This window comes from Pseudomonas brassicacearum (assembly GCF_918698105.1).
Lineage (GTDB): Bacteria > Pseudomonadota > Gammaproteobacteria > Pseudomonadales > Pseudomonadaceae > Aquipseudomonas > Aquipseudomonas brassicacearum_F.
In genome coordinates, this window is the sequence record NZ_CAKKMI010000026.1 from 1 (window position 1) to 56,423 (window position 56,423).

Below are 56,423 nucleotides of genomic sequence, written 5' to 3' on the forward strand. Positions count from 1 at the left end.
CGCGATAGCGGTATGACATTCAACACCTCCGTTGATTGACACACCGCTATCGCGAGCAAGCTCGCTCCCACATTTGTTGCCCACAGATTTATCTGCGTTTCGGCTGTTAGTGCATAGCAAGCTAACTATTTGATTGACATTTGCTGCCTAAGCAGTAATATCCCGACATACATTCACTGCCTAGGCAGCAAACGGTGGTCAGATGAAGCATTTCACCCCAGACAACTTTCGCAATTGCCATCTCGGCATGCTGCTCGGCCGTGCCGCGCTGCTCAAGGACCGGATCATCGACACCCACATGGAGCCCGTCGGCATCACCGCCGCGCAGTTCAAGGTGTTGATCATCATGGCCCAGTACGGCATCGAGACGCCGGCCGAGCTGTGTCGCTACCTGTCCCTGGACAGCGGCTCGATGACGCGGATGCTCGATCGCCTGGAGCAGAAAGGTTTCCTGGCCCGTGAACGCTCCGCCCAGGACCGCCGGCAAGTGCGCCTGGTGCTGACCGAAGCCGGCCAAGCCCTCGCCGATCGCCTGCCGTTCATCGGTGCCGAGGCCATGAATCAATTGGCCGGCGCCATCAGCCCCGAGGAGCTGAAAACCCTCGAACAGATCCTCAAGAAAATTCTGCTCGCCGCCGGTGACCCCATCACCGTGTCGCGAATGGGGGAAAAATGAAGCGTAGAACCTTGCGTACCCGATTAAGCCTGGTGGTCTTGGCCATGAGCCTGGCGGGCTGTGCCAGCTACAGCGGTCTGAAGACCGAAGGCGTCAGCCTGGAGGCCCAAAATCTCAAGGCTGGGCAATCGCTGAACGGCGTCACGCTGTCGCAGGCCGCGTGGCCGAAAAGCGATTGGTGGAAGAGCCTCGGCGATCCACAACTCGATGGCCTGATCCGTGAAGCCCTGCGCGATAGCCCGGACATGCAGATCGCCAGCGCCCGGGTGCATCAGGCCAGTGCCGCCGCCTATGCCGCCAACGCGGCGCGCCAGCCGACCCTGGATGCGAGCGGCGGCGCCAGCCGTTCGCGACTGTCCCGTGACCAAGACCCGCGAGGGCAGGGCGGGGCGTACAGCACCCTGCGCACCTTGGGGGTGGACTTCAATTACAACTTCGACCTCTGGGGCGGCCAGCGTGCCGCCTGGGAAGCCGCCCTCGGCCAGGCCCGTGCCGCCGAGATCGATCGCCAGGCCGCGCAACTGACCCTGGCCGCCGACGTGGCCCGGGCCTACAGCGACCTGGGCCAGGCCCACATCATCTATGACCTGGCCTCCGAGGACCTCAAGCGCACCCGGCAGATGCTCGACCTGAGCAAGCGCCGCCTCACTGCCGGGATCGACAGTGAATATCAGTTCCAGCAGACCGAAAGCCTGGAAGCCAGCGCCGACGCGACCCGCATCGACGCGGAGAAACGCCTGCAAAGCGCGAAAATCGCCCTGGCGGTGCTGCTGGGCAAAGGCCCGGACCGCGGCAATGAAATCCCCCGGCCCAACGTGCTGCAAGCCAGCGCGGTCGCCTTGCCGTCGAACCTGCCGGCCGAGTTGCTGGGGCGTCGTCCGGACCTGGTCGCGGCACGCTGGCGGGTCGAGGCGGCGAGCAAGAACATCGAGGCCGGCAAGACCAACTTCTACCCCAATCTCAACTTGAGTGCAGCCGCCGGGACCCGGTCGTTGTTGGGCGATGCGATGTTCGGTTCAGCCAGCCGCTTCTTCAATGTGGCGCCGACGGTGTCGCTGCCGATCTTCGATGGCGGCCGCTTGCGGGCCGACCTGGATGCCCGGGACGCCGATTACGACCTGGCGGTGGCGCAATACAACAAGAGCCTGGTCACGGCCCTTGGCGATGTCAGCGACACCATCAACCAATTGCGTGACATCGCTCGCCAGATCGGCGCGCAGCAGCATGCAACCGATATCGCACAGAGCTCCTATGACACGGTGGTCCAGCGCTACGGCTCGGGCATCGGTAATTACCTGGACGTGCTGAGCATCGAGCAGCAATTGCTCCAGGCCCAGCGCCAACTGGCGAACCTGAATGCCGACCAGATCGATTTGTCGATCCAACTGATGCAGGCCCTGGGCGGTGGTTTCGAGGCCCAGACACTGGCGGCGGCCACCCCGGCCTCTACCACGCCAAATAACTGATTCGAGGTACTTGTCATGGCGACTGCCGAAACGACTCAATCCGAACATGCGCAGGACGGTAACCCACGCAAGCGCAAGGTCATGCTGCTGACGCTGGCGCTGCTGGTCATTCTCTCGGGCCTGGGCGTCTGGGCCTGGCACGAACTGTATGGTCGCTGGAGCGAAAGCACCGACGATGCCTATGTGAACGGCAACGTGGTGGAAATCACGCCGCTGGTCACCGGCACCGTGGTGAGCATCGGGGCCGACGACGGCGACCTGGTGCGTGAAGGCCAGGTGCTGGTGCAGTTCGACCCGAACGACGCCGAAGTCGGGCTGCAAAGTGCCCAGGCCAACCTGGCCCGGACCGTGCGCCAGGTGCGTGGGTTGTACAGCAACGTCGATGGCATGCGCGCGCAGGTCAATGCGCAAGAAGCCGAAGTGCAGAAGGCCCAGGAAAACTACAGCCGACGCAAGAACCTGGCGGCCGGCGGGGCGATTTCCAAGGAGGAACTGTCTCACGCCCGCGATGACCTGACCTCGGCGCAGAACGCCTTGGCCAATGCCCGGCAACAGCTCAAGACCACCAGTGCCTTGGTGGACGATACCGTGGTGTCGTCCCATCCCGACGTGCAGTCCGCCGCCGCGCAGCTGCGCCAGGCCTTCCTGGCCAACGCCCGCAGTACCTTGATCGCACCGGTCACCGGTTATGTCGCCAAGCGCACCGTGCAACTGGGCCAGCGGGTGCAGCCGGGCACGGCGTTGATGGCGGTGATCCCGCTGGATCAGCTGTGGATCGACGCCAACTTCAAGGAAACCCAACTGCGCGACATGCGCATCGGCCAGCCGGTGGACATCGAAGCCGACCTGTACGGCAGCGATGTGAAGTACAGCGGCACCATCGACAGCCTCGGTGCCGGGACCGGCAGCGCGTTTGCCTTGTTGCCGGCGCAGAACGCCACCGGCAACTGGATCAAGATCGTCCAGCGGGTGCCGGTGCGCATTCACATCAATGCCCAGGAGCTGGCCAAGCATCCGCTGCGGGTCGGCCTGTCGACCCAGGTCAGCGTCGACCTGCACGACCAGAGCGGCCCGGTACTGGCCCAGCAGCCACCGCAGAAAGCCTCGTTCAGCACCCAGGTCTACGACCGACAGCTGGCCGATGCCGACGCGATGATCGCCCGCCTGATCCATGACAACAGCGCGGCGGCCAGCAAGACCGTGCAGCGCTAGTCAGTTACCGCATGAACCTGTGGGAGCGAGCTTGCTCGCGATGGCATTGGAGCCGCCAGCATCGGTGGTGACTGATACACCGCTATCGCGAGCAAGCTCGCTCCCACAGAGTTTGTGTCTTGCCTTAAGGGATTTCGCCACCTTCGCTTCATAGGATTTCGCAATGAGCAATAACGCGTCCTTCACGCCGCCCAGCCTGTTGCTCAGCACCATCGGGCTGTCGCTGGCGACGTTCATGCAAGTGCTCGACACCACCATTGCCAACGTTGCCTTGCCGACCATTTCCGGCAACCTGGGCGTCAGCTCGGAGCAGGGTACTTGGGTAATTACCTCGTTCGCGGTGAGCAACGCCATCGCCCTGCCGCTCACCGGCTGGCTGAGCCGGCGGTTTGGCGAGGTGAAGCTGTTTTTGTGGGCAACGATGCTGTTCGTGATCGCTTCGTTCTTGTGCGGTATTTCCACCTCAATGCCGGAGCTGATTGGCTTTCGCGTGCTCCAGGGGCTGGTGGCCGGGCCGCTGTACCCGATGACCCAGACCTTGCTGATTGCCGTGTACCCGCCGGCCAGGCGCGGCATGGCCCTGGCGTTGCTGGCGATGGTCACGGTAGTGGCGCCGATTGCCGGGCCGATCCTCGGCGGCTGGATCACCGACAGCTACAGCTGGCCGTGGATCTTCTTCATCAACGTGCCCATCGGCGTCTTCGCCGCGTTCGTGGTGCAACAGCAACTCAAGGCGCGGCCGGTGGTCACCAGCCATCAACCGATGGATTACGTGGGCTTGATCACGCTGATCATCGGCGTCGGCGCGCTCCAGGTGATCCTCGACAAAGGCAACGACCTGGACTGGTTCGAATCGAACTTCATCATCATCGGTGCGCTGATTTCAATCGTTGCCCTGGCGGTGTTCGTGATCTGGGAAATGACCGACCGTCACCCGGTGGTCAATCTGCGCCTGTTCGCCTATCGCAACTTTCGCATCGGCACCATTGTGCTGGTGGGGGGCTACGCCGGGTTCTTCGGCATCAACCTGATCCTGCCGCAGTGGCTGCAGACACAGATGGGCTACACCGCCACCTGGGCCGGGCTGGCGGTGGCGCCCATCGGCATCCTGCCGGTGGTGATGTCGCCCTTCGTCGGCAAGTACGCCCACCGGTTCGACCTGCGTGTGTTGGCCGGGTTGGCGTTCCTGGCCATCGGCCTGAGCTGTTTCATGCGCGCCGGCTTCACCAACGAGGTGGATTTCCAGCACATTGCCCTGGTGCAATTGTTCATGGGCATCGGCGTGGCGCTGTTCTTCATGCCGACCCTGAGCATCCTGATGTCGGACCTGCCGCCGCACCAGATTGCCGACGGCGCGGGGCTGGCGACGTTCCTGCGGACCCTGGGCGGCAGCTTTGCCGCGTCCCTGACCACCTGGATCTGGATCCGCCGTGCCGACCAGCATCACGCCTACCTGAGCGAAAGCATCAGCACCTTCGAACCGGCCACCCGCGAGGCCCTCAACCAGCTCGGCGGCGCCAGTGCGCCGGCCTATGCCCGACTCGAGCAGGTCCTCAACAGCCAGGCGTACATGCTCTCCACCGTGGATTACTTCACGCTGCTGGGCTGGGCGTTCATGGGGTTGATCGTGCTGGTGTGGCTGGCGAAGCCGCCGTTTGCGGCGAAGGCCGGGCCTGCATCGGCGGGGCATTGATTCAGCGGTGAAATGCAGTCCAGTGTAGGAGCAAGCTTTTGTGGGAGCCGAGCTTGCTCGCGATGAGGCCCTTCCAGTCAATATCTCTGTTGTCTGTTACGCCGCCATCGCGAGCAAGCTCGGCTCCCACAAAAGCTCGGCTCCCACAGAAGCCTGCTTCCACAGGGGCTGTGGGGTCTTTAAGTGCTTGGCAACGCCAACTGCGCATTACCAAACCCAAACGGCGCCAGCGCAAAACCCTGTTCGTCCACCTGCAACGCCCAGCCTTGCTTGTCCCAATCCCCCAGCACGATGCGCCGGGCGGCGTGTTCGCCCAGTTGCAGCTTGTGGATGGCGGGACGATGGGTGTGGCCGTGGATCAAGGTCTTCACGCCGTATTGCTGCATGATCCGCGGGATCTCTTCGGGCGTGACGTCGACGATGTCATTGGCTTTCATGCGTGTCTGCGTGCGGCTTTCGCTGCGCAGTTTACGCGCCAGTTTCTGGCGACTGCCCAGCGGCAGGTGCCGCAGGACGAACAGCGTGACCGGGTTGCGCAGCCAGCGCCGCAGCTTCATATAGCCTTCGTCGCGGGTGCAGAGGCTGTCGCCGTGCATCAGCAGCACCGGCTCGCCGTTGAATTGCACGACACTCGGATCCTTGAGCAGGGTGCAGCCGGCCGCCTTGCAGAAGGCCTGCCCCAGCATGAAGTCGCGATTGCCGTGCATCAGGAAGATGGCCGTGCCGCTGTCGCTCAATTCGCGCAGGGCCTGGCAGATGGAACGCTGGAACGGCGTCATGGCATCGTCGCCGATCCAGGCTTCGAAAAAGTCGCCCAGAATGTACAACGCTTGCGCCGAGCGGGCGCGTGTGGCGAGTAAATCCAGAAACGCCCGGGTGATGTCCGGGCGCTCCTCTTCCAGATGCAAGTCTGAAATCAGCAATATCACTCAATGATCTCGGCTTTCTCGATGATCACGTCTTCTGCCGGGACGTCCTGGTGGCCGGCCTTGGAGGTGGTGGAAACGCCTTTGATCTTGTCGACCACGTCGGTGCCTTCGATCACTTCACCGAACACTGCATAGCCCCAGCCTTGGGTGGTCTTGCCGCTGTGGTTCAGGAAGCTGTTGTCCGCCACGTTGATGAAGAACTGCGCGGAGGCCGAATGCGGCTCCATGGTACGGGCCATGGCGACGCTGTACTTTTTGTTCGGCAGGCCGTTGTCGGCTTCGTTCTGGATGCTTGGGCGCTTGTCTTTCTTTTCCTTCATGCCTGGCTCGAAACCGCCGCCCTGGATCATGAAGTTACCGATGACACGGTGGAACACGGTGTTTTCGTAGTGGCCGGCCTTGACGTACTCGACGAAGTTGGCAACGGTCAGCGGTGCCTTCTCGGCGTTCAGTTGCAGGACGATGTCGCCGTGGTTGGTGGTCAGTTTGACTTTGCTCATGATCGGTACTCTTTCAAGGAATTCGTGGGTTTCGGGGCTGTGATGCCCGCAACCGGTCTGGCTGTTACGGGCCAGGCTGGGCAGTTTAGCGTGCCGGGCACGAATTTCGAGGCTGTTTTTCATCTGGCCGTCGATTAAATTCAATCGTTTGCCGGCCTGGCCTGTCAGGTGCTTGACAGCATCGGCTATGATACGGGCTTTGATTTATCAGGCCGCACCCGGCCGCGCACTTGTCTGTTCAAGGATCCTATGAGCAAGCCCACTGTCGACCCTACCTCGAATTCCAAGACCGGCCCGGCCGTGCCGGTCAACTTCCTGCGCCCGATCATCCAGGCGGACCTGGACTCGGGTAAGCACACACAGATCGTCACTCGCTTCCCGCCAGAACCCAACGGCTACCTGCACATCGGCCATGCCAAGTCGATCTGCGTGAATTTCGGCCTGGCCCAGGAGTTCGGCGGCGTCACGCACTTGCGTTTCGACGACACCAACCCGGCCAAGGAAGACCAGGAATACATCGACGCGATCGAAAGTGACGTCAAGTGGCTGGGTTTCCAATGGTCCGGTGAGGTGCGCTACGCCTCGCAATATTTCGACCAGTTGCACGACTGGGCAGTGGAACTGATCAAGGCCGGCAACGCCTACGTGTGCGACCTGACCCCCGAGCAGGCCAAGCAATACCGTGGCAGCCTGACCGAGCCGGGCAAGAACAGCCCGTTCCGTGACCGCAGCGTGGAAGAGAACCTGGACCTGTTCGCCCGCATGCGTGCCGGTGAGTTCCCGGACGGCGCTCGGGTGCTGCGCGCCAAGATCGACATGGCTTCGCCGAACATGAACCTGCGCGACCCGATCATGTACCGCATCCGTCATGCCCATCACCACCAGACCGGCGACAAATGGTGCATCTACCCCAACTATGACTTCACCCACGGCCAGTCGGACGCCATCGAAGGCATCACGCATTCGATCTGCACCCTGGAGTTCGAAAGCCATCGTCCATTGTACGAGTGGTTCCTCGAGCACCTGCCGGTGCCGGCTACCCCGCGCCAGTACGAATTCAGCCGCCTGAACCTGAACTACACCATCACCAGCAAGCGCAAGCTCAAGCAACTGGTGGACGAGAAGCACGTCAACGGCTGGGACGACCCGCGCATGTCGACGCTGTCGGGCTTCCGTCGTCGCGGCTACACGCCCAAGTCGATCCGCAATTTCTGCGAAATGGTCGGCACCAACCGTTCCGACGGCGTGGTGGACTTCGGCATGCTGGAATTCAGCATCCGTGACGATCTCGACCACAGCGCCCCGCGCGCCATGTGCGTGCTGCGTCCGCTGAAAGTCGTGATCACCAACTACCCGGAAGGCCAGGTCGAGAACCTCGAGCTGCCGCGCCACCCGAAAGAAGACATGGGCGTGCGCGTCCTGCCGTTTGCCCGGGAAATCTACATCGACCGTGAAGATTTCATGGAAGAGCCGCCAAAAGGCTACAAGCGCCTGGAGCCTGCCGGTGAAGTGCGCCTGCGTGGCAGCTACGTGATCCGCGCCGACGAGGCCATCAAGGACGCCGACGGCAACATCATCGAACTGCGCTGCTCGTACGATCCCGACACCCTGGGCAAGAACCCGGAAGGTCGCAAGGTCAAGGGCGTGATCCACTGGGTGCCGGCCGCCGCCAGCGTCGAGTGCGAGGTGCGCCTGTACGATCGCCTGTTCCGTTCGCCGAACCCGGAAAAGGCCGAAGACAGCGCCAGCTTCCTGGACAACATCAACCCTGACTCCCTGCAAGTACTCACTGGTTGTCGTGCCGAGCCTTCGCTGGGCAACGCACAGCCGGAAGACCGTTTCCAGTTCGAGCGCGAAGGTTACTTCTGCGCGGATATCAAGGACTCGAAACCCGGTGCTCCGGTATTCAACCGTACCGTGACCTTGCGCGATTCCTGGGGTCAGTGATCAAGTCTTAAGGGAAACCCTGTGCTTACGATCTACAACACGCTCACCAAGAGCAAAGAAGTCTTCAAGCCGCTGGATGGCAACAAGGTCCGCATGTACGTCTGCGGCATGACCGTGTACGACTACTGCCACATCGGTCATGGTCGCAGCATGGTCGCCTTCGACCTGGTAACCCGCTGGCTGCGATTCAGCGGTTATGACCTGACCTACGTGCGCAACATCACCGACATCGAAGACAAGATCATCAACCGTGCCCGCGAAAACGGCGAGCCTTACGATGCGCTGACCGAGCGCATGATCAAGGCCATGCACGAGGATGAGGCGCGCCTCAATATCCTCAAGCCGGACCTGGAGCCCCGTGCCACGGACCACATCCCGGGCATGCTGAGCATGATCCAGACCTTGATCGACAAGGGCTACGCCTACGCACCGGGCAATGGCGACGTGTACTACCGCGTCGCCAAGTTCCTGGGCTACGGCAAGCTGTCGCGCAAGAAGATCGAAGACCTGCGCATCGGCGCGCGTATCGAAGTCGACGAGTCGAAAGAAGACCCGCTGGACTTCGTGCTGTGGAAGGGCGCCAAGCCGGGTGAGCCGAGCTGGGAATCGCCATGGGGCGCCGGGCGTCCGGGCTGGCACATCGAATGCTCGGTCATGTCCACCTGCTGCCTCGGTGAGACTTTCGACATTCATGGCGGCGGCAGCGACCTGGAGTTCCCACACCACGAAAACGAAATCGCCCAGAGCGAAGCAGCCACCGGCAAGACCTACGCCAACGCGTGGATGCATTGCGGCATGATCCGGATCAACGGCGAGAAGATGTCCAAGTCCTTGAACAACTTCTTCACCATCCGCGACGTGCTCGACAAGTACCACCCGGAAGTCGTGCGTTACCTGCTGGTGTCGAGCCACTACCGCAGCGCCATCAACTACTCGGAAGACAACCTCAAGGACGCCAAGGGTGCCCTGGAGCGTTTCTATCACGCGTTGAAGGGCCTGCCGAGCGTGCCGCCTGCCGGAGGCGAAGCCTTCGTGGCGCGTTTCACCGAAGTGATGAACGACGACTTCGGTACGCCGGAAGCCTGCGCGGTGCTGTTCGAGATGGTGCGTGAGATCAACCGCCTGCGTGAGAGTGATCTCAATGCCGCGGCCGGTCTGGCGGCCCGCCTGAAAGAACTGGCCAGCGTGCTGGGTGTGTTGCAGCTCGAAGCCGATGACTTCCTGCAGGCCGGTGCCGAAGGCCGCGTGGACGCCGCCGAGGTTGAGGCGCTGATCGAGGCGCGCCTGACTGCGCGCGCCAACAAGGATTGGGCCGAATCCGACCGCATCCGCGACCAGCTCACCGCCATGGGCGTGGTGTTGGAAGATGGCAAGGGCGGCACGACCTGGCGCCTGGCGGACTGAAATCTTTAAAGCTCGCAATACCCCTGTGGGAGCGGGCTTGCTCGCGATAGCGGAATGTCAGACAACATTGTTGTCGACTGATACACCGCCATCGCGAGCAAGCTCGCTCCCACATTTTTTTGTGGCCAGCCTGGCAATCATTGTTTTATGAGCTAGTACTGTCAGGTCGATTCGACGTTCTCTGGCAGGACTCTTCCATGTTGGCTCATTGGTCTCTCGCGGCAATTCATCTGCTGGCGTTCGCCCTTGGATTCTGGGCGGTGCTGACGCGCGGCACGGCGCTACGACGCCTGGCTGGCGGTGCGGACGCGGTTCGCAGTGTCTTGGTCGCTGACAACCTGTGGGGCCTGTCGGCGCTGGTGTTGTTGGTGACGGGTGGGATGCGGGCGTTTGGCGGGTACGAAAAAGGCACGGATTATTACCTGCACCAACCGCTGTTCCACCTGAAGATGACCTTGCTCCTGCTGATCCTGTTACTTGAGATCGTGCCAATGATCGCCCTGGTCAAATGGCGGATGGCGCTGGGCAAAGGGGCTGCGATCGATCCTTCGAAAGCCGGCCGGTTTGCACGAATCAGCCACATCGAAGCCTTGCTGCTGATCTTGATGATGATCGCCGCCACGGGCATGGCGCGTGGCGTGAGCCTGGGTTGAACAGCCGCGAATGCCCGCTTCGTCATCATTAAAACGAAACGTCTGACAGCCATGCTAAGCGCCATGCCATTAGTATCGGTTCAACGGACTGGACGAAAAAAGGTGGGGAGGGGTGAGGCACGGTCGACCAGAATCTTTAGCCAGCCATTGCGGCGATGCAAACGGGCTGGCTACGGACTGCAGCAAGGCTCAGGGCGTTTGCGGCTTGTCGGGGGCAGTGAGGCCCGCCTGAATACGCTGGTAAATCTCTTCGCGATGCACCGCAACGTTTTTCGGGGCGTTGATGCCGATCCGGACCTGTTGGCCGCTAACGCCCAGAATGGTGATCGTGATGTCGTCACCAATGTTTATGCTTTCACCGACTTTGCGGGTGAGTATCAGCATGGTGTTCTCCTTGATTGCTTTATAGGGCACCTGATTCAGACAGTGCAGATGTCGGTACTGCTTATAGATTAGTGCTAAGTGTCACAATGTGGGTGCCTCTTTCTGACGTACAGATGCAGCATTAATTCCCAGGGTGCGACTATACAGAGACGCCGGGCAGGATTCTCGTGTTTTGAGCACTGTTTGCGGCGATCTTGAGGGGCGCGGGTGCTAAAATCCGTGTCTCATGTCTTCCGAGGGAAACGTTTGTGCGCAAATTGGCTTGGGTTATCGCGGTATTGGTGCTGGCAGGATGCGGTGAGGGGCGTGACGTCGAAGCACCGAAGCCCAAACCCGTAGCGACCTCCGCACCGGCCGCCGCTGCCGCGCCGCAGTGGGCCGTCGAGGTTCGTGGCGAGACGCCGCAAGCAGTCAGCGACCTGACCGGTTGGCTCATCGAACACAGCTTCATGTCGAACGTGGTGCGGGAAAACGGCAAGGAGCGCGTCCTGGTCGGTCCTTTCAGCTCCAAGGCTGAGGCCGAAACCAAGCAGGAGCAGGTGACGGCTGCCCTGGTCCGGGCGAAAAAACGCAACATCGAGACGTTGGTGGTGGATTACCCGACGGCCCTGTAATCGGGCAGCATAAACAAGTCAGTCAAGCCACAAAACCTGTGGGAGCGAGCTTGCTCGCGATAGCGGTGGATCAGCCAATGTTGATGTTGACTGACATGCCCCTATCGCGAGCAAGCTCGCTCCCACAGTTTCATAAATGCCAGGTCAGCCGCAGGCCTTCATATTCACCGGCCCCACGAACTCGTTGCCACGGCCCATGACGCACGCCACGCTCTGGTTGCGCTGACGCTCCCAGCTTTCGACCGGGTAGGTCTTGTCCCAAGCTTCATACAAGCGCCGGTCCTGTTTCGAGAGGCGCAGGCCATATTGCTTGCTCATGTAGAAATAGGTCCGGGCGATCATGCCCCGGATAGAAGGGCGGGGCATGACCTTCTTGGCCTTGAAGTCCACTTGGGTCAGGCATGAGCCGTATTGGCCCTTTTGTTCCGGCAACCAGCCGAAACTGAAATTGCTGCGATCGCCATTCACTTCCCCGATGCTCGGCACCAGGTTGTGCAGGTCGGCCTCGGCCCGCTGATAAACCGGATCATGGCGCGTGCAATTCTTGCGACCGCCTTGCTGCCAGCATTGACGCTGATGGCCGATCTGCCACGCCGGGACAATATGTTCCCACTCGATGCGAGCGGCGCGGCTGGCATTCTTGCGCGGTACATAACCGCAGGCGGCCAGGTTCACGCGATTGCCGGTGTATTTGCAGCCACAGTAGAACTCGGTGGATTGTGGTGCGTAGAGTTTCCAGGCGACTTTCTTGGCTTCGTTGAAGGTGCGCGGAGCACCGGCCTGCGCGCCGATGGCGATAAACACAAGCAAAAATGCTAAACAGCGAACACTCATCAGATTCAATCTTCCTTCGGCACAACCCAGAAAACCTGCACACCACCATCGTCGCGATAGGCGAGGGTCACGTTGTCGTTCTCGTCGATTTCTTCCAGCAGGCGCTCCCACTCGTCCACCGGCTCGTCGGGAAGGCGGAAGATCAGGGCTGCCTTGGCTTTTTGCGCGGTGGGGGCGTTGATGATTTTCGAGACCCGCAGGCCGAGTCGTGTATAGGAATCTAAGGGGGTAGTTGCAGCAGAGGGCGTGGCCACAGGATTATCCTTATTAAGCTGTACGTGCGTACAGTATTTAACCGTAGGCAATTACGCAACTGCTTAAAATTCAAGAAAATCGTCTGACAGCACTTTTTTCATTTTGGTGTAGGAGAAAGGAATGTTTATTGGATGGCATCAACGGGTGGATCAACCGCTCTGGCCGGTGAAAGATTTGCGCGAGGGCTAAAGAAATTGTTTCAGCGGACGATGTCCTGCGTAGGAATCCCATCCATGGAGTTTTGTCATGTCATTTTCAGTCGGCTTTCCCAACGCGGCGGCCGTGACCATCGGCGGTCAGTCCGCAGCCACCCTGAAGGCCTTGAACGAGGCGAGTACCGAGGCCGCCGATGAGGCCTTGGGCGAGACGCAAACGCCCGGCAAGGTCCGTACGGGGACCGGCGCGCAAGCGGCCGATCAGGCACAAGAGGGCGGCAGCACCCAGAGCATTGCCGTCCAGGTATTGCTCAAGCGGATGCAAGAGCTTCAGCAACAGCTCAGGGAGCAGCAGCAACAACTGGCTGCTGCACAGGCGCAGGCCTACCCAACCCCGGAAGCCAAGAGCTCGGCAGTCATGGCGATCCAGGGCCAGATCGCCGACACCAGTGGCGCGTTGCTGGAGGTCACCGGCCATTTGGTCACGGAGCTGGCAAAGGGCGCCAGTTCGGGTACGGTAGTCAATACAACAGCCTGAGTTGCGACGTTGCGGATGAAACCGCAACGTTGACAAATCCCTGAACCCTTACCATAGTTCACTTCACGCAAACGTTTGCGCGGCGTTCCGTGCATTGATTTGCTCACAATAATCATAAGATCGGAGTGAACCCATGAAGTTGCCATTCGCTGGACGCCTTCTCGCTGTTGCCATGCTCGCGGCCGCATCCGCTGCGCTGCCTATCTCCTCGGCATTCGCCCAGACCGCAGAAAAACCCAAGGTCGCCCTGGTCATGAAATCCCTGGCCAACGAGTTCTTCCTGACCATGGAAGACGGCGCCAAGGCGTATCAGAAGGAACACTCCGCCGATTTCGACCTGATCTCCAACGGGATCAAGGATGAAACCGACACCGCCAACCAGATCCGCATCGTCGAGCAGATGATCGTGTCCAAGGTCGATGCGCTGATCATCGCGCCAGCGGATTCCAAGGCCATGGTGCCGGTGATCAAGAAAGCCGTCGACGCTGGCATCACAGTCATCAACATCGATAACCAACTTGATCCAGCCGTGGTCAAGAGCAAGAACATCACCGTGCCGTTCGTAGGTCCGGACAACCGCAAAGGGGCGCGCCTGGTGGGCGAGTACCTGGCCAAGCAGCTCAAGGCCGGTGACGAAGTCGGCATCATCGAAGGCGTATCCACCACCACCAATGCTCAGGCACGCACCGCAGGCTTCAAGGATGCGATGGAGGCGGCGCAGGTCAAGGTCGTTTCCCTGCAATCGGGTGACTGGGAAATCAACAAGGGCAACCAGGTTGCCGCGTCGATGCTCAGCGAATACCCGAACATCAAGGCACTGCTGGCCGGTAACGACAGCATGGCGGTCGGCGCTGTATCGGCCGTGCGCGCGGCGGGCAAGGCGGGCAAGGTGCAGGTAGTCGGCTACGACAACATCAATGCCATCAAGCCGATGCTCAAGGACGGTCGTGTCCTGGCGACGGCCGACCAGTTCGCCGCCAAGCAGGCCGTGTTCGGCATCGAGACGGCGCTGAAGATCCTCAAGGGCGAAAAAGTCGACAGCGGTACCAACGGCGTTATCGAAACTCCAGTCGAGCTGGTGACCAAGTAGTAATCCTGGCGACACAACGGTGCTCGCCCATCCGGGCGAGCGCATTGGAGAGTTTGTTATGTCCGTTCGCGACCCGAACGCTGTCCTGTGCGTCAGCGGTATCGGCAAGACCTATGCCCAACCGGTACTGACCGACATCAACCTGACGTTGATGCGCGGTGAAGTGCTGGCGTTGACCGGCGAAAATGGCGCCGGCAAAAGCACCTTGTCCAAGATCATCGGCGGGTTGGTGACGCCGACGACCGGGCAGATGCAATTTCAAGGTCAGGATTATCGCCCTGGCAGCCGGACCCAGGCTGAAGAGCTGGGCGTGCGCATGGTGATGCAGGAACTCAACCTGCTGCCGACCCTTTCCGTGGCCGAAAACCTGTTTCTCGACAACCTGCCCAACCACGGCGGCTGGATCAGTCGCAAGCAATTGCGCAAGGCGGCCATCGAGGCCATGGCCCAGGTAGGGCTCGATGCAATCGATCCCGACACGCTGGTCGGCGAACTGGGGATCGGTCACCAGCAAATGGTCGAGATCGCCCGTAACCTGATCGGCGACTGCCATGTGCTGATTCTCGATGAGCCAACGGCGATGCTGACGGCCCGCGAAGTCGAAATGCTCTTTGAGCAGATCACTCGCCTGCAGGCGCGTGGCGTGTCGATCATCTACATTTCCCATCGCCTCGAAGAACTGGCGCGGGTCGCCCAGCGCATTGCCGTGCTGCGTGATGGCAACCTGGTCTGCGTCGAGCCGATGGCCAACTACAACAGCGAAGAACTGGTGACCCTGATGGTCGGCCGGGAGCTGGGCGAGCATATCGACCTGGGTCCACGCCAGATCGGCGCGCCGGCGCTGACCGTTAAAGGCCTGACACGCTCCGACAAGGTCCGTGATGTGTCCTTTGAAGTGCGCAGTGGCGAGATCTTTGGTATCTCCGGCCTGATCGGGGCAGGGCGCACCGAGCTGTTGCGGCTGATCTTCGGTGCCGATACCGCTGACAGTGGCACGGTGGCGCTGGGTTCGCCGGCCCAGGTCGTGAGCATTCGCTCCCCGTCCGATGCGGTGGCCCATGGCATCGCGTTGATCACCGAAGACCGCAAGGGCGAAGGCCTGCTGCTGACCCAATCCATCGCCGCCAACATTGCCCTGGGCAACATGCCGGAGATTTCCAGCGCCGGCCTGGTCAATGGCGATGCTGAACTGGCCTTGGCACAGCGGCAGGTCGACGCCATGCGCATCCGCAGTTCGAGCCCGACCCAGTTGGTGTCCGAGTTGTCGGGCGGCAACCAGCAGAAAGTGGTGATCGGGCGTTGGCTCGAACGCGATTGCGCGGTCATGTTGTTCGACGAGCCGACCCGAGGCATCGACGTGGGTGCCAAATTCGACATTTATGCGCTGCTCGGCGAGCTGACGCGCCAGGGCAAGGCGCTGGTCGTGGTGTCCAGTGACCTGCGGGAACTGATGTTGATCTGTGACCGAATCGGCGTGCTGTCCGCCGGACGCCTGATCGACACCTTCGAGCGCGACAGCTGGACCCAGGATGACTTGCTTGCCGCCGCATTCGCCGGCTACCAGAAACGTGATGCGTTGCTCAACGAAGCAGCGCCTAGGGATCTTTCATGAAAACCGCATCTGCCGTCGGCAAAACGAGTGGCAACTTCTATGGTCTCGGGACCTACCTGGGCCTGGCTGGCGCGCTGCTGGCCATGGTCGCGCTGTTCTCGGCCCTGAGCAGCCACTTCCTGTCCTATGACACCTTCAGTACCTTGGCCAACCAGATTCCGGACCTCATGGTGCTGGCCGTCGGCATGACGTTCATCCTGATCATCGGAGGCATCGACCTGTCGGTGGGGTCGGTGCTGGCGCTCGCGGCCTCGACGGTCAGCGTGGCCGTGCTCGGCTGGGGCTGGAGCGTCTGGCCCTCGGCCTTGCTCGGCATGGCCGTGGCGGCGCTGGCGGGAACGGTCACCGGTTCGATCACCGTGGCGTGGCGGATTCCATCGTTCATCGTCTCCCTCGGCGTGCTGGAAATGGCCCGGGGCCTGGCGTACCAAATGACCGGCTCCCGGACTGCCTACATCGGCGATTCATTCGCCTGGCTGTCCAACCCCATCGCCTTTGGTATCTCACCTTCGTTCATCATCGCCTTGCTGGTGATCTTCATTGCCCAGGCAGTGCTGACCCGTACCGTGTTCGGCCGCTACCTGATCGGCATCGGCACCAATGAAGAGGCCGTGCGCCTGGCGGGTATCAATCCAAAACCCTACAAGATCCTGGTGTTCAGCCTGATGGGCTTGCTGGCCGGTGTGGCCGCGCTGTTCCAGATTTCGCGCCTGGAGGCGGCGGACCCGAACGCCGGTTCAGGGCTCGAACTGCAGGTCATCGCCGCCGTGGTCATCGGCGGCACCAGCCTGATGGGCGGGCGAGGTTCGGTGATCAGCACCTTCTTTGGCGTGCTGATCATCTCCGTACTGGCGGCGGGCCTGGCGCAAATCGGCGCTACTGAGCCGACCAAGCGCATCATTACCGGTGCGGTGATCGTGGTGGCGGTCGTGCTCGATACCTATCGCAGCCAGCGCGCCAGCCGGCGGGCTTGAGCCATGGCGACGATCAAGGATGTAGCGGCGCTCGCGGGGATTTCCTACACCACTGTGTCCCACGTGGTGAACAAGACGCGGCCGGTCAGCGAAGAAGTGCGGCTCAAGGTCGAGGCGGCCATCGAGCGCCTGGATTACGTGCCCAGCGCCGTGGCCCGGTCGCTCAAGGCCAAGACCACCGCGACCATCGGCCTGCTGGTGCCCAACAGCCTCAACCCTTACTTTGCCGAGTTGGCCCGGGGCATCGAGGATTACTGTGAGCGCAATGGCTATTGCGTGATCCTGTGCAATTCCGACGACAACCCGGACAAGCAACGCAGCTACCTGCGGGTGCTGCTGGAAAAACGCATCGACGGCCTGATTTTCGCGTCCGCCGGCGGTGATGTCGGCCTGGCCGAGGGGCTGTCCAACGTGCGCACGCCCATGGTGATCGTCGACCGCGGGCTCGACGGCGTCGACGCCGACCTGGTGCGCATCGATCATGAATACGGCGCGTACCTGGCGACCCGGCACTTGCTCGAGCTGGGTCACCACGATATCGCCTTCATTGGCGGCCCGGCCGATACCAGCGTGGCGCAAATGCGTCTGGCCGGTTATTGCCGAGCGTTGAAAGAGGCTGGGATCGAGCTGCCTGTCGAACGCATGCTCGAGAGCGATTTCACCAGCACCGGCGGCTACCGCGCCGCGGCGCAACTGCTTGAACAGATGCCGCCGAGCGCGATTTTTGCAGCCAACGACATGATTGGCATCGGTGTACTGCGCGCTGCCGCTGAACGCAACGTGCGCGTGCCCAGCGAACTGTCGGTCATCGGTTTCGATGACATCCAGATGAGCCGTTATGTCTACCCGGCGTTGACCACGGTCGGGCAGTCGATCCTGCAGCTCGGCGAGATGGCGGCCGAAGTGCTGCTGCGACGAATTGCGACGCCGGGCCTTGCCATCGAACAGCGGATCGTGACGCCGAGTATTGTCCTGCGAGAGTCGACTGCGCCGCTGTCCGGTACATTCGCCCAATACCGCTGAACCGAATTGATGAGTAGAGATGTATGCCAGCAAAAGTAGTGGTAATAGGCAGCCTGAACATGGACCTGGTGACCCGGGCGCCACGTCTGCCGCGTGGTGGTGAAACACTGATCGGCGAGTCGTTCTCCACCATCCCGGGCGGCAAGGGTGCCAACCAGGCGGTGGCCGTCGCGCGCCTGGGGGCGCAGGTATCGATGGTCGGTTGCGTGGGCAATGATGCCTACGGCGAACAATTGCGTAACGGGCTATTGGCCGAGGGCATCGACTGCCAGGCGGTCAGCGTGGTGGAGGGGGCCAGCGGCGTGGCGCTGATCGTCGTCGACGACAACAGCCAGAATGCGATCGTTATCGTCGCCGGTGCCAACGGTGCGCTCACCGCCGAGGTCCTGGACGGTGTCGATGAAGTGCTGCAAAGCGCCGATGTCGTCATCTGCCAGCTCGAAGTGCCGGATGCCACCGTCGGCCACGCCCTCAAGCGCGCTCGAGAGTTGGGCAAGATCGTCATCCTCAACCCGGCGCCAGCCTCTCGGACGTTGCCCGCCGACTGGTACGCCTGCATCGACTACCTGATTCCCAATGAAAGCGAAGCAGCGGTCTTGAGCGAACTGGCGGTGGACTCCCTGGAAACCGCCGAAGCCGCCGCGGCGCATCTGATCGCCGCCGGCGCCGGCAAGGTGATCGTGACCCTGGGTGCCCAGGGCTTGCTGTTTGCCAACGGTGCCAGCTTCGAACACTTCCCGGCCCCGCGGGTCAAGGCGGTGGACACCACGGCGGCCGGAGACACCTTTGTCGGCGGCTTCGCGGCAGCCCTGGCCAGCGGCAAGAGCGAGGTCGACGCGATTCGTTTCGGCCAGGCCGCCGCCGCGCTGTCGGTCACCCGCGCGGGCGCGCAGCCTTCAATCCCCACGTTGCTGGAAGTACAGGCTTTCAAATCATGAAAAAGACGCCGTTGTTGAATGTGGCACTGTCACGACTGATCGCTTCCCTGGGCCATGGCGACAAGGTGGTCATCGGCGATGCCGGCCTGCCCGTGCCGCCCCAGGTCGAATTGATCGACCTGGCCCTGACCCATGGCATTCCTGACTTTGTCAGCACCTTGAAGGTGGTGCTCAGCGAAATGCAGGTAGAAAGCCATGTCCTGGCCGAGGAGATCCTCGAAAAACAACCGTCGGCGCTGACGACCCTGGAGACACTGCATGCCGAGGGTGCGCTGGGCGAGCGGGCGCTGGTCAGCCATGAACAATTCAAGATCATCAGCCGACAGGCGCGGGCGATCATTCGCACAGGCGAGTGCTCTCCGTACTGCAATATCGTGCTCGTCGCTGGAGTGACGTTCTAACCCTATCCAACCCTGCACAAGGAGTGCGCCATGCACCGCTATGCTCAGAAAATGCATCAACTGATCCGGAGTCTGCTGCTTTTGTCATTGATCACCGCTACGAGCGCCCAGGCGGCGGAAAAAATCGACCTGATCATCGACACCGATCCAGGGGCCGATGACGTGGTGGCGCTGTTGTTCGCCCTGGCGTCGCCCGAGGAGCTGCATATCCGTGCGCTGACCACCGTCGCCGGCAATGTGCGCCTGGACAAGACCTCTCGCAACGCTCGCCTGGCCCGGGAATGGGCGGGGCGCGAAGACGTGCCGGTGTATGCCGGTGCGCCGAAACCGCTGATGCGCACGCCGATCTACGCGGAAAACATCCATGGCAAGGAAGGCCTGTCGGGTGTCACCGTGCACGAGCCGAAGAAGGGGTTGGCCCAAGGCAATGCCGTCAACTACCTGATCGACACCCTCAAGGCGGCCAAGCCCCACAGCATCACCATTGCCATGCTTGGCCCGCAGACCAACCTGGCCCTGGCGTTGGTGCAGGAGCCCGACATCGTCCAGGGCATCAAGGAAGTGGTGATCATGGGCGGTGCGCATTTTAACGGCGGCAATATCACGCCGGTGGCTGAATTCAATCTGTTCGCCGACCCGCAGGCGGCCGAGGTCGTGGCCAAGAGCGGCGTGAAGCTCACGTACCTGCCGCTGGACGTGACCCACAAGATCCTCACCAGCGAAGCGCGCCTCAAGCAGATCGCGGCGTTGAACAACAATGCCAGCAAGCTGGTGGGCGATATCCTTAACGAATACGTCAAGGGCGACATGGAGCACTACGGCATGACGGGCGGGCCGGTGCATGACGCGACGGTGATTGCCTATCTGCTCAAGCCGCAGTTGTTCACTGGTCGTTCGGTCAATGTCGTCGTGGACAGTCGCGAGGGCCCGACGTTCGGGCAGACCATCGTCGACTGGTACGACGGCCTGAAAGCGCCGAAGAACGCGTTCTGGGTGGAAAACGGTGATGCCCAAGGCTTCTTCGACCTGCTGACCGAGCGCCTGGCGCGCCTCAAGTAACCTGCCTGGCTGTGCCCCCGCAGGTTGGGCCTGCGGGCGTGAGCATCAGTCCACGACGTTGACGGCACTCGGGTAGCGTTCGAATGCCTGCCGGATGAAGTTGCGGGCGACGTCCGTCCCCAGTTCCTTCACCAGCAATTCTATGCCGATGATTGCCAGTTCCTCGGGGCTGCTCGGGCTATAGGAACTGTGGCCCTCCGACCATTTGGCATTGATGTTGGCTTCGATGCTGACGGTGCTCATGGTAGGGCTCGCGAGTTGGAGGACTGTAGGTGAAGTTAAGCATTTTTGCCCCCGGTTTGGCACTGCGACTTAGGCATTGGAGGAGGGCTGTGCGACACTCTTTTTTTTGTTTTTGAAGGAGCCCCGCCGTGCAGATCGATTTGAACGCTCCGGATGGCCTGACCCTCGATGCGGTTCGTCAATTGCTGGCTTCGGCCAGCGATGACGAGCATACCCAGCTGCGCGTGACCAAGGGCGGTATCGCCTATTTGTCCTCGGGTGTGGTCGGTGGTGCGGACATCGATGGTTTGCTGTTTCGGCTCGAGACTTGGGCGAAGGGTTCGGGCTACGTCGGACGGGTCGCGGCCAGCGACGAGGTCTGGGTCATGCAGATCTACAATGCATTGAAGGAAAACTGGCCCAATCCTCCGTTTGATTACATCGACGTTTATTGAGCGGTGTTCATATCCAGTCACGATTCATGTCTGAACAGCGCTGGCGGCTCAGGCAAACTGCCGGTTTTCCGGATGAACCAGGCCGACGGCTGTAGTGTTGAAACCAAGCGCTATTTGGGTTGTCGCACGCTCTCTGTTTATTTATCGAAAAAAGGAGGCTTCATGCCTTGGAAGCTCGCGTCATTGAGTACTCTGTTGGCTGCCGTGGTCTTGAGCGGTTGCAGCAGCACCTCGGAATCGACCCCCGAACCCGTGGCGACCGAGACCGGTCATAGCCGCTGCGAAGCAAAGGGCGCCGAGTTCGCCATTGGCAAGCAGGCCTCGCCGCAGTTGCTGGAGCAGGCCCGTACCCGTGCCGGTGCGCAGAATGCGCGGATCCTCAGACCCAACGACATGGTGACGCTTGAGTACCGCTCCGATCGCCTGAACCTCAATACCGATGCCAACCTGGTGGTCAACCGGGTGAACTGCGGCTGACTGGCGGTTTTCAATCGCCCATAAAAAACCCCGTCACATGGACGGGGTTTTTTAGTGCGCGGAGAAATTACTCAGCGCGAACTTGTGCAGCTTGCATACCCTTTTGGCCTTTCTCAGCCACGAAGGAAACGGTCTGGCCTTCTTTCAGGCTTTTGAAACCGTCGCTTTCGATAGCTTTGAAGTGTACGAACAGGTCGTCACCGCCACCTTGAGGAGTGATGAAGCCGAAGCCTTTTTCATCGTTGAACCATTTAACGGTGCCGGTTTGGCGATTAGACATGGTGTATCTCCAAGAAACATATATTTTCAGTGTACTGTGCTGCTCAGGCCAACTGGGCACACCCGGGTATCATAGTCGAAATGTTCGATTTGGGACCCCCCCAGACGCGCTGTTTGCCAATCAGTCGTGTTTACTTTACCGCCTTTACCCGCTGAAAGGCCCGGTTTTAAAGGCTTTGAGCCGAAAGTAAAGACGATAAAAAAAGCTGTAAAACCTGAATAAATCGTTCGAAATAGCCTGAAATCAGTGTTTTTCAACCCTGTCGGGCCTGTTCAGAAAGCCTGTTTTCTTACTTTTTCGCCTTGTCATCGGCCTTGCATTTTGCGATCTGCCCCAGGGCCTTTTGCTGCAGCTCCGGGGTGGCCTTGTTGTCCATCAAGGCCTGGATGTCCGAGGCCGGGTAGGACTTGATCGCATCGGCGCCACAGGCGCAATGGGACTTGGCCGCGGCCGCGCCGATCTGGGGCGTTGCGGCTTGCGTGCATTGGGCCATGTATTTTTCGCGCTCGCCCTTGGGCCAGTCGGCATGGGCGGTCAGTGGAAGCAGCAGGACGAGGGGGGCGACTACTGCGAACAAGGTGTTCAGACGCATGCGAAGGTGCTCCTTTCGGGTCGATGTCTTGATATCTGAGGCGTTGCGCTCGATTCAGTTCAGCACTCTGGCATAAAAACCGTGTATTTACGCCTGCTTCAATTCCCGCACGGCGATGACCGTTCATCTGTGCTAGCATGCCGGGCTCGGGTATTTCCAGGCTGCGGATGACAACTCGTCCCGGTGGCAAATGTCCGAATAACCCTGATTTGAATCCCAGTCACTCTGGTTCGGTTTCCCCGGTTGGCCGCAAGGCTCCTGCCGCTGTAAGGCAGGCGTTCGTCATTGAATGGCCTGGACTGGATCTTGTACTGGCTCATCCCAACCCACGTGACCTTTGGTAGGGGTCACCACTAGGAGAGGAGGCGCCATGCCAACTATTACTCTTCCCGACGGCAGTCAACGTTCATTCGATCACCCGGTTTCCGTAGCCGAGGTCGCCGCATCCATCGGTGCCGGCCTGGCCAAGGCCACCCTGGCCGGCAAGGTCAACGGCAAGCTGGTCGACGCCAGTGACGTCATCGACGGCGACTCCACGCTGCAAATCATCACGCCAAAGGATGAAGAGGGGCTGGAGATCATTCGCCACTCTTGTGCGCACCTGGTCGGCCACGCGGTCAAGCAGCTGTACCCGAGCGCGAAGATGGTCATCGGGCCGGTCATCGACGAAGGCTTCTATTACGACATCGCCTTCGAGCGTCCTTTCACGCCGGAAGACATGGCGGCCATCGAACAGCGCATGCAGCAGCTGATCGAGAAAGATTACGACGTCATCAAGAAAGTCACCCCGCGTGCCGAAGTCATCGAAGTCTTCAAGGCCCGTGGCGAGGACTACAAGCTGCGTCTGGTGGAAGACATGCCGGACGAGCAGGCCATGGGCCTGTACTACCACGAAGAATACGTCGACATGTGCCGTGGCCCGCACGTGCCGAACACGCGCTTCCTGAAATCCTTCAAGCTGACCAAGCTGTCCGGCGCCTACTGGCGTGGCGATGCGAAGAACGAGCAGTTGCAGCGCGTCTATGGCACCGCCTGGGCGGACAAGAAGCAACTGGCGGCCTACATCCAGCGCATTGAAGAAGCCGAGAAGCGCGATCACCGCAAGATCGGCAAGCGCCTGGGCCTGTTCCATACCCAGGAAGAATCCCCGGGCATGGTGTTCTGGCACCCGAACGGCTGGACCCTGTACCAGGTACTCGAGCAGTACATGCGCCAGGTCCAGCGTGAGAACGGCTATCTGGAAATCAAGACGCCGCAAGTGGTGGACCGTAGCCTGTGGGAGAAATCCGGGCACTGGGCCAACTACGCCGACAACATGTTCACCACCCAGTCGGAAAATCGCGACTACGCCATCAAGCCGATGAACTGCCCCTGCCACGTGCAGGTGTTCAACCAGGGCTTGAAAAGCTACCGCGAGCTGCCGATGCGCCTGGCCGAGTTCGGTGCCTGCCACCGCAACGAGCCATCGGGTGCGCTGCACGGCATCATGCGCGTGCGTGCATTTACCCAGGACGATGCCCACATCTTCTGCACCGAAGAGCAGATGCAGGCTGAATCCGCCGCTTTCATCAAGCTGACCATGGACGTCTATCGGGATTTCGGCTTCACCGAAGTCGAAATGAAGCTGTCCACTCGTCCGGAAAAACGCGTCGGCTCCGACGAGCTGTGGGATCGCGCTGAAGCAGCCTTGGCCGCCGCCCTTGATAGTGCGGGCCTTGCGTACGACCTGCAGCCGGGTGAGGGGGCGTTCTACGGTCCGAAAATCGAATTCTCGCTGAAAGATTGCCTCGGTCGTGTGTGGCAGTGTGGTACCTTGCAGCTCGATTTCAACCTGCCGATCCGTCTGGGCGCTGAATATGTGTCCGAAGACAACAGCCGCAAGCACCCGGTCATGCTTCACCGCGCGATCCTCGGTTCGTTCGAGCGTTTCGTCGGGATTCTGATCGAACACTACGAGGGCGCGTTCCCTGCGTGGCTGGCGCCGACCCAGGCAGTGATCATGAATATCACTGATAAACAGGCAGATTTTGCCGCCGAAGTCGAAAAAACTCTCAATCAAAGCGGATTTCGTGCCAAGTCCGACTTGAGAAATGAAAAGATCGGCTTTAAAATCCGCGAGCATACTTTGCTCAAGGTTCCCTTTCTCTTGGTTATTGGAGATCGGGAGGTCGAGATGCAGACTGTCGCTGTGCGTACTCGTGAAGGTGCTGACCTGGGCTCGATGCCCGTCGCCGAATTCGCTGAGTTTCTCGCGCAAGCGGTTTCCCGGCGTGGTCGCCCAGATTTGGAGTAATTATTATTAAGCGTGAAATGAGACAAGATAAACGAGCTGCACCGAAAGCCCCGATCAACGAGAATATCTCGGCACGCGAGGTTCGGTTAATTGGCGCTGACGGCGAGCAGATTGGCATCGTCTCGATTGATGAAGCGCTTCGTATTGCTGAAGAAGCCAAGCTTGATCTGGTAGAAATTTCCGCAGACGCAGTCCCACCGGTTTGCCGGGTGATGGACTACGGCAAGTCGATCTTCGAGAAGAAGAAGCAGATTGCCGCGGCGAAGAAAAACCAGAAGCAGATTCAGGTAAAAGAAATCAAGTTTCGTCCAGGGACGGAGGAAGGGGATTACCAGGTAAAACTGCGCAACCTGGTACGTTTCCTGAGTGACGGGGACAGGGCCAAGGTATCCTTGCGATTCCGCGGCCGTGAGATGGCCCACCAGGAGCTGGGGATGGAACTCCTCAAGCGGGTTGAACAAGACCTGCTCGAGTACGGTTCGGTCGAACAGCATCCTAAGATGGAAGGACGCCAGCTGATCATGGTCATCGCCCCGAAAAAGAAGAAGTAATCACCAGGGCACGGCAGGCCTTGCGATTATGTTTATCAACTGAATGCGGAGTATCCGAACATGCCAAAGATGAAGACCAAAAGTGGTGCTGCTAAGCGGTTTCTGAAAACTGCTAACGGTATCAAGCACAAGCACGCTTTCAAGAGCCACATCCTGACCAAAATGTCGACCAAGCGTAAGCGTCAACTGCGCGGTAGCAGCTTGCTGCATCCGTCTGACGTGGCAAAAGTCGAGCGCATGTTGCGCCTTCGTTAATTTTTGGATCAAGAATAGAGGAAGTAACTCATGGCTCGTGTAAAGCGTGGCGTCATTGCCCGTAAGCGTCACAAGAAAATTCTGAAACTTGCTAAAGGCTACTACGGCGCGCGTTCCCGCGTATTCCGTGTTGCCAAGCAAGCGGTAATCAAGGCAGGCCAATACGCCTACCGTGACCGTCGTCAGAAAAAACGTCAGTTCCGCGCTCTGTGGATCGCTCGTATCAATGCTGGTGCTCGTGTTAACGGTCTGTCCTACAGCCGTTTCATCGCTGGCCTGAAAAAAGCGTCCATCGAGATCGACCGTAAGGTTCTGGCTGATCTGGCAGTGAACGAAAAAGCGGCGTTTGCTGCGATTGTCGAGAAAGCTAAAGCCACCTTGGCTTAAGTACCCCCGGCAGTCACCTGGGGCCACCTCTGTGGGCCCAGGTGTCAAACGTCATAAATAGGGGAAGAGCCTTAAAGCTCTTCCCCTATTTCGTATCTGGAGTCTGTACATGGAAAACCTGGACGCGCTGGTCGCTCAAGCACTAGAGGCTGTGCAAAGCGCTGAAGATATCAATGCCCTGGAGCAAATCCGGGTTCACTACCTTGGCAAGAAGGGCGAGTTGACTCAGGTGATGAAGACCCTGGGGAACCTGCCAGCCGAAGAGCGTCCGCAGGTCGGTGCGCTGATCAACGTTGCCAAGGAGCGTGTCACAGAGGTCCTCAATGCGCGCAAGGCGTTGTTCGAGGAGGCGGATCTGGCCGCCAAGCTCGCCGCCGAGTCCATCGACGTGACCCTGCCTGGCCGTGGCCAGACTTCCGGTGGCCTGCATCCGGTAACCCGGACGCTGGAACGCATCGAGCAGTTCTTCACCCACATCGGCTACGGCATTGCCGAAGGCCCTGAGGTCGAAGACGACTACCACAACTTCGAAGCGCTCAACATCCCAGGCCATCACCCGGCCCGGTCGATGCATGACACCTTCTATTTCAACGCGAACATGCTGTTGCGCACCCATACCTCGCCGGTACAGGTCCGCACCATGGAATCGCAACAGCCGCCGATCCGCATCGTCTGCCCAGGCCGTGTGTATCGCAGCGACTCCGATATCACCCACTCGCCGATGTTCCACCAGGTCGAAGGCCTGCTGGTTGATCGCGACATCAATTTCGCCGACCTGAAAGGAACGATCGAAGAGTTCCTGCGGGTGTTCTTCGAAAAAGAACTGGCCGTGCGTTTCCGCCCTTCGTACTTCCCGTTCACCGAGCCATCGGCTGAAGTCGACATGGAATGCGTGATGTGCAGCGGTAAAGGCTGCCGCGTCTGCAAGCAGACGGGCTGGCTGGAAGTCATGGGCTGCGGCATGGTTCATCCGAACGTGCTGCGCATGTCCGGGATCGATCCGGAAGAGTTCTCCGGCTTTGCTTTCGGCATGGGCGTCGAACGCCTGGCCATGCTGCGTTACGGTGTGAATGACTTGCGCCTGTTCTTCGACAACGACTTGCGATTCCTTGCGCAATTTCGCTAGGTCGCAGTTGGTAACGAATCTATTAGGAGAGCAGGATGAAATTCAGTGAACAATGGCTGCGCGGCTGGGTAAGCCCGCAGGTAAGTCGGGACGAGCTGGTTGCTCGCCTGTCGATGGCCGGCCTTGAGGTCGATAGCGTCACGCCGGCCGCCGGTGATTTCAGCGGTGTGGTCGTGGGCGAGGTGCTGGGCACCGAGCAACATCCGGACGCTGACAAGCTGCGGGTTTGTCAGGTCAGCAATGGCGCGGAAACCTTCCAGGTGGTCTGCGGCGCGCCCAACGTGCGCCCGGGCCTGAAGATTCCGTTCGCCATGATCGGTGCCGAACTGCCGGGCGACTTCAAGATCAAGAAAGCCAAGCTGCGCGGCGTCGAGTCCAACGGCATGTTGTGCTCCCAGGCCGAGCTGCAGATCGGCGAAGGCAATGATGGCCTGATGGAACTGCCGGCAGATGCGCCGGTTGGCCAGGACATCCGTGAATACCTGGGCCTGGACGATGCGAGCATCGAGGTCGACCTGACACCAAACCGTGGCGACTGCCTGTCCCTGGCCGGCCTGGCCCGTGAAGTCGGCGCGTTGTACGCCGCTCCAGTGACGCGTCCGGTGGTCGCGAGCGTGCCGGCCGTGCACGACGAAGTGCGTTCGATTGAAGTCCTGGCGCCGGCCGCATGCCCTCGTTACCTGGGCCGTGTGATCCGTAACGTCGACCTGTCCAAGCCCACGCCGCTGTGGATGGTCGAGCGCCTGCGTCGCGCCGACGTGCGCAGCATCGACGCCGCCGTCGACATCACCAACTATGTGATGCTGGAGTTGGGTCAGCCGCTGCACGCGTTCGATCTCGCCGAAATCAACGGCGGCATCCGCGTACGCATGGCCGAAGAGGGCGAGAAGCTGGTGCTGCTCGACGGTCAGGAAGTGACCCTGCGCAGCGACACCCTGGTGATTGCCGATCACTCCCGTGCCCTGGCCATTGCTGGCGTCATGGGCGGCGAGCACAGCGGCGTCTCCACGACGACCCGCGATGTGTTCCTGGAAAGCGCGTTCTTCGACCAGATCGCCGTCGCTGGCAAGGCCCGCTCCTATGGCCTGCACACCGATGCCTCGCACCGCTACGAGCGTGGCGTGGACTGGCAACTGGCCCGTGAAGCCATGGAGCGCGCCACAGGCCTGCTGCTGGACATCACAGGTGGTGAAGCCGGCCCGATCATCGAGACGGTCAGCGAACAACATTTGCCGAAGATTGCTCCGGTCACCCTGCGTGCCCAGCGCATCACCCAGATGCTGGGCATGGAAATGGACCCGGCCGAAGTCGAACGCCTGCTCGGCGCCCTGGGCCTGAACATCAGCGCCGACGGGGCAGGGCAGTGGCGTGTTGACGTGCCAAGCCATCGCTTCGATATCAGCCTGGAAGTCGACCTGATCGAAGAACTGGCCCGCCTTTACGGCTACAACCGCCTGCCGGTTCGCTACCCGCAAGCACGCCTGGCCCCACAGGCCAAGGCTGAAACCCGCAGCGACCTGCCGGAACTGCGCCGCCTGCTGGTGGCCCGCGGGTATCAGGAAGCGATCACCTACAGCTTCATCGATCCACGCCAGTTCGAGCTGTTCAATCCAGGTGTCGAGCCGCTGTTGTTGGCCAACCCGATTTCCAACGACATGGCGGCCATGCGCTCGTCCCTGTGGCCGGGCCTGGTCAAGTCGCTCCAGCACAACCTGAACCGCCAGCAGGATCGCGTGCGGCTGTTCGAAAGCGGCCTGCGTTTTGTCGGTCAGCTGGATGGCTTGAAGCAGGAGCCGATGCTGGCCGGTGTCGTCTGTGGTAGCCGCTTGCCGGAAGGCTGGGCGCAAGGTCGCGACGTCGTCGACTTCTTCGACGTCAAGGCTGACGTGGAAGCGGTGCTGGGCTTCGCCGGTGCGCTCGACGCATTCACTTTCGTCCCTGGCAAGCACCCGGCGCTGCACCCGGGGCAGACCGCACGCATCGAGCGGGACGGGCGTGAAGTCGGTTATGTCGGTGCCATTCACCCGGAACTGTCGAAAACCCTGGGCCTTGATCGTCCAGTCTTCGTTTTCGAGCTGGTCCTGGCCGAAGTGGCGCTGGGGAAAATGCCGAAATTCCAGGAGTTATCGCGCTTTCCTGAAGTGCGTCGTGACCTTGCGTTGCTGGCCGACCGTGAGGTTGCTTCCAGCGCCGTACTGGACGTAATCCGTGAAAATGCAGGCGAATGGCTCACGGACCTCAGGCTATTTGACGTGTATCAGGGTAAAGGCATTGATCCGCATAGAAAAAGCCTTGCAGTCGGCTTGACCTGGCAGCATCCATCGCGCACTCTTAATGACGATGAGGTGAATACCGCAACGCAGAATATCCTCACCTCGCTCGAAACCAGGTTGAACGCCACGTTAAGGAAGTGACGTATGGGGGCTCTGACGAAAGCTGAGATGGCGGAACGTCTGTATGAGGAGCTGGGCCTGAATAAACGGGAGGCCAAAGAATTGGTCGAACTGTTTTTCGAAGAAATCAGGCACGCTCTGGAAGACAACGAACAGGTCAAATTGTCCGGTTTTGGCAATTTTGACCTGCGGGACAAACGCCAGCGGCCTGGCCGCAATCCGAAAACGGGAGAAGAAATCCCGATCACGGCTCGCCGTGTGGTCACCTTTCGTCCAGGGCAGAAGTTGAAGGCCCGAGTTGAGGCTTATGCTGGAACCAAGTCATAACGACGAACTACCCGTCATCCCGGGCAAACGCTACTTCACCATTGGTGAAGTCAGCGAGCTGTGTGCGGTAAAACCGCACGTGCTGCGCTATTGGGAGCAGGAGTTTCCTCAACTCAACCCGGTCAAGCGCCGCGGAAACCGTCGGTATTATCAGCGGCAAGACGTGCTGATGATCCGGCAGATCCGCGCGTTGCTGTACGACCAAGGGTTCACCATCGGCGGCGCACGCCTGCGCCTCTCCGGTGATGAGGCCAAGGACGATACAACCCAGTACAAACAGATGATCCGCCAGATGATCGCCGAGCTCGAAGATGTACTGGTGGTGCTCAAGAAATAAATTTCTGCTTTTAAATCTTCCAGTTTTCAAAAGCTTGCGATATATTCCTGAGCGTTCCGTTGAGAAGCGGAACAAGATTCACGCCTAGTCGGGGCGTAGCGCAGTCCGGTAGCGCACTAGCATGGGGTGCTAGGGGTCGAGTGTTCGAATCACTCCGTCCCGACCATATTATTCAAGGGGGTTGCGAGATTTTATCTCGCGACCCTTTTTTATTTGTCTGCGCTTTTACCCCACAAATAAATGGCTCTGGGTAAAAATTCTAGTTCCTGGACCTAGAGACCGTGCAATTGCACAGTATTGACGCGTGCATAAACGCGCACATATAGTCAGTCCCATGACAGATCGCCTCCTGCACCGAACCCGCGCCATTGACGCTGCCATCGAATCCCTCGATGGCGCTTTCTTCAAGGCGCTTTGCGAGCCTTCGCGTGTCGCTGTGCTCAAGCGCGTGATGCAATTGGGGCGCGCCGATATCAGCGAGATTGCCCAAGGATTGCCCCAGGAACGTTCAGTTGTTTCCCGACATCTGCAAGTGTTGTTAGAGGCAGGTATCGTCCGCGGCACCAAGGTCAGTAGGCAGGTGTTCTACGAGGTGGACGGCCCGGCAGTGGTGGCGCGCCTCGAAGCCATTCTTGAGCATATGAAATGCCTGACCCCGTTCTGTTGCCCAGGCGCGTCCTGATTTTTTTTGCCCTTTAATATGCATGAGTGTGCATATATGAATGTAATGAATGAAATCATGGATGTCATTGTGATCGGCGCGGGCCAGGCAGGATTAGCCTGCGGTTGGCACTTGCAGCGGCAAAACCTCAGGTTCCTGATCTTGGATGCCGAGCGGTCCCCGGGAGGAAACTGGCGCAACTATTACGACAGTCTGAAGCTTTTTTCTCCAGCGGCTTACTCGTCATTGCCGGGTATGCGCTTCCCGGCGGAACCCGATCATTACCCGCTCCGTGATGAGGTCGTGCGCTACCTGGAAGATTATGCAAAGGCATTCAAATTGCCAGTTCGTCAGAACGCCCGCGTACAGCATGTACGCAGAGAGCGCGGGCTGTTTCAGCTTCAAACGGGCGATGGGGAAAATTTTTGCTCCAAGGCGCTGATCGTGTGCACGGGTGGATTCAATCAGCCTTTCATTCCCGATATTCGAGGGCTCGGGAGCTTTCTCGGGCGCAGTTTGCATAGCGCGCAATATCGAAATGCCGATGGCTTTGGTGGGCAGCGAGTGGTTGTGGTCGGTGCTGCAAACTCGGCTGTTCAAATCGCTTATGAACTGGCTCATGTGGGCAAAGTCGCGCTGGCGAGCAGGGAGCCGATTCGGTTTTTTCCGCAAAAGATACTCGGCCTGGATTTTCATGGGTGGCTGAAGTGGTCAGGGTTGGAAAAGACTCGTTGGTTGAGCGATCAAAGTACGCCGGTACTTGATGACGGGATCTATCGTCGAGCCCTTGAGCAAAGGCTTTTCGAGCGCAAGCCGATGTTCGAGGCGATAACACCAACCGGCGTGATCTGGGCTGATGGGCAACACACTGAGGTGGATAGTTTGGTGTTTGCGACAGGATTTCGCCCGAACCTGAAATTTTTGAGCGGGTTGGAATGCCCAGGCAATGAATATTGGGCTCATCGTTACGGGCAGGCGAAGCATCTACCGGGGTTGTATTTTGTCGGCCTGCCGAAACAACGGAATTTTGCTTCAGCGACACTCAGGGGTGTCGGCCAGGATGCGGCCTATATCATGCCCAGCTTGATGCGATTTGTTCGCGATGTGACTGTTTAGCGGGCAACTTTCGAATTTTTCCGAAGGGAGGGCTTTATCTCTTATTCGGAAAATCATATATTCGAAAAACCGTATATGAGTCGAGGCTTCACAATGACCAGCAAAGCCCGTGTTCTGTCTGCTGAGAATCGATATGGCTGACCATCTGACCCCGACCACTGTTTTCAAATGCCTGGCGGATGACACCCGCGTGCGCACCATGCTGCTCATCACTCGTGAGGGGGAGCTTTGTGTTTGCGAGCTGACCTGCGCATTGAACGAGAGTCAGCCAAAAGTCTCCAGGCACCTGGCGCAGTTGCGCACTTGCGGCTTGTTGTCGGACCGTCGGCAAGGCCAATGGGTGTATTACCGTCTGCACCCGAATCTTCCCGATTGGGTTCATCAAGTGCTGACCACTACGTTCGAAAGCAACAAACACTGGCTGAGCCCTGATGCCAAGCGCCTTGACGACATGGGTGACCGGCCTGAGCGTGCAGCCGTGTGCTGCGAAAGCCAGACCGCCTGATTACCTGATTGGCGCGCAATAGCCTCAGGAAGAATGATCATGAGCAACAGGCGCCTTTCCTTCCTGCATCGGCCAGTTCGACAGCCAGTCGCACGCCCCGGACAACAGAGCACAACAACATGACTATCAAAGTGGGTATCAATGGTTTTGGTCGGATCGGTCGCCTCGCTCTGCGGGCTGCCTGGAATTGGCCGGAGTTTGAATTCGTGCAGATCAACGATCCGGCGGGCGATGCAATCACCCATGCGCACCTGATCAACTTCGACTCTGTGCACGGCCGTTGGCATACCAACGCCAGCGCAGAAGGTGATCAAGTGGTGATTGGCGGCAAGCGCATCAAGGTGACCGCGAACAAAACGATTGCCGACACTGACTGGTCGGGTTGCGATCTGGTGATCGAAGCCAGCGGCAAGATGAAAACCGTGGCGGTGCTGCAGGCTTACCTGGATCAGGGCGTCAAACGTGTGGTGGTGTGTGCTCCGGTGAAGGAAAAAGGCGCGTTGAATGTCGTCATGGGCGTCAACCAGCACCTGTTCGACCCGGCGCAGCACCGCATCGTCACCGCGGCTTCTTGCACCACCAATTGCCTGGCCCCGGTGGTGAAAGTCATCCATGAAAAGCTGGGCATTCGCCACGGTTCGATCACCACCATCCACGACCTGACCAATACCCAGAGCATCCTCGACCAGCCGCACAAGGACCTGCGCCGTGCGCGTGCCTGCGGCATGAGCCTGATTCCAACCAGTACCGGCTCGGCCACCGCCATTGCCGAAATTTTCCCGGAGCTGCGTGGGCGCCTGAACGGTCATGCGGTACGTGTGCCGTTGGCCAATGCGTCGCTGACCGATTGCGTCTTTGAAGTCGAGCGGGCCACCACCGTCGAGGAGGTCAATCAGTTTCTCAAGGACGCTTCCGAGAACGAGCTCAAAGACATCCTCGGTTTCGAGGAGCGCCCGCTGGTATCCATCGACTACCGTACCGACCCGCGTTCATCGATCATCGATGCGCTGTCGACCATGGTCGTCAATGGCACCCAGGTCAAACTCTATGCCTGGTATGACAACGAGTGGGGCTATGCCAACCGCGTCGTCGAGCTGGCCAAACTGGTCGGTCTGGCAGTCTGAGGGCGGTCATGAAAGCGTTGTCAGCCCTCGCGCCGCCCGTGCGACAGTACCTGCTCGTGACGGGCAATTACTGGGCCTTCACCCTCACTGACGGCGCCTTGCGCATGTTGGTGGTGCTGCACTTTCATGCGTTGGGCTACAGCCCACTGCAAATCGCGGCGTTGTTTCTGTTCTATGAACTCTTTGGCGTGATCACCAACCTGGTGGGAGGCTACCTCGGCGCCCGGCTGGGCCTGAACCGAACCATGAACATCGGGCTGGGCCTGCAGGTCGGGGCGCTGTTGATGCTGACGGTGCCGGTCGCCTGGTTGACCATCCCTTGGGTGATGGGCGCCCAGGCGTTGTCCGGGATCGCCAAAGACCTGAACAAGATGAGCGCCAAAAGCTCCATCAAGCTTCTGGTCCCCGATGGGCAGCAGGGCAAACTCTACAAATGGGTGGCGATCCTCACCGGCTCGAAGAACGCGCTCAAGGGTGTCGGCTTCTTTCTCGGCGGCGCCCTGCTGGCATTGATCGGTTTCAAAGGCGCTTTGCTGGTCATGGCGGGCGTCCTGGCGCTGATCTGGATTGGCAGCTTGATTTTGTTACAGAAGGATCTGGGCAAGGCCAAAGCCAAGCCCAGGTTTCGTGACATCCTGTCCAAGAGCCGGGCGATCAACATCCTTTCGGCCGCGCGGATGTTTTTGTTCGGCGCCCGGGATGTCTGGTTCGTGGTGGCCTTGCCGGTGTACCTGAGCAGTGTCTTGGGCTGGGGCTTCTGGAAGGTTGGCGGCTTTCTGGCAGCCTGGGTGATCGGCTACGGCATCGTCCAGTCCTTCGCGCCCAACATCACTGGCAAGAAACGTGGGCACGTGCCGGATGGTCGAGCGGCGTTTCTGTGGGCGCTGCTACTGGCGGGTTTGCCCGCGGCCATTGCGCTCGGTCTGGACACCGGCCTGTCGCAGCAGATGGTGCTGTTGGGTGGGCTGATGGTTTTTGGGGCGTTGTTCGCCGTGAACTCGTCGCTGCACAGCTACCTGATCGTGTCCTACGCCAAGGAAGACGGCGTGTCGTTGGATGTGGGTTTTTATTACATGTCCAACGCCATGGGACGACTGATCGGCACGGTACTCTCCGGCTGGGTTTATCAGGGCTATGGGTTGGGCGCGTGCTTATGGATATCAAGCGCATTCGTGTTGCTGGCCGCCTTGATTTCCATCGCCTTACCCAGGCATGCCGAGGCGATGTGAGACCGCCAGACAAAACGGCATGGACCTCATCATGCTACGTGCATGTGGAGGTGTCGGCGGGGCTCGCCGTCGAAATCCAGCCCTGGATATCCGCAACCGTCGGAATCTTCCCGCTGCTTACAACCTTCCCGTTGATCACCAGCGCCGGCGTGGAGAGGATGTCATAGGTCATCATCTTGGCCATGTCAGTGATCTTTTCGAATTCGGTCGGGATATTTAGATTTTGCGCGGCTTGGCGGGCCACGGCCTCCAGCTTCTTGCAGTTGGCGCACCCTGAACCGAGGATTTTGATTTTCAGCATTGGAAGCTCCCAAGTGTGAATGTCAGCTTGTCGTTTGTTTACGCTGAAAACGGATCAACTGGACAATCGCAGCGGTCATGGCCAGCAAGGCCGCTACGCCTGCACCCAGGGTCAGCCAGCCGGTGCCATCGACCCAGGCGCCATAGAGCAGGCCGGCCACGATGCTGAACGCGGCGACCAGCCCGACATAGGCGGCGGTCTTCTTGCGACCCATCACCGCCGCCACCATGAGCATGCTCTGCAAGCTGAGTTCCGGGTCTGCCATCAGGTAGGCCAGGAGCGGGCCAGGATGCATACCGAGATCAAGGAACATGCGGGCGACGGGCACTTCTACCAACGTTGGGAAGTACATGAACACGCCGAACCCTACTGCCATGGCATTGGCGGGCACTGAATTGCTGCCTGTCAGGCTTTCAATCCATTCGGGTTGAATCACCTGGCGAACCATGCCGACGATGAAGACACCCACCACCAGCACAATGAATATCTGCTTGACGAAGCGCCAGGCTTCCCACAGCCAGCTTTGCCAGTCTTCGGCTGGCAGTTTTCGGGCAAAGTGCCAAACGGACAGCAGGGCCAATGCGACAGCGAACACGCGACCGGTGAAGATGAAAACCAAGGAGCCAGGTTCTGGCGTCAGGCGCATCGAGGCAATCAGCAAAGTACTGGCGGCCAGGCCCAGTGCCACCCACGTCCAGCCATTGGCACCTTCGGTGATGTTATCCAGACCACGCTTGGCTGTGGCCGCAATCATCAGGAGCAGGACGATGAGTACAGACCCTTGCAAGCTCACGCCTTCTTCTCCTTTGCTGGCGTCATAGGGAACCCAGTCAAACAGGGTGTCCTGCCACGCCTGGGCCCAGGACAGCGGAACTTCGATGCTGATCAGGCCTGCGGTCAGGGGCCACAGTCTCAAGGTGCCCGCGATCAGCAGGGCCACCAGAGATAGGAGGATGCCCAGGGCAGGCCCGCTAATGCGGGCCTTCTCTGCGAACAGGGCATCTGCCTGTGCATCGTGGGTCAGGTCGTCTTTCCAGAACAGAGCCGCCATTATCAAACCGATACCGATGCCGAAGATCAGGCACAGGATCAAACGGGCGATTGCAAACTCCGCTCCCAGAATGTTGCCGGTATAGGCCAGGGCCATGATATTTCCTGCCGGGGCAAAAAATAGAAAGGTGATCGCCGGACCGATACCCGCGCCTTTGCGGTACACACCCGCGAACAAAGGAACAATGGTGCACGAGCAGACGGCAATCAACGATCCCGCCAGTGCCGCTGCAGGGTAGGAAACATAGACAGGTGCGTGTCGACCCAGCCAATGCGTGATGCTGGCTTTAGGAATGAGTGCCGCCATTGCCCCGGCAATGAAAAACGCTGGCAACAGGCAGAGCAGGACGTGAGCGGCCAGGTAGGAAGCCAGACTGCCAGCTCCACCATTGGCTAATTTGAGCAGGAGGTCCATGGCAAACCCTGGAACACGATCATTAGAAGTCGAGTTTCAAGGTATTTGCTGTGTGCTGAATGGGCTTGACGTAGATCAGTTGCACGTAGAAAAACTTTACGTAATGCGCTGGACCACTGCACGGCGCGGCCCAGCGCAAAGCAAATCATCGCCAGGAAAACCGTCAGTATCCACTTTCATCCTGTAGGCCGAGTCGACTGTCTTTTGCTTTCAACGCACCAGCGCCGAAGGGTTTTCCTGCAGCAGCACCGAATTGTGGAGGGTAGCGAGCGCTTCCTTCAATAAGGATTGTTCCTGCGCATCCTTGGTTTTCTTGCTTTCCTTGGCGGCGTATTCCAGCAAGACCAAATGACTGCGGCTGGTTGAAGCGTCCTTCGGCACCACTGTCTCTTCAACCATTTTGCCCATGACGTACTGCTGTGTCCGTGTGTCCTGGCTGGCGTTTTGCGTGACGAAGGCTCGGGTCAGCCGGCCGTCCTTGTAGGCGAGGCTGGCCGTGCTGCTGGCCTTGTCATTCACTTCTACGTAGCGATAGTTCTGCGAGTCGGTAGTTGTGCCGAGCACGGGTGCTTTCCCGCTCTTCAGGCTCTTGTGATAACTGGCCGATAGACTCGATTGCTGGACTTGATCGATGCTGCGATTGCGCATGATGGAGCCGTTGACGAGCGTCTTTTGCGACAGGTTGTAGGCAAAGCTATCGACTTCGGACGGGCGCATCGGGTTGGACGCGTTGATGGTCTGTTTGATGGACGCCTCGAAGTCTGCCAGTCCGGTCAGCAGGCCTTTGTCCGCCACGTTACGGGTCAGTGGCTCTGTGGGGGTAACGCCCTGTGGATAGTGGCTGTTCATGGCGCTGAAGGCGTCCTTGAACATCGCCATCAGGGCTGCGTTGGCACTCCCGCGCTCCTGCACCCGATCAAACTGGGCAAGGTAGCTATTCAGTGCGTTGGCCTGTTGCTTGGCATCGCCCAGGATTGCGCTGTTCTTCAGGTCCACGCTCAAGTTCAATTCGCCATCCGGACCACGCATTTGCGTGGTGCGGCTCTGGCTGTCGGCGCGGTAAGCAAGGGTCAGGTCCTCACCGTCCACGCCCTTGAGCTTGGCGTTCAGGTCAATGGAGGCCAATACGCTGGAGTCGAACTGCGTCAGCTTGCCCAGGTCGAGCTTGGGAGGCTCGGCGGTCAACCCGTCGACAGCGGCCTGGAAGGCACTGCCCAGAACGCCAATCGCCTTGAGTTCGTCCTCGCTCAGCGGGCCACCGTCTACCGTGGCCTGAACGCCAAGACCATCGTCCTGGCTGGTCAGGCTGAAGGTGACCGTCTTGCCGCTGGCGGTCTTGATGCTGAGACTGATCAGGTTGTCGGCGTTATTGTGCAGCAGCGTCTGTTCGGATTTTATCTCGGGGGCGTTGTGAGCCTTGTCCGAGGTGGTATGGAATACGGACTGGGAAATGTTCGAACCGCTCTTGGCGAACTGCTCTACCAAGGCTGCACCCAGGCCTTGGAAGCGGCTGGCGATCGACAGCGATCTGGGGTTGGTCCCCATGACGCGAGTGACCGCATCCTGACTTGTCTTTTCCCAGACACGAACAATTTCCTGGCCGGGCAGTTGCCCGAGTCGGGAATAGGTCTGTGATTCGACATCGGCCACGGGGGTGCCCAGGCTGACGATTGCCGCTGGTCGAGCCGGCAAGACATCAGCGCTCTCTATCACTGTTGCAGGCGATGTCGCGACGGCAGAGCGAGTCTGGATGGGAAGGGCAGGGCTGATCGGGGATAGGGTAGTCATGACGGTCCGTGTCGACAGAGCAGGGTTACACCCAATGTAGTGAATCCACTGTTCGATTGAAAGCGTGGACGTTGAAATAAGTGGCATGTCCAGGTCGGTTTGATGCTGGCCGACCGCAGCACGCCGGCAATCCCGATGAGCAAGGTCATTGCCTACGAGCTGGAGATCTGTGGCAGCCATGGCATGCAGGCCCACCGTTACGGCGCGATGATGGAGATGATCGCCTCCGGCAAGCTGGCGCCTGAGAAACTGGTCGGCAAGACCAGCGCTTCGTCGACCTCGGTCAGGGTTGCATAACCGTCGTAGTGGTAGATTCGGTGCTTGTCTCGGGCATAGCGGTCCGTCAGGAATTCGAGGGTCGCCAGGTCGATCCGCTTGGCGCTCAACGGGCGTCGGTGGCAGAACAACTTGCGCGTGCCCAGCTGCAGGAAGTCGGGATGGGGCACGCGGACTTCATTAGGGTCGAATGCCACATCCAGCGGCTTGCCTTCCGAGAGAATCAGGGTGGGGCTGACGGCATAGGTGCCGAGAATGCGGGTGTCCGAGGGATGTAGCCGTTTTTTCGCCTCGCCGTAGTAATACACCGCATCCTGATCCTTGGCCCAACCATGACCGCAGGACTCGAACGTGGCCACTTGCGCCTTACGAATCGGTTCCGGGGGATGGTAAAAAATCCGGTGGCAGAACACGGTTTTACCGTCCGTCAGGTAGGGCGACCCGAGTGAGCGGAAGTGCTCCGCGGGCTCCTGGGAAAACCGCTCGGGCACCTCGGTTTCGGCGTTATGAAACGGGATCAGATACAAACCCTGGGCATCGCCGCACAGGTGCGTGTCCAGCAGTTTGAAGCTCGCAGCGTCAAGTCCGTTGATCACGCGTCCATGGAAATACACCTGCCGGCCCAGCTCGAAACCCTGGCCGATGGCACGTAAGGGCAACGGTTCTGCAGGTGTTTGCGATGCTTCAGGCGGGGCCTGTAGACGGTGCCACCAATAGTCCTTCAACTGCGGATGGGCTTCGAAGTAGGGAGCCCATGCCTCTTGCATGGCCGCATCGATGACGCCTCCAGAGCCCAGCGGGCCGTTTTTGTCACCGACCAGCACGGGCGCGTAATCCTGGTCATTGCGATAGAGCTGGGTCACTACGAAGCTTTCCACGTCGACATCAAGGCGTTTCTGCCGTCTGTAGACGTGCTGGTGATCACGGTAATAGTCGAACCCCAAGTGGCGAAAACTTGGACCATGGGCATCACGCAAGCGGGTTCCGGCGGCGTAGACGAACGTGTCGTCCACGGCAAAATAATCATGCTCGCATTCGCTGGCGCTGACCACGCGGCCGCACTCATCGAACGCCGGCTGCCAGCATTGGAGCAGGTGGAAATCGCCAACGTAGCGAATGCTCTTGCCGGTCAGGTAATAGGCGCGGTGTCGGTCTTTGGCGTAGCGCTCGTTAAGCACGGTGAAGGTTGTCAGGTCGGCATGGTCGATGCGGTAGAAGTATTCATATGAAATGCTCGAACCTTGCTGCGCTTGCACGATGATCGACTGCCCATCGGTGCCCCAGCGATGGGCGAGCATCTGGAAGTCGTCCGGGTTTGCGATCGGCAGCGGCGTGCCGTCTTTCTGGTGCAGGGGCTTGAAGCCCTTGTAGACCTGACCGTCGATCACTCGATAGGAAGGATGGTTGCAATAGCGCACCCGCGGCGTGGCACTGGCGATAAATTGCCCTTGCAGGAAGATATTCACTCCGTCGCTGAACAGGGCAGAGGCTGACGTCACCGAGGCGGGCGACGCTAATAGGGCCAGGCTGTCGGGCCGCGCCTCCAGGATTTGGCTGATCGCGTAGTCGCCGAACCAATAGGCGCCGGTTGCGTCACGCCAGTATCGGTGGCCGAGGCTTTCCAGGCCGTTGTCGAAGCGAAACGGCAGGGCCTGCAGCGCATGGTAGCCATGTCGCTCCCGGTAGGCTGGAAGCAGGTAGTAATCGCGCAGCGTGTCGCGCAAGACCCAAGGGTTGCGTCGATGTCGCCAAACCGGCTGATCGGCCAGCAAGGGTGAGGGCGGATAGTGCCCAGCGCTGGCAGATTGGGATAACTCGCCGGGTCGTGTGTCTTGAGGGTTGAGCATGATGTACACATCAGGCACTCGCCCGTCGCCCAGCAGCACGCCGTCGACGAAGGCGAAACCTTGATGCCATTCAAGCTGCAGCGGCGCCCAGTCAGCCTCATCCGTCCCTGTGATTGTCATGTTATTGCGATCTGCTCTCCAGGGAGGTGGAACGCCAAGCCAATGGTCGCCGCCGCCGCGCTCAGAAAATGAACTTGAACAACGCAATCACCACGATCAGGCCAATCAGGAAAATGATGCCTACGGTACCGCCAAGGAATTTCAACATAAGAATGCTCTCATCGGATGGGCTTAATCGTCTAGACCGCTACCGATAACGCTCGTTTCGTTGAATATTCATTCGTGATGATCAATGAACCGCAAAGGACCTTGGTACCGGCACATGCTCGAATTTTGAAATGGTCTTGATCCAGTAGCGGCGATAGTCCGTCTGGTCCGGCGCCAGCGGTTTGTGGCTCGACCATGGATGTTTCTCCTTCAGGCTGGCGCGGTACGCTTCCCATTCTTTCTGCTCGGCCACTTCCCGGGCTTTGCTCCGGTCATCGAACCAGCCCAGGACGTAAGCTTCGCCCTGGTCCGTGCCGTGCGCTATCAGCAAATAAATCTCTGTCATGACTGACCTACCGTTCTGTCCTGCGCCCCAGTTGCGGGGTCTTATCTTGGGTATCGGCCGTTATTGGCCGTTTTTGAGATTGATTGCAGAAAAACGCTGAGCCCAGAGGTGCGCCTGACGAAATTGATGAACAGTCGCGCGGTCGCTTTGGCTGGCGAGCGCTTCCACGGCGGTTTTACGCAGATCGGTGCCTTCATCCACAATCCAGACCCCCGGTTCCCGGTCACGCAGGGCCATTTCACCGAAGCGAGTGGAGATGACGGGCAGGCCGAGGGCGCGGTATTCGTAGTATTTGATCGGGTCGACCGAGGCGGTCAGGCGGTTGAGCTTGAACGGGATCAAGCCCACCGAAAACGTTGCCATGGCGGCGATTGCATTGGCGTGGGAGCATTCGGCGAGCAGCTCGATGTTGGCGGGCAATACGCAAGGCGGCGGCGCGAAGAGGGGGCCGATCAGCCGGATGCGGTTTCCAGGATTGGCCTGCGCCAGCGCGATGACCAGCTCCCAATCGAACCAGCGCCCCAGCGTGCCAACGTAGCCGAGTACCTGCTGTTTGGCACCCAGGTCCAGGCTTTCGACCGGCACCAGTGCGTGCATGTCACAGGCGTTGAGGGCCAGTTCTACCTGGTCGGTTGTGCCCAGGAGTTTGTCGCGAAGGGGGGTGGAGGACGCCAGTACTTGGGAGACCCGTCGAATGAGCTGTGCCTGGCGGCGTTCCATGGACCTGCGTGACAGGCCCTGATAGAAGGCAGGGAAATCATCCATGGCATCGTAGACAGCATGGCTTCCAGGGATGAGGGCCAGCAGTTGCAGGGCCAGTTCGGAAGGTTTTCCGACACAGATCATGCATGGGCCTTCTGCGGAAAATACCGCGGCCTCTTTGAGCAGGTTGCGCCACAGTCGCTTGAGGATCATGGCCGAGCCCGGAATGGGTTCGATGGGTAAGCTCCGGGGTTTGCAGACCTGCAACCAGGGTGGAGCGGCGGCGCTTTGCAGGTCGGCAACAGGCGGTTTGCGCTTGAAATCGTTCAACGTGGGTAAACGCGTCGGGTACGGATCGATCCAGAGTACCGGCGCCCCGGTTTGGTGGTGATACCCGTTGACGAAGTGATGGGGGCGCTGGCTGAAGCTGGCCCATGGCAGCGGGGACAGGTAGATCATGCGCATGGCAGGAAGTGCTGCCTTAACACGTCGACGATGCGCGCGGCAGCCTTGCCGTCGCCATAGGGGGAGACCCCACGAGCCATGCCCTGATAAGCCCGCGGATCATCGAGCAGCCGCTGTGCTGCTTCGACGATGGTGTCCCGGTTGGCGCCGACCAGCTTGACCACGCCGAGCTCGACCGCCTCCGGGCGTTCGGTTTCCTCCCGCAGGACCAGCACCGGTTTGCCCAGGGCCGGGGCTTCTTCCTGCACGCCTCCGGAGTCAGTGATGATCAGGTATGAACGCTTCATTGCCGCGATGAACGGCGCGTAATCCAGCGGTGCGCAGAGAATGATATTCGCGGTCTGGCCGAGCAGTTGGTGCGCGACATCCTTGACGCTCGGGTTGGGATGGACGGGATAGAGGACCTGGATGTCCGGATTCCGCTCGGCCAGGTCCTTGAGGGCCTGGCAGATATTCTGGAACGGTTCGCCGAAATTTTCCCGGCGATGGGCGGTCACCAGCACCAGGCGTTTGCTGGCGTCCAGTGGGACAGTCAGGGCTGAGTCCTGTGCGGCAGTCATCAGCAAGGTATCGATCACGGTATTGCCGGTCAGGGTGATATCGCTGGAGGCGACCCCCTCGCGTAGCAAGTTGTCCACGGCCTGCTGGGTGGGCGCGAAATGCCAGCGGGTCAGCTTGCCGGCGATTACCCGGTTGGCTTCTTCGGGGAACGGAGTGCACAGGTTCCCGGTACGCAGGCCCGCTTCGACATGGCCAAAGGGAATTCGTAGGTAGAAACACGCCAGTGCGGCACTCATGACCGTGGTCGTGTCGCCTTGAGCCAGTACCACATCCGGTTTCTCGGCTTGCAGTATGCCGTCGAGTTCGCGAAGCAAGCACCAGGTCAGTGCCGCCAGTGACTGGTTGGGGCGCATGATGTCCAGGTCCAGGTCGGCCGTGATTGCGAAGGCCTCAAGCACCTGGTCCAGCAAGCTTCGGTGCTGGGCAGTGGCGAGCACCCGACAAACGATATTGTTTTCGGCCTGGAGCGCCTTGATCACGGGGGCCATTTTGATGACCTCCGGACGCGTACCGACGATGCAGAGTACCTTGCGGGTCATGCCTTGTGATTTCCTATCATTGTTACAAGTGAACGTGCTATCCGGTCCGCGTTGGCCATGAGGGTCAGCGTGTGGGATTTCTCGGTCAGGCTGGGCAGGCAGGCGCCGTCGACAATATGCACACCACCAAGGCCCGCGACTTCGCCAAGGCGATCAGTCTGCCCAATCCGGGGCGTCGAATGCATGGGCAGGGTGCCTGCATAGTGGATATCCGCCCCCGGCCTGCCGACGGTGAAGCTCATGGGCATCAACAGCGCGCCCATTTTCCAATAGATCCGGCGCAGCTTCGCCTCGGCAGTCTTCATGAGCCCGGGCAACTCGGGATGCACATGGCCGCTGATGCTCAACGAACCGTCGGAGCGCAAGACCGCGGTGTTGTTGGACAGGTGCCCGGGAAGGAAGATGTTCCCGACGACGCAAGCGCTGAGCAGGTTTTTCAGCAGTTCGATGCTGTAGCGTTTGCTCATGGGGATTCGGCCGACAAACTCGGTCATCGGCAAACCTGTGGTGCTGAACGTCGAGCCGAAAGCCGTGGTACTGGATGTCAGCGCCAGGGCGAACGATAGCTGGCCCAGGCCAAATGTCGACACCCTTGGGGTTCCGAGCATTTTTGGCAGCCACAGCAGGAAGGCGGCCGTCGGTGATGACAGCAGCGGTATAGGGGCCGAATGGTTCAGGCCCTTGAGGGCGAGCCGGGTCGTGGCCAGGGTGCCCGCCGCCAGCAGCAGGCGCGTGCCGCAGAAGCGCCGGGCGGAGCGACGGTCAGTGATCGCCCATGCACCGTCCTGTTTCTGCAGGTCCTCCACGAGGAGGTCCTGGACGTGCTGGAATCCTGGGTATTGCTTGAGTTTTTGCAGCTCTTGCGAGGCGCTATACAAGGCCTGGTTCTGACAGCCCCACAAGCAGTTTCCAGACAGGTCGCAGGCCTTGCGCTCGTCCAGCGGCTGGCTCAAGACGGCGACCCTGGAGCGGCCAAGACGAAACCCCGACTCGGGAAACGCCGATCGGCGCCGGGTGTACTGATCGAGCAGGCGCTGGTGCAGTGCGTCCAATGGCAGGGGCGGTTGCGACCACTCATCGAGGCCGAAGAAGCTTGAGAGATCGTCGTTGATCCGGCCACTGATACCGATCCGGCGGGCGACCGTTTCATAGGACGCCTGCATCTCGGCATAATCGATGGGCAGCCCGGCAAAGTCGTTGGCCCCGAGCGTTGCCACGCCGCAACCCCAGGCATTGGACAGGCCTCCGGTGGCCAGTGAACCGATGCCGATAAAATTGTCGGTCTCGATGCGATTGCGGGCGCTGAAGCCCTCGAAGACATGGGAGTGGGTCGGCGTCTTCAGCTTGGGCGATACCGCGTCCAGCTGGTTCAAGGCGTGGAAGTTTTCGCCGATCATCCATTTCCACTGATGCTCATCGTTTGCCCGGGCGCTGAGAAAGGGACGCGTCGGCGGCATCGCTGAGCCTGTATTGGCCTGGGCGTCGACCATCAGGACTTTCAGGCCCGCCTTGACCAGCGGATAGGCTGCCGAAGTCCCGGCCGGGCCGCTGCCGACAATGATCACATCAAATTCAGACTTCACGATGGGCTTCACTTCCACGCAACAACTGGCGGGCAAAGGGGCGGCCTAACAACGCCGCGATCTTCCACGCCAGCGCTTTGAACGAGGTGAGTCCCAGCGCAACCAACGTGGCGACCAGGCTGGGCGGCTGTTGGGCGCCGAGAAACACCTGCGCGCCCTGGGGGCTGGCTTCGGCAATACCGAGTGCAACCTGCAGGCGCCAGGCCAGTTCCTGGCCGTCGGGCTGATGCAGGACACCGGGATTGTCCAGAAGCGCCAGGAGTATCGGCCAGCGCATCATCAAGCGTGAGTGAATGACGGGGCGGGTTTTTCCTGCACGCTCCAGTGCCCTGGCATAGCGACTCACCAGGCTTCTGTGGGGCGGGCGTTTGAGCAGGTAGTTCAAGAGCACCGTGGCTTCCTGGAGAAGGCCTCGACGTTGCCCGTGGCCGGAGCGATGCATGCCGTGGGCAAGGGGGCGCAGTTGAATGCCGAGTTTTTGCAGGGAACGTTCGCTGTCCATGGGCGGCAGGCGGATGAGGGAAAAAATCCGCTCCAGGCCCAATTTAGCGCTCAAGGAGGGTCCGAGTGACAGGCGTAATAGCCTGAGCAATGCCACCGGCACAGGGACTGGCAGACGAGCGGCACGGACCCGGTGCGTCGCAATCGACCTCAGGAAGCGGCCAAAGGCAATCGGCCGCACGGCGCCCAGGTTGAGGATTTCGGCACGCATGTCGTCCCGCTCGGCAACGGCGAGTATCGAGGCCGCGAGGTCGTCGACATGGATGGGTTGCACGCAAGGCGCGGGCATGAGGATCGGAATGAACGGGCTTCGGCGAACCAGCCCTGACAGTAATCCGAAGAGCCCACGTTCGAGGCCGCCGTAGACTTGGCCGGGACGGATCACGCTGCCTCCGGCGGCCAGCACGTGCTGTTCGATACGCCACTTTGTCCGGCCATAAACGCCAGGGTCCGTGGCCGCGGCGGTTTGACTGGAGATGAAGATGAACCTGGCCGAGCCTTGTTGGGCGCAACGGATCAGCGCCTGGGCCGCCTTGACTTCGTCGTCTGCGCCGGTGGCAGCTGTCGATGTGTCGGCCGCCAAATGGATCAACACCTGGGTGCCCGCCGGGCATTCGGGCGCCGGGCCCCGCAGGTCATAGGGCAGCCAGGTATAGGCGGCGGGGCACGGCTGGCGGGTGGCGCAAATAACCTCATGCCCGCTTGCCGCCGCGAGGGCTGACAAGCGTTGTCCGATGTAGCCTGTCGCGCCGCTAATCAGTAGCTTCATCGTCATGCGCCTTCGGCGCGGTCAGCGGGAACAGGCGGGCGCGCAGGGCAATGGAACACGAACAGTTTGCTGATCCAGTAGGTCAGCACCACGCAGGCCACGTCGCAGACAAATTTCACCGTCGCAGGGCTGTTGACGATATACAGCCCCACGCTGAACAGCGCCGAAGCGAGCGGAATATTGATGGCAAGCAACGAGAAATAGCGTACCGCTTGAGCCTTGCTGCTGCCGCCGGTCGACTGGAACGTGAAGTGCCGGTGCAAAAAGAACGCGAACACGCCAGCGACGCCTTTACCGGCGATGTTGGCCAGGACAGGGTGATCGTTGATCAAGGCCATCAACAGCAGAAAGGTCCCCATGTCCAACGCATAGGCCACGAGTTGGATGGCGCCGTACCGGATAAAGATCAAGACGTCCTCCGGATGACCACGATGTGGTGCAGCGCCAATACCCGCCTCAACGGGTGCAGCAGCTTTTCAACGACCTTGAGCACGGGAATCAGCGCGTCGGGCAGCAACTGGCGAAAGTTCAAGCCGCCGGAAACCAGGTAGCGTAGATAATTGCCGCAGATTTCCTGGTGGACGATTTCCAGGCCCGGGTGCTTGCGTTCGAACGCCTGCCTGTCGCGAACGAAGACGATGTAGCTGAGGGCCTGGTTGGCGCCGTTCATGGGCCCGGTCGACGGGGTTTCCCAAGACGGGAAGTGCATGTCGAAGCCTTCGGACTTGAACAGGCGCTTATAGAGAAAAGCGGCAAAGGGGCCGTGGAAGGGTTCGATCAAAATGGCGCCGCCGCCGATCTTGAGGGTTCTTTCCAGCTCCGTGAAGAAGCGATCGGGATGAGGGAAGTGGTGAAAACAGTTCTGGCCGTAAAATACTCTGGCCGAATGATCGTCCAGGCTCATTGCCTCGGCATTGAGCGCCATGTCCAGGTGCTCGGTGGCGACAATGTCCGTCGCCAATACTTCAGGGTACGAATTGCGCATGGGCGCGATGCCTGCCCCCAACTCCACCTCAAGACCTTCGACCTTGAAATAGCGGGCTGCCAGGCGATGAAACGCGTGGTGGAACTCAACGAATACTTCCCGAAGCATTCGTTTGCGTTCAAGCACTTTGCCGTGAAGTTCGAGGCGTTCGCTGCCATCGACATCCAATGCCTTGAGCGACGGGTCCGATAAAAAATCCCTCAGCGCTTTAATGAATTTTCTCCCCGCAATGAGGTTGCTCTACCACGCCTGGATTGCCGTGGCCTGCTGGGTACGGAGGCGATGTCATAACCGAGGAACGCCATGATCAGTTGCAACCCCATGAGCATGGGCAGTGCGCTGAGCATCACGGTGCCGGCCGGCGTCGCGATGCCGTTCTGCGCCGATTCATACCAGTGATAACTGCCGAAAAAGATGCCGAACAAGAACATGAGAATCCCGATCGGCAGCTCGATCGAAGCCAGGGACATGTCGCGCAGATAATAGTTGTAGAGCACGCGCTTGGTGAAATTGCGCAGGTGTTTGAACAGGAATTCACCGACGATCTTCGAGATCTTGAGGTGACTGACTTCGTCGCCGTATCGGGCTTCCATCGGAATATCCACCACCACGGCGCGCACGGTGTTCAGGCGGAACAGAATGTCGGTCTCGAAAAAGTAGCGCTGGCTGACCTTGTCCAGGGGTAAAAGCCTGGCGACGTCACGGTGAATCGCCGTGTAGCCGTTGGTGGGGTCGAACAGATCCCAATAACCCGTCGACAGTTTCGCCATCAGCGACAACACGGCGTTGCCGAAAAGGCGAATGCGCGGCATCGATTGGACTTCTTCCAGGTCGAAAAAACGATTGCCCTTGGTGTAGTCGGCTTCCCCCGCCAGGATCGGCTCGATGAACAGCGGGATCAGGGTTGGGTCCATCTGACCGTCCCCATCGACTTTGACGATGATACTCGCGCCGTCGTCGAGGGCGGCTCGATAGCCGGTCATGACCGCGCCGCCCACGCCTTTGTTGACGTCATGGGGCAGCACCTTCACCCGAGGGTCGCTACAGGAGGCCAGGACATGCCCGCCTGAACCGTCCGGGCAGGCATCGTCGATCACGTAGATGCGCCAGACCTCCGGCCCAATGGCCGCTATGACTACGCCTATATGAGCGGTGACCCGATAGCTGGGGATGACGACGGCGACGCGTTGCTCGTCCGTGAAAAGCGCTGTTTTCGAGTTCATCGATATCGCCCGCTATTGCCTGAATGAAAGTGACTTGAACGCCAGGGGAGTGTCGGTATGCCCGGACGCATAAATGATCACGGACGTGGCATTGGCAGGGGCAACGACGTTCATCTCATGGGTCTCCCATTGCGTGGTGCAGTCAAACGTCTCGATGCTGGTGGTAATGAAGTCGCCTTGCTCGTCCATCCAATTGGCCTGGATTCTTCCGGCCGTGGCTGTCGTTGCGCAGCGTGCCGACACGCTGTTGATATACGTCAGCCCCGGCGTCACGTCGACACGCTGGGTTGCCGGTGTCTTGACACTGACGGTCAGGATCTTGCGCGCCGCGTCATAGGTCGCGGGTGATGTCAGGCTCCAGCCCTCGAGGCTGGACAGCTCTGGGTTGAGCAGGTGTTCGTAGTGCGTGTCATTGAGCTTGCGCAGTTCCATGTCGCCCAGTCTGGCATACGACGTGGACACCGTGAGCAGCCGATCGAGTGGCGCCTGGGGAAGGGACTTGAGGTCGATCACCAGCCAGCTGACCTGGTGCCGGCGCAGGCGCTGGGCAAGTTCTGATGGCGAGGCCGCCGCGTCGAACTCGCTTTTCCATTTCAGGTTGTACCACGAGGCGTAGAGGGCATCGCCATGCAAACCCGCCATCAAGGGCGACGCAAAGACCGCTACGGGCTGATGCCCGGTATTCAAGGCATTGACGGTGTCGACCATTTTTCGGATGGGCAGGCGTTCCAATAAGTAGGCATCCCGACCGGCCTGGCTCAACAGTGCAGAGGGTTTGATTTCGCCATAGTAGGTCGCGGCCTGGATGAAACGGGTATTGGTCAGGATCAACACGGCACCGGCCACGATGGCGAGGCTGCGCGGGAAGATCCTGGCGTCGGAAAAGGGCAGGGCCAGGATCACTGAGAACAGTGCGAAGGAGGGGAACACATAACGCAGGTAGGCCGTTGAGTGGAACGTCAGGAGCATCGCGCCGGCGCTGACCAGGAGGATGCACAGGGCTTTTTTATTGCCGCTCAACAGCACGGCGACGGCAGCCGTGGGCAGCAGCAGCCATTGAAAGCCTGCCGCACCGACGCGCCCCTCAATGAACTCGGGCGATTTGAAGACCATTCGATAAAGGGTGTCCCAGGTCATCCCTCTACCAAACGTGGCCGGCGGTTCGAAATTGATGTTCGGCCAGAGTGGCGAATGGAAAATGGCATTGAAAAACGGGAACACGGGATTGCCGGTCAAGTACCCGGCAGAGACGTAAGGGGTAGCACCGGCCAGTATCAGGGCGACACTGCCCAGCAGGAGCGTCTTGGCGATCCCTTGGACGGCCCAGGCCTTGTAGTGCAGCAAGAGGATCACCAGCAGGACCGGCAGGACACTGAGGGTCACGGCCTTGGTCGCCAGGGCGAAGCCCAGCAGGAGGCCGGCCAGGCGCAATTGCGACAGACGCTCCCTGGGCTCCGGTGTGAAGCCTGAGACCTTCAGGATCGCCAGCGTCCCGGCCATCATGAAGGCGGTCCACGCCGATTCGATGTGCAGGCTGCTGCTTTCAGCGAAGGCGAGGGGCGTTGACAGAAAGATCAGGCTGGCGCAGCGGGCGCTTGTGGCAGAGCCCCCGGCCCAGCGGGTCATGTTGCGGATCTGCCACGCCAGCAGCAGGGTGAACGCGCTGTTGCTCAGGCGCGAGGCCGTTTCGCCGGCCAGCATATAGACGATGCTATAGATCCAGTCGGCCAGCATGGGCATGACCGCCCACACATAGGTGCTTGCATCGAACGACCATTGATGCCGCTGGGCCAGGTGTGAAGGGACGAAGAGGTGCATGGCCAGTGCGTCGTGCCCGACCTCTGGCATGAAGGCGACCAGCACGTAAAGACAGGCGAAGCCACAGATCAGGACGTCGAGCGCCGTTTGGACCGGTGTTTGTGTTGAGCGGGTGGCCTGGATGTGCAGCAGCAGTTCACGACCTATCGACGTGACGTGCCTGTGACCCCATACAAGCGGCAACAACAGCAGCGCGCCATACAGCCAGGGGTAGTTGATCGGCAAGTAGGCCGCCAGGCCTGTCAGTGTGCCGAACGCACCCGCTCCCACCAGCAAGTGGACGCTCCAGTCGGCCAAGGTTTCTTGTCGCAGCAGCCATCTACCGAGTACGGTCGAAGACAGTGCGAACACTGCGACGACAATGACCGGCCAAATTTGTGCGCAGGCAATGGACAGGCACGCCAGCAAACCCAAGCAAAGGATGACCGGTGGTTTGCGAGTGAAGACGGTGAGGGCGGCCAGGCCTGCCAGTGACAGCAATATCGTCCGGGTGCCGCTGTTCATGGACGCCAGTTCAAGCGTCGAAAAACCGTATACGCCGACCACCGCACTCGCCAGTAAAACCAACAACACCGCTGCGTATTTCAAGTTGAATCTGGGCAAAATATCGTCTCGGCTGTTCAGCACCTCGGTGCCATGCAAAAGGGGTGCTTATACGTCTCGGTAGGTGTGCGGGACCCAGGATCCCCACTTGCTTTCGTAGATCGCCCGGTTCTTTTCGAAAAGCGCCTGTTTTTTCTTGGCACCCAAGGTGTCGAACGAGGCGGACAGGTGGTGGTGAACGAAGACGTCTTCGGCACAGGCCGCGCGCATGCCACGACGCTGCACGCGACGGCAGTAATCGTCATCCTCGAAGAACCCCAGGCCATACTCTTCGCACAGGCCACCGATTTGCTCGTAGGTCGAGCGCGGGAACATCACGCAGAAAAAGGCCAGGGTGTTGATTTCGAACCACTCACCCATGCGAGCGCGGGTCATTTGCGCGGCTTCGGCGGGCATGTCTTCTATCCGGTCGTAGCAGGTGCTGACTTTGGCCTCGTTGCCGATGTTGTTGGTGATCGGGCCGATGATGCCGATTTCCTTGTTGTCCTGCAGATGACGGATCAAGCCTTTGATCCAACCGGCGGTGACGACCGTGTCGTTGTTCAGGACAACCAGATAGTCGCCACTGGCTGCCGCGAGGCCCAGGTTGTTACCGGCGGCAAATCCCTTGTTGTCCGGGTTGAGGATGACGATCCGGTCTGGATGTCCTTTGGCCCAAGCGGTGAGGTAGGCCGGGGTCTGGTCGCTGGAGTGGTTATCGACAATGATGATTTCAAGGTTCGGGTATTGGCTCTGGGTCAACAGGCTGTCGAGGCAGGCCTTGGTCAGTTCGAGGTTGTTGTAGGTCAACACCACGACGCTGACTTTCGGTTGGGGCAAGTTCGCGATGGCCTTGCGCAGGCTGGCAGCCCGATGCTGCCAGGTCTGGCCCCGGGCGAACGATTGGCGCGCCTTTAGCGTGGCGCTGGCCTCTGGCACGGCGTCCAGCACATCGCGTATGGCCGAGATAAACTCAGTGGGCTCCTCAACCGCCCAGACCAGTTTGCCGAACTGGCTCAACTCCGGCAGTTTCACCGACACCACCGGTTTCCCCGCGCTCAGGTATTCATAGACCTTGACCGGATTGGTGGCGAGGGTCAAAGGCATGACCTTGAACGGCAGCAGGCAAACGTCCATGGCATAGAGATAATAAGGCAGGGCGGCATACGGGACTTCGCCTTCCAGGACCACATTCGGGCAGGCCTTGAAGTATTTTTTCGCCTGGAAGGTATCGCTGCCGATCAACAGTATCAGGTGCTGTGGGAAGGCTTGGGCGACTTGCTTGACCAAGTCCAGGTCAAACCATTCGGCAATGACACCGTAGTAGCCGATGATTTTTCTGTTGGCAGGGTCCCGATAGACCTTGTCGGGACGTTGGCTGAAGAAGCTGAACTCGCAGGCGTTGCGGATCACCTCGACGTTGCGGTTTTCCCGCTTGCCATGTTGTTCGATCCAGTCGGAAGTCGCTACCAGCAGATCCGCCCTGCGCATCAGGGCGATCTCAAGGTCGAGCAATTCCTGGGCAACGTTGCCAAAGCCTTCATGGTGATCCATGCAGTCATAGACCAGCGTGGAGTTGGGGATGCGCCTTGCCAGCGGGAACCAGTAGGCATGCTGGACGATGCAATCCGCGGGACCGACTTTAGCCCATTGCAGGAGCATGGCCAGGCCTTGGCCCAACTGGCCGATCGCGGCCGCTGACGGTGGGGCATGATAGATGGCCGGTGCGCCGAGCACCTTGAAACGGATCTGGAACAGCCGGTTGGAGCCCTCCAAGGGTTCCACTTCGAAGCCTGGGGCCTCATCGTCGATAAAGTTGTTCGAGATATAAAATGTCGTTTGTCCTGCCCGGGCCAACTCTTTGGCCAGGTTTTGCGGGCGCTGGATGCGGAAGTGCCAGTCAATCACGCCGAACATCAGGACCATGGGTCGCCCGGGGCAAGACGGTACTTCAAGGCTTGCGGTCGGTGGCAGGTGCTGCAACGGGGTGAAGCTTGCTGGCGCGGCTGATTCGCCAGGTGTTGCCTTGCGGTGCTTCAACCAGCTTCGAATCCGGCGCGCCAGCTTGCTCTTCTGCTGGGCGGGAAGTGGCAGCCAGGCGTAGACCCGGCGCGATAACTGGTACAGCTGCTTGCGTATCGAATAACGCAGCGGTGCGCGTTCGATGGCGTTGCCCCAGTCCGAAAGCTTGAACAGCTCAGCCTGCTTCGCCGCCAGTTGGGCGCGCAAATCCACTGCCCAATCGGAAAGCGCCACCGCTTCGCTTTCTTTTGTCTGGAGCAATGCCTCGGCGTCTTTCAGGCGCTGTTCGGCCAACCGCAGTCGCTCGCGCAGTCGCCCTGCCTTGCCTTCTTGAAGTGACAGGCGGGTGCGAAGCGCTTGCGACCCCAGGTTCAGTTGTTTGATGAGCCGGTCTCGATTCTCGATTTCCTTGACCAGCTGCAAGGCTTCAATGGATCTGGATTGTGTTGAGCGATTCAGTTGGTCAATGCAATCAACAAGACGGTTGATCTGGTCCATGCGGTTTTCTGATCCTTTGGTCAATACGGCAACGCACACTCGGTCTTTCAGGATCGATGGTGGCTTCAATCACCAGCCAGGCCTCCAGCCGTGCCATGGATCAGCATAGCGGTTACTGGGCGGGGCGCCATGCAACACACCTCATATGACGTCGGCGAAGCCTTTGCGTGTCCGCTGGAACCAGGCAAATCCGGCGCAGGCAATCAGTACTGAGATTGCCGAATAAATCGCCAGGTGCTCCCATTGCGGCGCCTTGCCCCAGAACAGGACATCGCGAACCATTTCCACCGGCAGCGTCAGGGGGTTTGCCTGCAAGGCGGCCTGATAGCTTTGAGGCAGTGTCGAGAGGGGGTAGAAAATCGGTGAGAGGAACAGCATTGCCGTGATGATAATGCCGATGAACTGGCCGATATCGCGCAGGTAGACGCTTATCGAGGCGAGAAACCAGGAGATGCCCAGCGTCAGCAACACCAAGGGAAAAAGCACCAATGGCAGCAGGAGGGCGGTGAGCGGTGGGGTTCCGAACAGGGCGATATAGAAAATCAGCCAGGCCAGGACGCTGACCGCCATGTGGAACAGCGCTGCGCCGAGCGACACCAAGGGCAGGGTTTCCAGTGGGAACACGATTTTCTTGACGTAGTTGGTATTGGCCAGCACCAGGCCCGGCGCGCGGTTCATGCATTCGGAAAACAGGTTGAAGACCAGCAGGCCCGCGAACAGCACCAAGGCGAATTCACTCTTGGATTCACCGCCGCCAGACCAGCGGGCCTTGAAAACGACACTGAACACGAATGTGTAGACCGCCAGCATGAAAACCGGCGTGAAGAACGACCATAGAATGCCGAGCATCGAGCCTTTGTAGCGACCGATGACTTCTCGGCGGATCAACACGTAGATCAAGATTCGATTGATAAGGACACTCTTGATCATGGCAACGGGGGACGTGCTGAACGACTGCATCGGTGCTGGATCCTCAAGACAATATCGGATGTTCCTTGAATCGCATCCCTATGGAGGGTAGGCCATGTGTAGATTCATTCGAAGTTATTTATCCCATCTGTGCTTAACTCATCCGCAACGCCCAGCGAAGGACTGATTCAATGGCGCCGCAATAATGGCCGTGATTCATGGAAGGGTTTTGCCGATGTCGTTTGAAGTGGCCATCTGCGCCGAAAACCTGAGCAAGTGTTATCAGATCTACGATGCACCCAAGGACCGCCTGTTGCAGATGCTGTTGCGCGGCAGGAAGCGTTTCTATCGCGAGTTCTGGGCCCTGGACGATGTTTCCCTGACCATCGCAAGGGGGGAGACCGTCGGTATCATCGGCCGTAATGGCAGTGGCAAATCCACCTTGTTGCAACTGATCTGCGGCACGTTGATGCCAACCCGGGGCAGTGTCCAAGGGCATGGCCGGATTGCGGCGTTGCTCGAGCTGGGGTCCGGTTTCAATCCGGAGTTCACCGGCCGGGAAAACGTCTATGTGAATGCGGCGGTGTTGGGCCTGAGTCGCGCGCAAATCGACGCTCGCTTCGATGACATCATCGCCTTTGCCAATATCGGCGACTTCATCGACCAGCCCACCAAGATTTATTCCAGCGGGATGCTGGTACGGCTGGCCTTCGCCGTTTCGGTCTGTGTCGAACCTGAAATCCTGATCGTCGATGAGGCCCTCTCCGTCGGCGATGCCTCGTTTCAATTCAAATGTCTGAACCGGTTGGAAGAACTGGCTGCCAAAGGCACCACGCTGCTGTTCGTCTCCCATGACATGAGCATGGTCAAGCGCTTTTGCCACCGGGTCATCTATCTGCGCGCAGGCCGAGTCGTTGCCAGTGGCTCGCCCGATGAAATGGCCGAGCTGCATTTGCTCGACATGCGCGACGAGCAACGCCGCTGGGCCAGTGGCGGGGTCATACCGGTGACGCGCAAGTCATTCATGGGCGGGCAGGAGGGGATGGCCTTTGGGACCGAAGAGGGGCACATCAGCGCTGCCTGCTTCACCAACACCCAGCAGCTCTGCTCCAGTTATCTGTATGGCGATGACATCGAGATTCGCGTCGAGGCGCTGCTGCATGAGTCGATCACTCAACCCAACATCAGCTTCACCCTCCAGGAGGCCAGGCTGCTGGTGATCGGCGGGGGCAATTTCGCACTGCAATCTGGCCCGGTCGAAAATGGCTGGCGGCGCGCAGCGATCACGGTGCGCTTCCCGGCCAACCTCGCCGAGGGACGCTATCATGTCACGCTCAAGCTGTTGCACGGCGCGACGGAAGACACCTCGCAACTGATCGAGAAGCAGGTAGCGCCCTTGGCATTCGACATGTTGCCGAACCACAAGCATTTTCTGGGCATGGTTGACCTGGGATTGCAGAGGGTCGACCCTCGACCGGTCGAGTCGCTTGCCGAGGCCTGCGAAGCTCAAGGGGAGACAGTTTTGACGGAGCACCTGGACGCTCGCACTTGGCAGGTCGCTATATTCGGCACCTTTGACGTAGAGAACTATGGCGATCTGCTGTTTCCGATCATCGCCGAGGCCGAGCTGACGCGGCGCTTGGGGTCAGTCAACCTGCATCGGTTTTCCTATCACGGGAAAACCCCACCGCAATGGCCCTATGCGGTGACGTCGCTGACAGAGTTGCCCCATGTAGCGGCGAGCCTGGATGGGGTTTTGATCGGCGGTGGCTTCCTGATCCGCTTCGATAAAGTCGTTGCCCACGGCTATGGTCCGACAACCGCCGATATCCATCACCCGACCGGTTATTGGCTGACCCCTGCGCTCATCGCGCAGCAGCACGGGGTCCCGGTCATGTGGAATGCCCCCGGGATGCATTGCAACGATATTCCCGACTGGGCCAGGCCGTTGTTGACGATGGCCCTTGAGCAAAGCCAGTACGTGCGAGTCCGTGATGCACTGTCACGCGATGCCCTCGGCGCGCTCACCCAGCAAGCCGAAATCGACGTGTTGCCCGACACCGCGTTTGGCTTGCCTCGCCTGATCGATGAGCAGCAACCCTGCGCCGAGTTCATTCGCCTGCGCGAGCAGGCCGGGCTGACCGGGCCCTACATCGTGATCCACGCCATTCATGTGGTGGAATCTTTTGTAAAGCTGTTCGAAGACCACGCCGAGGCGTTCCAGGGCTATCAGTTCCTGGTGGTGCCGATTGGCCCCGTCCTGGGTGACGATTCGTCGGTCATTGCGGC

At 59.9% G+C, this 56,423-nt stretch carries 54 protein-coding genes, 1 tRNA gene and 3 pseudogenes (1 of these 58 running past the window's edge); 35 read left to right on the forward strand and 23 right to left on the reverse strand.

The window, feature by feature from the left end; genetic code table 11:
* Nucleotides 1-202 precede the first annotated feature (202 nt).
* The 4 genes from LQ215_RS12520 (at nt 203) to LQ215_RS12535 (ending at nt 5,047) form a co-directional block, all read left to right on the forward strand.
* Nucleotides 203-676: a MarR family winged helix-turn-helix transcriptional regulator gene (locus tag LQ215_RS12520; RefSeq protein WP_230150185.1), complete on the forward strand. Its 474-nt coding sequence runs from the start codon at nt 203-205 to the stop codon at nt 674-676.
* The gene (locus tag LQ215_RS12525) at nt 673-2,142 is read left to right on the forward strand and encodes an efflux transporter outer membrane subunit (RefSeq protein ID WP_230150187.1); all 1,470 of its coding nucleotides are present in this window, start codon (nt 673-675) and stop codon (nt 2,140-2,142) included. The genes LQ215_RS12520 and LQ215_RS12525 overlap by 4 nt, the downstream gene beginning before the upstream one ends.
* Nucleotides 2,143-2,157: 15 nt before the next feature.
* Nucleotides 2,158-3,354: an HlyD family secretion protein gene (locus LQ215_RS12530; RefSeq protein WP_230150189.1), complete on the forward strand. Its 1,197-nt coding sequence runs from the start codon at nt 2,158-2,160 to the stop codon at nt 3,352-3,354.
* A gap of 163 nt (nt 3,355-3,517) precedes the next feature.
* A complete protein-coding gene (locus LQ215_RS12535) occupies nt 3,518-5,047 on the forward strand; it encodes a DHA2 family efflux MFS transporter permease subunit (protein WP_230150192.1) in 1,530 nt (509 codons plus the stop codon).
* Between the two features lie 179 nt (nt 5,048-5,226).
* Here the strand turns inward: LQ215_RS12535 and lpxH are convergent, their stop codons facing one another.
* Nucleotides 5,227-5,976, reverse strand: a complete 750-nt coding sequence (gene lpxH, locus LQ215_RS12540) for a UDP-2,3-diacylglucosamine diphosphatase (RefSeq protein ID WP_003203667.1) — start codon at nt 5,974-5,976, stop codon at nt 5,227-5,229.
* A complete protein-coding gene (locus tag LQ215_RS12545; protein WP_003203665.1) occupies nt 5,973-6,476 on the reverse strand; it encodes a peptidylprolyl isomerase in 504 nt (167 codons plus the stop codon). The genes lpxH and LQ215_RS12545 overlap by 4 nt, the downstream gene beginning before the upstream one ends.
* 249 nt (nt 6,477-6,725) lie before the next feature.
* Here LQ215_RS12545 and LQ215_RS12550 point away from each other — a divergent pair, with 249 nt between their 5' ends.
* From LQ215_RS12550 to LQ215_RS12560, 3 genes are all read left to right on the forward strand, one after another.
* The gene (locus LQ215_RS12550; RefSeq protein WP_230150194.1) at nt 6,726-8,423 is read left to right on the forward strand and encodes a glutamine--tRNA ligase/YqeY domain fusion protein; all 1,698 of its coding nucleotides are present in this window, start codon (nt 6,726-6,728) and stop codon (nt 8,421-8,423) included.
* A 21-nt stretch (nt 8,424-8,444) separates the two neighbouring features.
* On the forward strand, nt 8,445-9,827 hold the full coding sequence (cysS, locus tag LQ215_RS12555) for a cysteine--tRNA ligase (protein WP_230150195.1): 1,383 nt from the start codon (nt 8,445-8,447) through the stop codon (nt 9,825-9,827).
* Between the two features lie 197 nt (nt 9,828-10,024).
* Nucleotides 10,025-10,480 carry a DUF2214 family protein gene (locus LQ215_RS12560; protein WP_230150197.1) on the forward strand — a complete coding sequence of 152 codons (456 nt, stop codon included), beginning with the start codon at nt 10,025-10,027 and terminating at the stop codon, nt 10,478-10,480.
* 189 nt (nt 10,481-10,669) lie between these two features.
* Here the strand turns inward: LQ215_RS12560 and csrA are convergent, their stop codons facing one another.
* Nucleotides 10,670-10,864 (reverse strand): carbon storage regulator CsrA, encoded by a 195-nt coding sequence (gene csrA, locus LQ215_RS12565; RefSeq protein WP_003179932.1) that lies wholly within the window; start codon nt 10,862-10,864, stop codon nt 10,670-10,672.
* 248 nt (nt 10,865-11,112) lie between these two features.
* Here csrA and LQ215_RS12570 point away from each other — a divergent pair, with 248 nt between their 5' ends.
* Complete coding sequence (locus LQ215_RS12570) at nt 11,113-11,478, forward strand: SPOR domain-containing protein (RefSeq protein ID WP_230150199.1); 366 nt, start codon at nt 11,113-11,115, stop codon at nt 11,476-11,478.
* 144 nt (nt 11,479-11,622) lie between these two features.
* Here the strand turns inward: LQ215_RS12570 and LQ215_RS12575 are convergent, their stop codons facing one another.
* Nucleotides 11,623-12,312 (reverse strand): endonuclease, encoded by a 690-nt coding sequence (locus LQ215_RS12575; protein ID WP_230150200.1) that lies wholly within the window; start codon nt 12,310-12,312, stop codon nt 11,623-11,625.
* A 5-nt stretch (nt 12,313-12,317) separates the two neighbouring features.
* The gene (locus LQ215_RS12580) at nt 12,318-12,566 is read right to left on the reverse strand and encodes a DUF1654 domain-containing protein (protein WP_025212909.1); all 249 of its coding nucleotides are present in this window, start codon (nt 12,564-12,566) and stop codon (nt 12,318-12,320) included.
* Nucleotides 12,567-12,813: 247 nt separating this feature from the next.
* Here LQ215_RS12580 and LQ215_RS12585 point away from each other — a divergent pair, with 247 nt between their 5' ends.
* The 8 genes from LQ215_RS12585 (at nt 12,814) to LQ215_RS12620 (ending at nt 20,357) form a co-directional block, all read left to right on the forward strand.
* On the forward strand, nt 12,814-13,260 hold the full coding sequence (locus LQ215_RS12585) for a hypothetical protein (protein WP_230150202.1): 447 nt from the start codon (nt 12,814-12,816) through the stop codon (nt 13,258-13,260).
* Between the two features lie 133 nt (nt 13,261-13,393).
* Nucleotides 13,394-14,350 carry a sugar ABC transporter substrate-binding protein gene (locus LQ215_RS12590; RefSeq protein WP_095962809.1) on the forward strand — a complete coding sequence of 319 codons (957 nt, stop codon included), beginning with the start codon at nt 13,394-13,396 and terminating at the stop codon, nt 14,348-14,350.
* A gap of 58 nt (nt 14,351-14,408) precedes the next feature.
* Complete coding sequence (locus tag LQ215_RS12595) at nt 14,409-15,962, forward strand: sugar ABC transporter ATP-binding protein (RefSeq protein ID WP_230150204.1); 1,554 nt, start codon at nt 14,409-14,411, stop codon at nt 15,960-15,962.
* Complete coding sequence (locus tag LQ215_RS12600; protein WP_230150205.1) at nt 15,959-16,936, forward strand: ABC transporter permease; 978 nt, start codon at nt 15,959-15,961, stop codon at nt 16,934-16,936. The genes LQ215_RS12595 and LQ215_RS12600 overlap by 4 nt, the downstream gene beginning before the upstream one ends.
* A gap of 3 nt (nt 16,937-16,939) precedes the next feature.
* Nucleotides 16,940-17,959, forward strand: coding sequence for a LacI family DNA-binding transcriptional regulator (locus LQ215_RS12605; RefSeq protein ID WP_153388551.1), 1,020 nt, complete (start codon nt 16,940-16,942; stop codon nt 17,957-17,959).
* Nucleotides 17,960-17,982: 23 nt separating this feature from the next.
* Nucleotides 17,983-18,897, forward strand: coding sequence for a ribokinase (rbsK, locus tag LQ215_RS12610; RefSeq protein ID WP_230150206.1), 915 nt, complete (start codon nt 17,983-17,985; stop codon nt 18,895-18,897).
* A complete protein-coding gene (rbsD, locus tag LQ215_RS12615; RefSeq protein ID WP_230150207.1) occupies nt 18,894-19,298 on the forward strand; it encodes a D-ribose pyranase in 405 nt (134 codons plus the stop codon). The genes rbsK and rbsD overlap by 4 nt, the downstream gene beginning before the upstream one ends.
* Before the next feature lie 30 nt (nt 19,299-19,328).
* On the forward strand, nt 19,329-20,357 hold the full coding sequence (locus LQ215_RS12620; RefSeq protein WP_230150210.1) for a nucleoside hydrolase: 1,029 nt from the start codon (nt 19,329-19,331) through the stop codon (nt 20,355-20,357).
* 45 nt (nt 20,358-20,402) lie between these two features.
* Here the strand turns inward: LQ215_RS12620 and LQ215_RS12625 are convergent, their stop codons facing one another.
* Nucleotides 20,403-20,600: a hypothetical protein gene (locus LQ215_RS12625; RefSeq protein WP_230150212.1), complete on the reverse strand. Its 198-nt coding sequence runs from the start codon at nt 20,598-20,600 to the stop codon at nt 20,403-20,405.
* Between the two features lie 128 nt (nt 20,601-20,728).
* Here LQ215_RS12625 and LQ215_RS12630 point away from each other — a divergent pair, with 128 nt between their 5' ends.
* Entirely contained in the window at nt 20,729-21,034 is a 306-nt protein-coding gene (locus LQ215_RS12630) for a hypothetical protein (protein WP_230150214.1), read from the forward strand.
* A 162-nt stretch (nt 21,035-21,196) separates the two neighbouring features.
* The gene (locus tag LQ215_RS12635) at nt 21,197-21,511 is read left to right on the forward strand and encodes an I78 family peptidase inhibitor (protein ID WP_230150216.1); all 315 of its coding nucleotides are present in this window, start codon (nt 21,197-21,199) and stop codon (nt 21,509-21,511) included.
* Between the two features lie 67 nt (nt 21,512-21,578).
* Here LQ215_RS12635 and LQ215_RS12640 read toward each other — a convergent pair whose 3' ends face one another.
* Together LQ215_RS12640 and LQ215_RS12645 are read right to left on the reverse strand one after the other, a co-directional pair.
* Entirely contained in the window at nt 21,579-21,791 is a 213-nt protein-coding gene (locus tag LQ215_RS12640; protein ID WP_007905882.1) for a cold-shock protein, read from the reverse strand.
* A gap of 289 nt (nt 21,792-22,080) precedes the next feature.
* Entirely contained in the window at nt 22,081-22,383 is a 303-nt protein-coding gene (locus LQ215_RS12645) for a hypothetical protein (protein WP_230150218.1), read from the reverse strand.
* A gap of 370 nt (nt 22,384-22,753) precedes the next feature.
* Here LQ215_RS12645 and thrS point away from each other — a divergent pair, with 370 nt between their 5' ends.
* The 14 genes from thrS (at nt 22,754) to arsJ (ending at nt 34,687) form a co-directional block, all read left to right on the forward strand.
* Nucleotides 22,754-24,676 (forward strand): threonine--tRNA ligase, encoded by a 1,923-nt coding sequence (thrS, locus tag LQ215_RS12650; protein WP_230150220.1) that lies wholly within the window; start codon nt 22,754-22,756, stop codon nt 24,674-24,676.
* Nucleotides 24,676-25,227 carry a translation initiation factor IF-3 gene (gene infC / locus LQ215_RS12655; protein WP_169432615.1) on the forward strand — a complete coding sequence of 184 codons (552 nt, stop codon included), beginning with the start codon at nt 24,676-24,678 and terminating at the stop codon, nt 25,225-25,227. The genes thrS and infC overlap by 1 nt, the downstream gene beginning before the upstream one ends.
* Before the next feature lie 60 nt (nt 25,228-25,287).
* Nucleotides 25,288-25,482, forward strand: coding sequence for a 50S ribosomal protein L35 (gene rpmI / locus LQ215_RS12660; RefSeq protein WP_002553160.1), 195 nt, complete (start codon nt 25,288-25,290; stop codon nt 25,480-25,482).
* 30 nt (nt 25,483-25,512) lie between these two features.
* Entirely contained in the window at nt 25,513-25,869 is a 357-nt protein-coding gene (rplT, locus tag LQ215_RS12665; RefSeq protein WP_002553161.1) for a 50S ribosomal protein L20, read from the forward strand.
* Nucleotides 25,870-25,978: 109 nt separating this feature from the next.
* Nucleotides 25,979-26,995, forward strand: coding sequence for a phenylalanine--tRNA ligase subunit alpha (gene pheS, locus LQ215_RS12670; RefSeq protein WP_003203624.1), 1,017 nt, complete (start codon nt 25,979-25,981; stop codon nt 26,993-26,995).
* 35 nt (nt 26,996-27,030) lie between these two features.
* Complete coding sequence (gene pheT, locus LQ215_RS12675) at nt 27,031-29,409, forward strand: phenylalanine--tRNA ligase subunit beta (RefSeq protein WP_230150222.1); 2,379 nt, start codon at nt 27,031-27,033, stop codon at nt 29,407-29,409.
* Nucleotides 29,410-29,412: 3 nt separating this feature from the next.
* Entirely contained in the window at nt 29,413-29,715 is a 303-nt protein-coding gene (ihfA, locus tag LQ215_RS12680) for an integration host factor subunit alpha (protein ID WP_002553164.1), read from the forward strand.
* Nucleotides 29,696-30,052 carry a MerR family transcriptional regulator gene (locus LQ215_RS12685; RefSeq protein ID WP_003179985.1) on the forward strand — a complete coding sequence of 119 codons (357 nt, stop codon included), beginning with the start codon at nt 29,696-29,698 and terminating at the stop codon, nt 30,050-30,052. The genes ihfA and LQ215_RS12685 overlap by 20 nt, the downstream gene beginning before the upstream one ends.
* A gap of 89 nt (nt 30,053-30,141) precedes the next feature.
* Nucleotides 30,142-30,218: transfer RNA gene (locus LQ215_RS12690), tRNA-Pro, on the forward strand.
* Nucleotides 30,219-30,386: 168 nt separating this feature from the next.
* The gene (locus tag LQ215_RS12695) at nt 30,387-30,734 is read left to right on the forward strand and encodes an ArsR/SmtB family transcription factor (protein ID WP_230150224.1); all 348 of its coding nucleotides are present in this window, start codon (nt 30,387-30,389) and stop codon (nt 30,732-30,734) included.
* Between the two features lie 36 nt (nt 30,735-30,770).
* Nucleotides 30,771-31,829 (forward strand): flavin-containing monooxygenase, encoded by a 1,059-nt coding sequence (locus LQ215_RS12700; protein WP_230150226.1) that lies wholly within the window; start codon nt 30,771-30,773, stop codon nt 31,827-31,829.
* 133 nt (nt 31,830-31,962) lie between these two features.
* Complete coding sequence (locus LQ215_RS12705) at nt 31,963-32,334, forward strand: metalloregulator ArsR/SmtB family transcription factor (protein WP_230150228.1); 372 nt, start codon at nt 31,963-31,965, stop codon at nt 32,332-32,334.
* 119 nt (nt 32,335-32,453) lie between these two features.
* The gene (locus LQ215_RS12710; protein ID WP_230150230.1) at nt 32,454-33,458 is read left to right on the forward strand and encodes an ArsJ-associated glyceraldehyde-3-phosphate dehydrogenase; all 1,005 of its coding nucleotides are present in this window, start codon (nt 32,454-32,456) and stop codon (nt 33,456-33,458) included.
* A gap of 8 nt (nt 33,459-33,466) precedes the next feature.
* A complete protein-coding gene (gene arsJ, locus LQ215_RS12715; RefSeq protein WP_230150232.1) occupies nt 33,467-34,687 on the forward strand; it encodes an organoarsenical effux MFS transporter ArsJ in 1,221 nt (406 codons plus the stop codon).
* Between the two features lie 34 nt (nt 34,688-34,721).
* Here the strand turns inward: arsJ and LQ215_RS12720 are convergent, their stop codons facing one another.
* The 3 genes from LQ215_RS12720 to LQ215_RS12730 form a co-directional block, all read right to left on the reverse strand.
* Nucleotides 34,722-34,988: a thioredoxin family protein gene (locus tag LQ215_RS12720; RefSeq protein WP_230150234.1), complete on the reverse strand. Its 267-nt coding sequence runs from the start codon at nt 34,986-34,988 to the stop codon at nt 34,722-34,724.
* A 22-nt stretch (nt 34,989-35,010) separates the two neighbouring features.
* A complete protein-coding gene (locus tag LQ215_RS12725) occupies nt 35,011-36,453 on the reverse strand; it encodes a permease (RefSeq protein WP_230150236.1) in 1,443 nt (480 codons plus the stop codon).
* A 210-nt stretch (nt 36,454-36,663) separates the two neighbouring features.
* A complete protein-coding gene (locus tag LQ215_RS12730) occupies nt 36,664-38,103 on the reverse strand; it encodes a lactate dehydrogenase (protein WP_230150293.1) in 1,440 nt (479 codons plus the stop codon).
* Between the two features lie 222 nt (nt 38,104-38,325).
* Here LQ215_RS12730 and LQ215_RS12735 point away from each other — a divergent pair.
* Nucleotides 38,326-38,538, forward strand: a pseudogene (locus tag LQ215_RS12735) (alcohol dehydrogenase); the annotation flags it as partial.
* On the opposite strand, the gene LQ215_RS12740 reads toward LQ215_RS12735, so the two are convergent.
* The 12 genes from LQ215_RS12740 to LQ215_RS12795 all read right to left on the reverse strand — a co-directional run bounded on the left by LQ215_RS12740 (nt 38,439) and on the right by LQ215_RS12795 (nt 54,185).
* Nucleotides 38,439-40,484, reverse strand: a complete 2,046-nt coding sequence (locus LQ215_RS12740) for a DKNYY domain-containing protein (RefSeq protein WP_230150238.1) — start codon at nt 40,482-40,484, stop codon at nt 38,439-38,441. The pseudogene LQ215_RS12735 and the gene LQ215_RS12740 sit on opposite strands and share 100 nt — an antisense overlap.
* A 229-nt stretch (nt 40,485-40,713) precedes the next feature.
* A complete protein-coding gene (locus tag LQ215_RS12745; protein WP_003203536.1) occupies nt 40,714-40,977 on the reverse strand; it encodes a hypothetical protein in 264 nt (87 codons plus the stop codon).
* Between the two features lie 60 nt (nt 40,978-41,037).
* Nucleotides 41,038-42,144, reverse strand: a complete 1,107-nt coding sequence (locus LQ215_RS12750; RefSeq protein WP_230150240.1) for a glycosyl transferase — start codon at nt 42,142-42,144, stop codon at nt 41,038-41,040.
* Nucleotides 42,135-43,244, reverse strand: a complete 1,110-nt coding sequence (gene wecB / locus LQ215_RS12755) for a non-hydrolyzing UDP-N-acetylglucosamine 2-epimerase (RefSeq protein ID WP_230150241.1) — start codon at nt 43,242-43,244, stop codon at nt 42,135-42,137. The genes LQ215_RS12750 and wecB overlap by 10 nt, the downstream gene beginning before the upstream one ends.
* A complete protein-coding gene (locus LQ215_RS12760; RefSeq protein WP_230150243.1) occupies nt 43,241-44,827 on the reverse strand; it encodes an FAD-dependent oxidoreductase in 1,587 nt (528 codons plus the stop codon). The genes wecB and LQ215_RS12760 overlap by 4 nt, the downstream gene beginning before the upstream one ends.
* Entirely contained in the window at nt 44,817-46,097 is a 1,281-nt protein-coding gene (locus tag LQ215_RS12765) for an NAD-dependent epimerase/dehydratase family protein (protein ID WP_230150245.1), read from the reverse strand. The genes LQ215_RS12760 and LQ215_RS12765 overlap by 11 nt, the downstream gene beginning before the upstream one ends.
* A 2-nt stretch (nt 46,098-46,099) precedes the next feature.
* Complete coding sequence (locus LQ215_RS12770; RefSeq protein ID WP_230150247.1) at nt 46,100-46,507, reverse strand: GtrA family protein; 408 nt, start codon at nt 46,505-46,507, stop codon at nt 46,100-46,102.
* Nucleotides 46,504-47,190 carry a class I SAM-dependent methyltransferase gene (locus LQ215_RS12775; RefSeq protein ID WP_230150249.1) on the reverse strand — a complete coding sequence of 229 codons (687 nt, stop codon included), beginning with the start codon at nt 47,188-47,190 and terminating at the stop codon, nt 46,504-46,506. Before LQ215_RS12775 ends, LQ215_RS12770 begins: the two co-directional genes overlap by 4 nt.
* Before the next feature lie 92 nt (nt 47,191-47,282).
* Nucleotides 47,283-48,305, reverse strand: coding sequence for a glycosyltransferase family 2 protein (locus tag LQ215_RS12780; RefSeq protein ID WP_230150251.1), 1,023 nt, complete (start codon nt 48,303-48,305; stop codon nt 47,283-47,285).
* A gap of 12 nt (nt 48,306-48,317) precedes the next feature.
* Nucleotides 48,318-50,726 carry a phospholipid carrier-dependent glycosyltransferase gene (locus LQ215_RS12785; protein ID WP_230150253.1) on the reverse strand — a complete coding sequence of 803 codons (2,409 nt, stop codon included), beginning with the start codon at nt 50,724-50,726 and terminating at the stop codon, nt 48,318-48,320.
* 48 nt (nt 50,727-50,774) lie between these two features.
* The gene (locus LQ215_RS12790) at nt 50,775-53,225 is read right to left on the reverse strand and encodes a glycosyltransferase (RefSeq protein ID WP_230150255.1); all 2,451 of its coding nucleotides are present in this window, start codon (nt 53,223-53,225) and stop codon (nt 50,775-50,777) included.
* Nucleotides 53,226-53,366: 141 nt separating this feature from the next.
* The gene (locus LQ215_RS12795) at nt 53,367-54,185 is read right to left on the reverse strand and encodes an ABC transporter permease (protein WP_230150256.1); all 819 of its coding nucleotides are present in this window, start codon (nt 54,183-54,185) and stop codon (nt 53,367-53,369) included.
* Nucleotides 54,186-54,369: 184 nt separating this feature from the next.
* On the opposite strand from LQ215_RS12795, the pseudogene LQ215_RS12800 reads away from it, so the two are divergent.
* Both LQ215_RS12800 and LQ215_RS12805 read left to right on the forward strand, forming a co-directional pair.
* Nucleotides 54,370-55,623 (forward strand): annotated as a pseudogene (locus LQ215_RS12800) (ABC transporter ATP-binding protein); the annotation flags it as partial.
* 108 nt (nt 55,624-55,731) lie between these two features.
* Nucleotides 55,732-56,423 (forward strand): annotated as a pseudogene (locus tag LQ215_RS12805) (polysaccharide pyruvyl transferase family protein); its annotated part runs 670 nt beyond the window's last position; the annotation flags it as partial.

What these genes read in the sequence shown, in the direction of transcription:
- LQ215_RS12520 (WP_230150185.1), top strand. Translation starts at nt 203, where the DNA reads ATGAAGCATTTCACCCCAGACAACTTTCGCAATTGCCATCTCGGCATG.
- LQ215_RS12525 (WP_230150187.1), top strand. Translation starts at nt 673, where the DNA reads ATGAAGCGTAGAACCTTGCGTACCCGATTAAGCCTGGTGGTCTTGGCC.
- LQ215_RS12530 (WP_230150189.1), top strand. Translation starts at nt 2,158, where the DNA reads ATGGCGACTGCCGAAACGACTCAATCCGAACATGCGCAGGACGGTAAC.
- LQ215_RS12535 (WP_230150192.1), top strand. Translation starts at nt 3,518, where the DNA reads ATGAGCAATAACGCGTCCTTCACGCCGCCCAGCCTGTTGCTCAGCACC.
- LQ215_RS12545 (WP_003203665.1), bottom strand. Translation starts at nt 6,476, where the DNA reads ATGAGCAAAGTCAAACTGACCACCAACCACGGCGACATCGTCCTGCAA.
- LQ215_RS12550 (WP_230150194.1), top strand. Translation starts at nt 6,726, where the DNA reads ATGAGCAAGCCCACTGTCGACCCTACCTCGAATTCCAAGACCGGCCCG.
- LQ215_RS12560 (WP_230150197.1), top strand. Translation starts at nt 10,025, where the DNA reads ATGTTGGCTCATTGGTCTCTCGCGGCAATTCATCTGCTGGCGTTCGCC.
- csrA (WP_003179932.1), bottom strand. Translation starts at nt 10,864, where the DNA reads ATGCTGATACTCACCCGCAAAGTCGGTGAAAGCATAAACATTGGTGAC.
- LQ215_RS12575 (WP_230150200.1), bottom strand. Translation starts at nt 12,312, where the DNA reads ATGAGTGTTCGCTGTTTAGCATTTTTGCTTGTGTTTATCGCCATCGGC.
- LQ215_RS12585 (WP_230150202.1), top strand. Translation starts at nt 12,814, where the DNA reads ATGTCATTTTCAGTCGGCTTTCCCAACGCGGCGGCCGTGACCATCGGC.
- LQ215_RS12590 (WP_095962809.1), top strand. Translation starts at nt 13,394, where the DNA reads ATGAAGTTGCCATTCGCTGGACGCCTTCTCGCTGTTGCCATGCTCGCG.
- LQ215_RS12595 (WP_230150204.1), top strand. Translation starts at nt 14,409, where the DNA reads ATGTCCGTTCGCGACCCGAACGCTGTCCTGTGCGTCAGCGGTATCGGC.
- LQ215_RS12600 (WP_230150205.1), top strand. Translation starts at nt 15,959, where the DNA reads ATGAAAACCGCATCTGCCGTCGGCAAAACGAGTGGCAACTTCTATGGT.
- LQ215_RS12605 (WP_153388551.1), top strand. Translation starts at nt 16,940, where the DNA reads ATGGCGACGATCAAGGATGTAGCGGCGCTCGCGGGGATTTCCTACACC.
- rbsK (WP_230150206.1), top strand. Translation starts at nt 17,983, where the DNA reads ATGCCAGCAAAAGTAGTGGTAATAGGCAGCCTGAACATGGACCTGGTG.
- rbsD (WP_230150207.1), top strand. Translation starts at nt 18,894, where the DNA reads ATGAAAAAGACGCCGTTGTTGAATGTGGCACTGTCACGACTGATCGCT.
- LQ215_RS12620 (WP_230150210.1), top strand. Translation starts at nt 19,329, where the DNA reads ATGCACCGCTATGCTCAGAAAATGCATCAACTGATCCGGAGTCTGCTG.
- LQ215_RS12625 (WP_230150212.1), bottom strand. Translation starts at nt 20,600, where the DNA reads ATGAGCACCGTCAGCATCGAAGCCAACATCAATGCCAAATGGTCGGAG.
- LQ215_RS12635 (WP_230150216.1), top strand. Translation starts at nt 21,197, where the DNA reads ATGCCTTGGAAGCTCGCGTCATTGAGTACTCTGTTGGCTGCCGTGGTC.
- LQ215_RS12640 (WP_007905882.1), bottom strand. Translation starts at nt 21,791, where the DNA reads ATGTCTAATCGCCAAACCGGCACCGTTAAATGGTTCAACGATGAAAAA.
- LQ215_RS12645 (WP_230150218.1), bottom strand. Translation starts at nt 22,383, where the DNA reads ATGCGTCTGAACACCTTGTTCGCAGTAGTCGCCCCCCTCGTCCTGCTG.
- thrS (WP_230150220.1), top strand. Translation starts at nt 22,754, where the DNA reads ATGCCAACTATTACTCTTCCCGACGGCAGTCAACGTTCATTCGATCAC.
- rpmI (WP_002553160.1), top strand. Translation starts at nt 25,288, where the DNA reads ATGCCAAAGATGAAGACCAAAAGTGGTGCTGCTAAGCGGTTTCTGAAA.
- rplT (WP_002553161.1), top strand. Translation starts at nt 25,513, where the DNA reads ATGGCTCGTGTAAAGCGTGGCGTCATTGCCCGTAAGCGTCACAAGAAA.
- pheS (WP_003203624.1), top strand. Translation starts at nt 25,979, where the DNA reads ATGGAAAACCTGGACGCGCTGGTCGCTCAAGCACTAGAGGCTGTGCAA.
- pheT (WP_230150222.1), top strand. Translation starts at nt 27,031, where the DNA reads ATGAAATTCAGTGAACAATGGCTGCGCGGCTGGGTAAGCCCGCAGGTA.
- ihfA (WP_002553164.1), top strand. Translation starts at nt 29,413, where the DNA reads ATGGGGGCTCTGACGAAAGCTGAGATGGCGGAACGTCTGTATGAGGAG.
- LQ215_RS12685 (WP_003179985.1), top strand. Translation starts at nt 29,696, where the DNA reads ATGCTGGAACCAAGTCATAACGACGAACTACCCGTCATCCCGGGCAAA.
- LQ215_RS12695 (WP_230150224.1), top strand. Translation starts at nt 30,387, where the DNA reads ATGACAGATCGCCTCCTGCACCGAACCCGCGCCATTGACGCTGCCATC.
- LQ215_RS12700 (WP_230150226.1), top strand. Translation starts at nt 30,771, where the DNA reads ATGAATGTAATGAATGAAATCATGGATGTCATTGTGATCGGCGCGGGC.
- LQ215_RS12705 (WP_230150228.1), top strand. Translation starts at nt 31,963, where the DNA reads ATGGCTGACCATCTGACCCCGACCACTGTTTTCAAATGCCTGGCGGAT.
- LQ215_RS12710 (WP_230150230.1), top strand. Translation starts at nt 32,454, where the DNA reads ATGACTATCAAAGTGGGTATCAATGGTTTTGGTCGGATCGGTCGCCTC.
- arsJ (WP_230150232.1), top strand. Translation starts at nt 33,467, where the DNA reads ATGAAAGCGTTGTCAGCCCTCGCGCCGCCCGTGCGACAGTACCTGCTC.
- LQ215_RS12720 (WP_230150234.1), bottom strand. Translation starts at nt 34,988, where the DNA reads ATGCTGAAAATCAAAATCCTCGGTTCAGGGTGCGCCAACTGCAAGAAG.
- LQ215_RS12725 (WP_230150236.1), bottom strand. Translation starts at nt 36,453, where the DNA reads ATGGACCTCCTGCTCAAATTAGCCAATGGTGGAGCTGGCAGTCTGGCT.
- LQ215_RS12740 (WP_230150238.1), bottom strand. Translation starts at nt 40,484, where the DNA reads ATGACAATCACAGGGACGGATGAGGCTGACTGGGCGCCGCTGCAGCTT.
- LQ215_RS12745 (WP_003203536.1), bottom strand. Translation starts at nt 40,977, where the DNA reads ATGACAGAGATTTATTTGCTGATAGCGCACGGCACGGACCAGGGCGAA.
- LQ215_RS12750 (WP_230150240.1), bottom strand. Translation starts at nt 42,144, where the DNA reads ATGCGCATGATCTACCTGTCCCCGCTGCCATGGGCCAGCTTCAGCCAG.
- wecB (WP_230150241.1), bottom strand. Translation starts at nt 43,244, where the DNA reads ATGACCCGCAAGGTACTCTGCATCGTCGGTACGCGTCCGGAGGTCATC.
- LQ215_RS12765 (WP_230150245.1), bottom strand. Translation starts at nt 46,097, where the DNA reads ATGAAGCTACTGATTAGCGGCGCGACAGGCTACATCGGACAACGCTTG.
- LQ215_RS12775 (WP_230150249.1), bottom strand. Translation starts at nt 47,190, where the DNA reads ATGCTTCGGGAAGTATTCGTTGAGTTCCACCACGCGTTTCATCGCCTG.
- LQ215_RS12780 (WP_230150251.1), bottom strand. Translation starts at nt 48,305, where the DNA reads ATGAACTCGAAAACAGCGCTTTTCACGGACGAGCAACGCGTCGCCGTC.
- LQ215_RS12790 (WP_230150255.1), bottom strand. Translation starts at nt 53,225, where the DNA reads ATGGACCAGATCAACCGTCTTGTTGATTGCATTGACCAACTGAATCGC.
- LQ215_RS12795 (WP_230150256.1), bottom strand. Translation starts at nt 54,185, where the DNA reads ATGCAGTCGTTCAGCACGTCCCCCGTTGCCATGATCAAGAGTGTCCTT.